The sequence below is a fragment of the Stutzerimonas kunmingensis genome (assembly GCF_900114065.1).
GTDB classification, from domain to species: Bacteria; Pseudomonadota; Gammaproteobacteria; order Pseudomonadales; family Pseudomonadaceae; genus Stutzerimonas; species Stutzerimonas kunmingensis.
This window is the reverse complement of record NZ_FORS01000003.1, coordinates 110,967-167,433: the sequence shown is the minus strand read 5'-3', so window position 1 is coordinate 167,433 and position 56,467 is coordinate 110,967. Positions and strand designations below refer to the sequence as shown.

Genomic DNA, 56,467 nt, shown 5'->3' with positions numbered 1-56,467 from the left:
CGGCTGAACCTGGCCGGGCAGTGCATCTCGGTCGGCGAGGAATATCGCGACCTGAAGATCGGCCTCGACAGCACCCCGTTCAAGGCTGCGCTGGAGGCGAAGAAGGCCAGCGGCAAGAAGGTCAGTGCGGCGATGACCTTCCCCGGCGGCACTCATGACCTGTGGATGCGCTACTGGCTGGCGGCCGGCGGCATCGACCCGAACGCCGACATCAACACCATCGTCGTGCCGCCGGCGCAGATGGTCGCCAACATGAAGGTTGGCAGCATGGACACCTTCTGCGTCTGCGAGCCGTGGAACGCCCAGCTGATCAACCAGAAGATCGGCTACACCGCCAACACCACCGGCGAGCTGTGGCACAACCACCCGGAAAAGGCCTTCGCCCTGCGCAGCGACTACGTGGCTGCCAACCCCAACGCGACGAAGGCGCTGACCATGGCGATCATGGACGCCCAGCAGTTCTGCGAGAAGCCGGAGAACAAGGAGGAAGTGGCGAAGATCTGCTCGCAGCGCAAGTGGATCGGCGCGCCCTACAAGGACATCGTCGACCGCATGAAGGGCAACTTCGCCTACGGCACCGGCAAGGTCATCGAGAACCACCCCGAGCAGATGCGCTACTGGGACGACCACGCCTCCTACCCGTTCCAGAGCCACGACCTCTGGTTCCTCACCGAGAACAAGCGCTGGGGCTACCTGCCGGCCGACTTCGACAGCCAGGCGCTGATCGCCAAGGTCAACCGCGAGGACATCTGGCGCGCCGCCGCCGGCGAGCTGAACCTACCCGCCGAGCTGATCCCGGCCTCCACTTCTCGTGGGGTCGAGAAATTCTTCGACGGCAAGGTGTTCGACCCCGAGAACCCGCAAGCCTATCTGGACAGCCTGACCATCAAGGCCATGGCCTGATAACCGCAACCCGCGAGGAAAAGCCCATGAATGCCAACGTCAAACTGCAGCCCGCCACCGCCGAGCCGGTATCGATCGTCCGCCCTTCCCGGCTCGCCGCCCTGGCTCGACGCAGCGGCCGCTACGCTGTGCAGCAGCTGGTGCCGCCGCTGGTGATCCTGCTGCTGCTCGGCTTGATCTGGGAAATGCTCTGCTCCGGTGCCGATGCCGCGCTGCCGCCGCCCTCGCAGGTGGTCGCGGAAACCTGGGAGCTAATCATCGATCCGTTCTACGACAACGGCGGCAATGACGTGGGCCTGGCCTGGCAGCTGCTGGCAAGCCTGCAGCGGGTTGCGGTGGGTTATATGCTGGCGGTGGTCGCCGGGGTCGGCCTCGGCGTGCTGATCGGCCAGTCGGACTGGGCCATGCGCGGCCTCGATCCGATCTTCCAGGTGCTGCGCACCGTGCCGCCACTGGCCTGGCTGCCGCTATCGCTGGCGGGCTTCCAGGACAGCCATCCCTCGGCGCTGTTCGTCATCTTCATCACCGCGATCTGGCCGATCATCATCAATACCGCGGTGGGCATCCGCAACATCCCGCAGGACTACCGCAACGTCGCCCAGGTGCTGCAGCTCAACGGTTTCGAGTACTTCAAGACCATCATGCTGCCGGCCGCTGCGCCCTACATCTTCACCGGCCTGCGCATCGGCGTCGGCCTGTCGTGGCTGGCGATCATCGCCGCGGAAATGCTCATCGGCGGCGTCGGCATCGGCTTCTTCATCTGGGATGCGTGGAACGCCTCGCGCATCAGCGACATCATCCTCGCGCTCGTCTACATCGGCGTGGTCGGCTTCGTGCTCGATCGCCTGGTGGCCTTCGTCGGCCGGCGCATCACCCGCGGCATTCCGGCCAACTGAGGAGCAACGCCATGAGCTATCTCTCCATCGAACACCTGGACAAGAGTTTCGTGCGCGGCAACCTCGCCTCGCAGGTGCTCAAGGACATCAACCTGAACATCGCCAAGGGCGAGTTCATCTCCATCATCGGCCACTCCGGCTGCGGCAAGTCGACGGTGCTGAACATCGTCGCCGGGCTGCTCGACCCCAGCCTCGGCGGCGTGATCCTCGACGGCAAGGAAGTCCGCGGCCCTGGCCCGGACCGCAGCATGGTGTTCCAGAACCATTCGCTGCTGCCCTGGCTGACGGTCTACGAGAACGTCGAAGTGGCGGTGAACAAGCTGTTCAAGCGCAGCATGAACAAGCGCGAACGGCGCGAGTGGATCGAGCACAACCTGGCGCTGGTGAACATGAGCCACGCGCTGAACAAGTATCCGCAGGAAATCTCAGGCGGCATGAAGCAGCGCGTCGGCATCGCCCGCGCGCTCGCAATGAAGCCCAAGGTGCTGTTGCTCGACGAACCGTTCGGTGCGCTGGATGCGCTGACCCGCGCGCACCTGCAGGACGAGGTGATGAAGATCCAGAAGGACCTGGGCAACACCATGATGATGATCACCCACGACGTCGACGAGGCCGTGCTGCTCTCCGACCGCATCGTGATGATGACCAACGGCCCCTCGGCGACCATCGGCGAAATCCTCGAGGTGAAACTGCCGCGCCCGCGCGATCGCATCGCCCTGGCCGACGACCCGGAGTACAACCACTATCGCCGTGCGGTGCTGAGCTTCCTTCACGAGCGCCATCGCCTGCACTGAGCGAACGCGCCAACCGCCGCCGTCTCGTGCGCTGGCGGCGGTTCGGCGTATCCTTGCCGGCACTTCTGCTCAGCCGTCGCAAGGTCGCCATGCCCGTCTACGTCGAATCCGTCACCCAGCCCAGCCCGCAGGATTTAACCGATCTGGCGAAAATCTACGCCGACGCCCCCGAATGGCTGCTGACGCCCTATGCCAGCGCCGAGGCGCTGATTGAGGCGGCGCTGGCCGATGGCAGCCTGATTGCCGGCCGCTTCAATGACCGTCTGCTCGGCGCCGCCCTGCTGCGGCGCGGCGACGAAGCCTGGCGCCTGTCGCACCTGTGCGTACGCAAGGTCACCCGCAAGCGCGGCGTCGGCCGCCGCCTGCTGGAAGAAACCCAACGGCTGGCCAGTGAAGCCGGCAAGCCGTTGCGCCTTGCCGCCCCCGCCGGTCATCTGGAAGCCAGCGCCCTGGCTGCGCGAACGCATCTGCCGCTGGATTCGCTCTAAGTCGCCCACGCGATATCCGCTGCGCCCTGCCTGATCTGCCGACGGGGCGCGCTTGCCGCCCGCCGCGGCCATCTGTGGAACCCGCACCCGCAACGGCACTCCAACGCCGACCGCGTTCCCGACAAGTGCAGGCACGGGGCTATACTCGGCACTTTTCAGATCGTTCATCTACAAGGACTCGTCCATGAAATCGCTCGGCAAAATCCTGGGTCTGGTCTTTCTCGGGCTGTTGCTGATCGTCGTGGCGGCGGGCTTCGCCCTGACCCACCTATTCGATCCCAACGACTACAAGGACGAGATCCGCGACCTGGCACGCAGCAAGGCCGGCCTCGAACTGGACATCAAAGGCGACATCGGCTGGAGCCTGTTCCCCTGGCTCGGCCTGGAGCTGCACGAGACCACCCTGGCCAGCGCACAGACCCCCGAGCAGCCATTCGCCGACCTGCGCATGCTCGGCCTGTCGGTGCGGGTGATGCCGCTGCTGAGCCGCGAAGTGCAGATGAGCGACATCACCGTCAACGGCCTCAATCTGACCCTGAGCCGTGACGAACAGGGCCGCGGCAACTGGGAGGGCGTCGGTCAGCCGGCCAGGCAGGCCGAACAACCCACGCCAGCCGCCGAGGCCAGCGAACCACCGGCCGAACCGGATGCAACCCCCGCTTCGCGCAGCAAGTCACTGACCCTGGACATCGACAGCCTGACCGTCAGCGATGCCCGCGTTACCTACAGCGACGCCAAGACCGGCCAGCAGTACAGCGCCGAAAGCATCGAGCTCACGACCGGCGCGATCCGCGAAGGTAGCCCGATCCCGCTCAAGCTCAACGCCTTCTTCGGCAGCAACAAGCCGGTGATGCGCGCGCGCACCGAACTGCAGGGCGCGCTGCGTTTCGACAACCAGCTCAAGCGCTACCAGTTCGAAGACATGCGCCTGTCCGGCGAAGCTTCCGGCGAGCCGCTGCAAGGGCAGACACTGACCTTCAGCGCCCAGGGCCAGCTGCTGGTCGATCTCGCCGCGCAGATCGCCGAATGGAACAGCCTCAAGTTCACCGCCAACCAACTGCGCGGGCTGGGCGAGCTGAAGGCACGCGATCTGGACAAGGAACCGAAGATCAGCGGCGCGCTGAGCGTCGCGCAGTTCAACCTGCGTGAATTCCTTCAGGGCACCGGCCAGCAGCTGCCGGCCATGGCTGACGCTGCCGCACTGAGCAAGGCCGAACTGGTCAGTCGCCTGAGCGGTACGCCGAACAGCCTGGCGCTGGAAGAACTGACCCTGAAGCTCGACGACAGCACCTTCACCGGCCGCCTCGCCGTCAGTGACTTCTCCCGCCAGGCGCTGCGTGTCGACCTCAAGGGCGACCGCTTCAATCTGGATCGCTACCTGCCGCCGCCGAGCGAGGAGCAGGCGGCCGAGGCAGCGCGCAAGAGCGAGGTCAAGAGCACCCAGGCCAGCGCAATCGGCAGCGGCACCACACCACTGCCCAACGCGCCGACCCAGCAGGCCTGGAGCGAAGCTTCGGTGTTGCCGCTGGATCAGCTGCGCAAGCTCGACACCGAGGTCAGCCTGGCCATCGGCAGCCTGACCGCAATGAAGATCCCGCTGGACGGCTTCAACCTCAAGGCTCGTACCCGCAACGGCCTGCTGACCCTTCAGGAAGTGCGCGGCGGGCTGTATGGCGGACGCCTGGATGGCTCGGCCAGCCTCGACGTACGCCCGGCACTGCCATTGCTGACCGTGCAGAACCGTTTCAATGGCGTACCGGTCGAGCGCCTGCTGGAAAGCCAGGGCGAGGACGTCGTGGTCAAGGGGCTGCTCAACCTGGATGCCGACCTGCGCACCCAGGGCAACAGCGAGAAGGCCTGGATCGACAACCTCAACGGCAAGGTCGGCTTCATCATCGACAACGGCGTGCTGGTCGATGCCAACCTCGAGCAGCAGCTGTGCCGCGCCATCGCCACGCTCAATCGCAAGCCGCTCGCCAGCGACCCACGCAGCAAGGACACGCCGTTCCGCGAACTCAAAGGCAACCTGACGCTGCGCAACGGCGTGGCCAGCAACCCCGACCTCAAGGCCAGCATTCCGGGCCTGACCGTCAACGGTAACGGCGATGTCGATCTGCGCGTGCTGGGCATGGACTACCGCGTCGGCATCGTCATCGAAGGCGACAAGGGCGCCATGCCGGACCCGGCCTGCCAGGTCAACGAGCGCTACGTCGGCATCGAATGGCCGCTGCGCTGCCGCGGCCCGCTGGAGCTGGGCGCCAAGGCCTGCCGCTTCGACAACGACGCCCTGGGCAAGGTCGCAGCACGGCTGGCCGGCGAGAAGCTCAACGAAAAGATCGAAGAGAAGCTCGGCGACAAGGTCAGCCCCGAGCTCAAGGACGCGCTCAAAGGCCTGTTCAACCGATGAGCCCCGAGCAGTTCGGCGCGGCGGTCCTCGACTGGTTCGACCGCCACGGCCGCAAGGATCTGCCCTGGCAGCAGAACATCACGCCGTACCGGGTGTGGGTGTCGGAGATCATGCTGCAGCAGACCCAGGTCAGCACCGTGCTCGGTTACTTCGACCGCTTCATGGAGGCGCTGCCCAGCGTCGTGGCGCTCGCCGCCGCCGAGGAAGATGAGGTGCTGCACCTGTGGACCGGGCTCGGCTACTACAGTCGCGCACGCAATCTGCACAAGACCGCGAAACTCATCGTGGCCGAATACGGCGGCGTGTTTCCGGCGGATGTCGACCAGCTCGCCGAATTACCGGGCATCGGCCGCTCCACGGCCGGCGCCATCGCCAGCATCAGCCTGGGCCTGCGCGCGCCGATCCTCGACGGCAACGTCAAGCGCGTGCTAGCCCGCTACGTTGCGCAGGACGGCTATCCCGGCGAGCCGAAGGTGGCCCGCCAGCTGTGGGAGGTGGCCGAACGTTTCACCCCGCAGCAGCGCGTCAACCATTACACCCAGGCGATGATGGATCTCGGCGCCACGCTGTGCACCCGCAGCCGCCCGAGCTGCCTGCTCTGCCCGCTCAAGGACGGCTGCCGCGCCCATCTGCTCGGGCGCGAAACCGACTTCCCGGTGCCCAAGCCACGCAAGGCGCTGCCGCAGAAACGCACACTGATGCCGCTACTGGCCAATCGCGACGGTGCCATCCTGCTCTATCGGCGCCCGTCGACGGGCCTGTGGGGCGGGCTCTGGAGCCTGCCGGAACTGGACGACCTCGCCGCCCTCGACCCATTGGCCGCGAGGCATGCCCTGCAGCTCGAGGAGCGCCGCGAGCTGCAGGGGCTGACCCACACCTTCAGCCATTTCCAGCTGGCCATCGAGCCCTGGCTGATCAGGGTCAAGTCCGCGCCCGACGCCGTGGCCGAGGCCGACTGGCTCTGGTATAACCTCGCCACCCCGCCGCGCCTCGGCCTTGCCGCGCCAGTAAAGACACTGCTCAAGCGCGCCGCCGTTGAATTGAATGCAGGAGAAACCTCATGACCCGCACCGTGAACTGCCGCAAGTACAACGAAGAACTCCCCGGCCTCGAGCGCCCGCCGTTTCCAGGCCAGAAAGGCGAGGACATCTACAACAACATTTCCAAACAGGCCTGGGACGACTGGCAGAAGCACCAGACCATGCTGATCAACGAACGCCGACTGAACATGATGAACGCCGAAGACCGCAAGTTCCTTCAGGGCGAGATGGACAAGTTCTTCTCCGGCGAAGATTACGCCAAGGCCGAAGGCTACGTGCCGCCGAGCGAATGACCGTCGGCTGCGCTAAGCGCCCGTCCGGATTAAATATTTTTCCGGACCACGCTTGACAGGCAAAAGCCAAATCCGTCTAATAGCGCCCCGTTGCCCAGGTAGCTCAGTCGGTAGAGCAGGGGATTGAAAATCCCCGTGTCGGCGGTTCGATTCCGTCCCTGGGCACCACTAATACCGAAAAACCCCAAGCGAAATTAACCTCCTTGGGGTTTTTTATTGCCTGCGATTTGTGCCAGCGGCGCGCTGCGCTCCAGCCCCGCCTTCCGGAATGGCTTGACGGCATTCACACGGAAGCATCCTCCCAGCATCGCTGGCATCCTGTGATCTTCCGCAAGCCGCTCACCGGCTGAAGCTCGGATACCGAGCGGCAGCCACGCCACGCCACGCGGGACAACCGCAAGCCACGCATGCCCGGCCAGGCCTTATCACTTCATCGCTCCGACTTCATTCTGCGCTAGGCTGATGCTAACGGAGCGGGCCTGAGCGGGATGTTGCCCGGCCGCGTCGAACTGCCAAGGAATGCTGCACAGCGCAAGGAGCCGAACGGTGCAAGGAGCCGAACGGTGCACAGGATTCTCTCGATTCTGCTGATATGGCTGTTGTCGAACGCCGCCCCGGCCGGCGCGGCGCAGTGGCGTTTCGTGACCGAAGACTTCCCGCCGTTCACCTATCCGGCTGACGCCCCGGCCAGCGAAACCGCAGGCGTTGGTGCGGCCGGCCCGTTTGTAGAGGTGGTACATGCGATCTGCGCACGCTTGCAGCACCAATGCACGATCACCCTGTATCCCTGGCAGCGCGCATTCCGCCTAGCCGAACAGGGGCAGGTGGACGGAATATTCACACTGACACCTTCACCGCAGCGCGAGCAGATGTTCCACATCAGCCGGATGCTGGTCACTTCTCGCTACAGTGTTTTCGCCCAGGCCGAGAGCAGCTTCGTCTTCAACCAACCAGGTGATGTGGCGGGCCGGCTGGTTGGCGTCTATGGCCCATCCGGCACCTCTTACGTGCTGTCCGAGCGCCTCAAGTCGGTGCCCGACGTACGCCTGCACCTGACTACCGACAATCGCCGACTGCTGCGCATGCTGCAGTCCGGGCGCTTCGGTGTGGACGGCCTGGCGGTGCTCAATCAGGATGTTGCCTGGCACCTGATCGAGGAAGAGCGACTTGCCGATGTGCGCGAGGCTGGCGAAATGGGCCCGATCAGCTATGGCATCGGTCTTTCGCGCAAGACGGTGAGCGCGGCACAGTTCGAAGCGTTCGAGCAGGCGCTGGACGCGGCAATAGCCGATGGCACGGTGCCGAAGATCCTGCGCCGGCACCAACTCGAAGCCGCCTTCTGAGCGTTACGCGCGCCATGGCAAGGCGGCGGTTCGGCGTATTTCTCGCCATGCGTGATCGGCCGCCATTTCGCCAACGCTGACGGTTCATCTGAGACCTGGCGCCGATCAGGGCAGCGACCAGCCTGTTACCCTCGCCCGCCCCGAACCGCATGGATGCCCTCATGCTGCGCTACCTGCTTGCCGCCCTGCTCATAACTGCCATGCCTGCCTCTGCCGAATCGTTCGACTGCCGGGTGATCGGCATCGCCGATGGCAACACCTTCAGCTGCCGGACCAACGTGGGTGAACGGTTCAGGGTCCGGCTGGCGGAAATCGACACCCCGGAGCTCAAGCAACCCTACGGCAGCCAGGCCCGGCAAGCGCTCTCCGACCACATCTTCGGTAAGAACGTGACGCTCGTAGTCAAGGGCCGCGATGACCTGGGACGGACCCTGGCGCGAGTCGGCGTTGGCAACATCGACGTCAATTCGGAGATGGTCAGGTCTGGCACGGCCTGGGCGTATCGCGGTCACCTTGACGACCGCTCGCTGCTCGATCTGGAGGCGGTCGCCCGCGAGTTCCGGCGCGGCCTGTGGTCATTGCACAAGACCGAACAGCAACCGCCATGGGAATGGCGCGCGCAGATGCGCAAGAGCCGCTAGCCCGGGGGGCTCGCATCGATCGACGCCACTCGCCAGGAAGTCCGGCCTGCTGCGCTGGCTACCCTGATTCGGGGGTCGCGCCGCGGACGGCGACACGCTAGCCTGCAAGGGCGTGGAGCGTATTGCCGCTCTGCCGATCGCCTGGAGCTTGCAGCATGCCCTCTCGATGGATTGCGATAGTCGTCGGCCTGGCACTCATGGGCAATTGCCAAGCCGATGAGCTGCGCTTCGTCACCGAGGACTTCCCGCCGTTCAGCTATGCCACGACGGCCACCGGCACCGAGGACCGTGCAGCCGGGCCTTTCGTCGAGATCGTTGCAGCCGTCTGCGCGCGACTTCGGATCGACTGTCCGGTGCAGCTGCTGCCCTGGCGACGCGCACTGGCGCTGGCCGAGGACGGTGAAGCGCAGGGGATCTTCACCGTGATCCGCTCACCGGATCGCGAGCGCGCGTTTCACCTCACTCGCATGCTGGTCACCTCCCGCTATGGGGTCTATGCGCGTTCGGCGAGCCGCTTCGTCTTCCATCGCCCCGAGGACCTGGCCGGACGCAGCGTCGCCGTGTACGGGCCCTCCGGAACCTCCTTCGTGCTCGGCCAGCATCTGGCCGAGGTCGGCGACGTGACGCTGATCCTGGAGGCGGATAACCGGCGGCTGCTGCGCATGCTGGAGGCCGGCAGGTTCGGCGAACAGGGCGTCGCCGTGGTCAATCAGGACGTCGCCTGGCACCTGATCGATCAGGAGGGGCATTCCGACATTCACGAGGCGGGTGAGCTGCAACGAGTTTCCTACGCGATCGGCCTTTCCCGCGCCGCGGTCAGCGAAGCCGAATTCGAACGTTTCAACGACGCGCTCGAAGCGCTGATCGCCGACGGCAGCGTTGCGGCCATTCTACGGCGCCATGGCCTGGAGCCCGCGTTCTAGCACCGGCGCTATAGATCAATCGACACCCAACCCATCTTTTCGCTGAATCATTCGGCGCTTCGGACCGTCTACCCCAGAGGCAGCGTTCGGGCTCTCCGGAGGTTTCGCCGCGTACATCCCGCTCATCACCCATTCGCAAAGGGAGGCTGACCGCCCATGGACGCCGCCAAGAAAATGCCCAAGGCCATCATCCTGTTCCCCGTGTTCATTCCAGCCGTGATCGTCACGCTGCTGCTGGTGATCGGGACCATCAGCAATCCGGAGCTGGCCGGTGAGGTGTTCAGCTCGACGCTGGCGTTCATCACGACCAACTTCGGCTGGTTCTACATGCTCTCGGTAGCCTTTTTCCTGGTGTTCATCGTCGGCATCGCGATGACGCCCTGGGGCAGCATCAAGCTGGGCCCGGACCACGCCGAGCCGCAGTACAGCTTCCCGGCCTGGTTCGCCATGCTCTTTTCCGCCGGCTACGGCATTGCCCTGCTGTTCTTCGGCGTGGCCGAACCCGTACTGCACTACGCCTCGCCGCCCGCCGGTGCGGGGGAAACCGTCGATGCGGCCAAGCAGGCCATGCAGATCGCCTTCTTCCACTGGGGCTTTCATATCTGGGCCATCTACGGACTGACCGGTCTGGTGCTGGCGTACTTCTCGTTCCGCCACGGCCTGCCGCTGTCGATGCGCTCGGCGCTGTACCCGATCATCGGCGAACGCATCTACGGGCCGATCGGCCATGTGGTGGATGTCTTCGCGATTCTCGGCACGCTGTTCGGCATCGCCACAACGCTGGGCCTGTCCGTCACCCAGATCAACGCGGGCATCAACTACCTCTGGCCGTCGATACCGATCAGCATCAACGTGCAGATCATCGCCATCGCGATCATCACCGGCCTGGCGATCTGCTCGGTGGTCGCCGGCCTCGACAAGGGCGTGAAAAACCTGTCGCTGTTGAACATGATCCTGGCGATCGGCCTGATGCTCTTCGTGTTTCTGGTCGGGCCTAGCATTTTCATCCTCGAAACGTTTCTGCAGAACACCGGCAGCTATCTGAACAACATCATCGAGCGCACCTTCAACCTGCAGGCCTACAGCCGCAGCGACTGGATCGGCAACTGGACGCTGTTCATCTTTGGATGGACCATCGCCTGGTCGCCCTTCGTCGGCCTGTTTATCGCCAAGATCAGCCGCGGCAGGACCATTCGCCAGTTCGTCTTCGGCGTGATGTTCGTGCCGACCATCTTCACCTTCCTCTGGTTTTCGGTATTCGGCGACACTGCGCTGCACATGATCATGGTCGAAGGCTACACCTCGCTGATCTCGGATGTGCAGGCGGACAACGCCATCGCGCTGTTCAAACTGTTCGAACTGCTACCGATGACGTCCATAGCCTCGTTCCTGGCGGTGGTTCTGATCATCACCTTCTTCGTTACCTCGTCGGACTCCGGCTCCCTGGTCATCGACTCGCTGGCCGCCGGCGGCGCGCTGCACACGCCGGTCTGGCAGCGTGTGTTCTGGGCCAGCATCGAGGGCGTAGTTGCGTCCGCCCTGCTCCTCGCCGGCGGCCTCAGCGCGCTGCAGACGATGACCATCGCCAGCGCGCTGCCCTTCGCAATCATCATGATGATCGCCGCGCTGGGCATGTGGCGCGCTCTGGTGATCGAAGGCCACCACGAAACCAGCCTGCAAAGCCACATGCAGGGCAGCCGGCTGGCGAGCAACGCCGGTCCCGGCCTGTGGAAGAAGCGCCTGGCGGGGATGGTCAGCTTTCCCAGCAGGGAAGAGGTCGACGACTTCATGAACACCACGGTGCTCAAGGCGATGCGCCGCGTGCAGCGCGAACTCAGTGGTCAGGAATGGGCTGCCGAAGTGCACACCGATGAAGCCCACTCGCGGCTCTACCTGGAGGTCATCAAGGACGACCAGGTGGACTTCATCTACGAGATCCGTGCGGTCGGTTACGCCATGCCGGCGTTCGCGCTGACCGAAGGGCCGGAGGCCGACGAGCAGTACTACCGTGCCGAGGTGTTCCTGCGCCGCGGCGGCCAGCATTACGACGTCTACGGATACGACCAGGCGGACATCATCAGCGACATACTCGACCAGTTCGAAAAGTACCTGCACTTCCTGCACATCTCGCCGGGCAGCTTGCCGTGGAAGATGGCCGAGCACGACGAAATGCTCTCCGACGACCAAAACACGCCCAAGCCGGAAGCGAGCTGAGACCGTGGCCGCTTCGGGCCGCACGGAAGCGGACCGAGCCTGCCGTTTACGCAAGGCACCGGAGTGTGCCTGCGCGTACAGCGCCGATTTCATCTATATAGATAGGGGCGCATCGGCGGGCAGCGAAACGTGACCGATTGGTCACACCGCTCAACGCCGCATCGCGCTTGGCGCATGCCGCATCGCATGCTAGGTTTGCGCCTCGCCAGGACGGCGAGCAGTTCGCGCGGAGCGCACCATCAGATATCTAGACCATGGCGGCCTTCGCCGGTCTGTAAGAGGACCCCTCATGGCCGAGGCCATCCCTGCACTGGAAATCCGCAACCTGCACAAGCGCTACGGCGATCTGGAAGTTCTCAAAGGCATTTCGCTGACCGCCCGCGATGGCGATGTGATTTCCATCCTCGGCTCTTCAGGCTCCGGAAAATCCACCTTTCTGCGCTGCATCAACCTGCTGGAAAACCCCCATGAGGGCGAGATTCTGGTGGCCGGCGAGCAGCTCAAGCTCAAGCGCGACAAGCAGGGCGACCTGGTCGCCGCCGACGGCAAGCAGCTCAATCGGATTCGCAGCGAACTGGGTTTCGTGTTCCAGAACTTCAACCTCTGGCCGCACATGACCATCCTCGACAACATCATCGAGGCACCGCGCCGCGTGCTCGGTCAGAGCAAGGCCGAAGCCACCGAGGTGGCAGAGGCGCTGTTGGCCAAGGTCGGTATCGCCGACAAGCGCCACGTCTATCCCAACCAGCTGTCCGGCGGTCAACAGCAGCGCGCGGCCATTGCGCGGACGCTGGCGATGCAGCCCAAGGTGATCCTGTTCGACGAGCCCACCTCGGCGCTCGATCCGGAAATGGTACAAGAAGTGCTTGCAGTGATCCGGTCGCTCGCCGAAGAAGGCCGCACCATGCTGCTCGTCACCCATGAGATGAATTTCGCCAAGCAGGTATCCAGCGAAGTGGTATTCCTCCACCAGGGTCTGGTCGAGGAGCAAGGAACGCCCGAGCAGGTATTTGACAATCCTCAATCGGCGCGCTGTAAACAATTCATGTCCAGCCATCGCTAATGGAGCAACACCGCATGAAGAGCTATAAGAAGATCCTGCTGACCGCTGCTGCATCGTTGATCATCGGCACCCAGGCATTCGCCGCGGAAAAACTACGGATTGGTACCGAAGGCGCCTACCCGCCCTTCAACCTGATCGATGCCAGCGGCAAGGTGGTCGGTTTCGACCTCGACATCGCCCACGCCCTCTGCGCCAAGATGCAAACCGAATGCGAAGTGGTCACCTCGGACTGGGACGGCATCATCCCGGCGCTGAATGCCGGCAAGTTCGACTTCCTTGCCGCCTCGATGTCGGTGACCGAAGAGCGCAAGAACGCCGTCGATTTCACCGACCACTACTACACCAACAAACTGCAGTTCGTGGCACCCAAGTCCACCGACTTCAAGACCGACAAGGACTATCTGGACGGCAAGGTCATCGGCGCCCAGCGCGCGACCATCGCCGGTACCTGGCTGGAAGACAACCTGGACGGTGTGGTCGACATCAAGCTCTACGACACCCAGGAAAACGCTTACCTGGACCTGGCCTCCGGCCGCGTCGACGGCATCCTGGCCGACACCTTCGTGCAGTGGGAATGGCTCAAGAGCGATGCTGGCAAGGGCTTCGAGTTCAAGGGCGAGCCGGTATTCGATGACGACAAGATCGCCATCGCCGTGCGCAAGGGCAACGACGAGCTGCGTGAGAAGCTGAACAAGGCGCTGGCCGAGATCATCGCTGACGGCACCTACAAGCAGATCAACGACAAGTACTTCCCGTTCAGCATTTACTGATCCAACCGAGCCGAAGCCCGGTCGCCTGAAACTGGCCGACCGGGCTTCGGTGTTTGAGTTTCTATGATTCCCGACCTTCACGGATTCGGTCCGGCGCTTATCGCCGGCACCTGGATGACCATCCAACTGGCCCTCACCTCCCTGGCGCTGGGGCTGGTGCTCGGTCTGCTCGGCGCTCTCGCCAAGACCTCGCCCTACAGCGCGCTGCGCTGGCTCGGCGGCACCTACTCGACCATCGTGCGCGGCGTACCCGAACTGCTCTGGGTGTTGCTGATCTATTTCGGCACCATCAGCCTGATTCGCGGCATCGGCGAGCTGTTCGGCATCGAGAACCTGGCCCTCAGCCCGTTCGCCGCCGGCACCATCGCCCTTGGTTTGTGCTTCGGCGCCTACGCCACCGAAGTTTTCCGCGGGGCGCTGCTGGCCATTCCCAAGGGACACCGTGAGGCTGGCCTGGCCCTGGGGCTGGGCAAGCGGCGGATCTTCACGCGGCTGATCCTGCCGCAGATGTGGCGCCTGGCGCTGCCGGGTCTGGGCAATCTGTTCATGATCCTGATGAAGGACACGGCACTGGTATCCGTCATCGGCCTGGAAGAGATCATGCGCCGCTCGCAGATCGCCGTGACCGCCAGCAAGGAGCCTTTCACCTTCTTCCTGGTCGCGGCCTTCATCTACCTGTGCCTGACCATCGTCGCCATGATCGGCATGCACTTCCTCGAAAAACGTGCCGGCCGCGGCTTCGTGCGGAGCGCAGCATGACCTGGGAAATATTCATCAAGTGGCTGCCGAGTTTCATCGAAGGCGCCTGGCTGACGCTGCAACTGGTCGGCGTTTCAGTCGTCGCCGGGCTGATCCTCGCCGTGCCGCTGGGCATTGCCCGCTCCTCCCGCCTGTTGGCCATACGCGCGCTGCCCTATGGCTACATCTTCTTCTTCCGTGGCACACCGCTGCTGGTGCAACTGTTTCTGGTCTACTACGGCATGGCGCAGTTCGAGGTGGTGCGCCAAAGCGCACTCTGGCCGTACCTGCGTGACCCGTACTGGTGCGCGATCATCACCATGACGCTGCACACCGCCGCCTATATCGCCGAGATCATCCGCGGCGCGATCCAGAACGTGCCGCCGGGTGAAGTCGAAGCCGCACGGGCGCTGGGCATGTCACGCGCGCAGGCGCTGCTGCACATCATCCTGCCGCGTGCAACACGCATCGGCCTGCCGGCCTACAGCAACGAAGTGATCCTGATGCTCAAGGCCAGCGCCCTGGCCAGCACCATCACGCTGCTGGAACTGACTGGCATGGCACGCAAGATCGCCGCGCGCACCTACCTGCATGAGGAAATGTTCCTCACCGCCGGCCTGATCTACCTGCTGATCGCCTTCATCCTGATGCAGGGCTTCAAGCTGCTGGAACGCTGGCTGCGGGTCGACGCCTGCCAGGGTCGCTGAACCGCGCTGGCTTCTAGGGTGGATCTCGCGTCGGCGATCCACCATGGCGATCCACCGAACGGAGCCACGTTGGATGTAAGCAACATTTACCCCACGCCCGGAGGCGGATGAAATCCCGCCTTGCGACCGTTGTCAGACGCAAACCCGAGCCCATCACGAGATTGCCCATGCCTGTCGATATCCAACGCATCGAAATGGACCAGCTCGCCGTCTGGCGAGTCCGCCGCGGCGAGGACGAACTGCTGATCGCCGAACAGGGCGCGCAGATCCTCAGCTATCGCCAGGGCGACGCACCACCGATCATCTGGCTCAGCGAAGAGGCAGCCTTCCACCAGGGTCAGTCGGTACGCGGCGGCGTGCCGATCTGCTGGCCGTGGTTCGGCGACCTGGCGCGCAACCCGCAGGCCGTGCAGGCGAGCTATCACGGCGAACAACCCGCACCTTTCCATGGCCTGGTACGCACGCTGCCCTGGCAGTTGCGCGAACAGCGCAGCGAAGACGACGTTGCCATTCTCGAACTCCATTGTCCGCAAGCAATCGGCGAACTACCGGGCTGGCCTCATCAGGTCGAACTGACTCTGCATGTGCGCCTCGCCGACGATCTCCAACTGACACTCAGCAGCCGCAACAACGGCAGCGTAGCCGTCAGCATCAGCCAAGCGCTCCACACCTACTTCGCTATCAGCGACATCCATCAGGTGCGTGTGGAGGGCCTCGCCGGCTGCCCGTACATCGACACCCTGCTGGACTGGAAAGAATGCCAGCAACAGGACGACCTGCATTTCAGCGGCGAAACCGATCGTGTCTACCAGCAGCTGCCGGCCACCTTGAATCTTGTCGATCCGGCGTGGCAGCGGCGCATCCGATTGACCACCAGCGGTTCGATGTCCGCCGTGTTGTGGAATCCGTGGATCGACAAGGCGCAGCGCCTGACGAGCTTCGCCGACGATGCCTGGCAGCGGATGCTGTGCATCGAGACGGCCAATGTGCTGGACGACGCGGTGGTGCTCCAGCCGGGTCAGCGCCACACCCTGGCTGTGTCCATATCGGCAACTTCCAGCGGCCTATAACATTAATCGCCCCCAATTCTGTGACCGGGTAGAAAGTTGCACGTAAGTATTCTCTTACAAGCAACCGGCATATTTCCTACGAAGTAACTTGTTATACAAGGGCAACTTAATCGCCCGTTTTGAATTAGTTCCGTCGCCAGCTGGTTAATATTCCCAGCTGCAACGGAGATCACACTTCTCGCCTTGAACGACACATACCCCCCGTCTAGGATGCCCACCCCATAAGGCCCTGTGCAATTTGTTGCGCAAGGACGGTGTGCAAGAAGTTGCGCACCCCTTTTCTCGGAAACATTCCGCTTTTGATATTGGCGGCATGTTTCAAAGTTCACGGATCGAACTTGAGCGTCACGGAAGACCCAATGCACGCCAGCGCACTCAGCAAGCATTATCTGGAACTTGCCAGAAAGCCGGTCAATGACAGCAATTTCGCTGGCGACGATATTCGCTACAGCAGCGAGTTCGAATTGCTCGAGACCGAACTGGCCAAGGCTGGCGCACTGCACCAAACCGCCGGCATCGACTGGCAGAAGGTCCGCGAAGGCAGCGAGATGCTGCTCGCCTCGCTCTCCAAGGATCTGCGCGCCGCCGCCTGGCTGACCTGGAGCCTGTTCCAGCGCGAGTCCTTCGCCGGACTTCAGGCAGGTCTCAGCGTCCTGCACTACCTGTGCAGCAATCACTGGGCCGAGCTGCACCCACGCAAGCCACGCACCCGGGCCGCAGCGATCAACTGGTTGCTGCCACGTCTGGAGCAGACCTTTTCCGAAGACGTCCCGGTCGGCGAGCAACTGCCACTGTTTCGCAGCCTCGCCGAGCAGTTACATGCGCTGGAGCAGTGCCTGTCCGGGCATCTGGGCGAAGACGCGCCGTTGCTGCTGCCGCTGTGCCGTCAGCTCGACGGCATGGTCAAGCGCGCCAGCCAGGGGCAGCCGCAGCCAGGTACGGTGGGCGCGGCCATCGCCCAGGTGAAGCAGGTCGCCAGCCAGGTCTTCGCCCCCGGTTCGCCGATCGAGAACGACAAGGAAGCGCTCAAGGCTCTGCGCAACCTGCAGGAACAGGCGCGCCCGCTGACCGCCTGGTGGCTCAAGCAGCGCACCAGCGACCTGCGCCCACTGCGCCTCGCGCGTACCCTGCTCTGGCTGAGCATCGACAGCCTGCCGGAGCACAACAGCGAGCAGGTCACCGCGCTGCGTGGCGTCCCTGCCGACAAACTGGCCAGCTATCGCGAACGCTTCGCTCAGGGGCAGTACGCCGACCTGCTGGTGGATCTGGAAAACAGCACCGCGCGTGCCCCGTTCTGGCTGGATGGCCAGCGCCTGGCCTGGGAATGCCTGCAGGAGCTGGACGCCGAGCAGGCCATGCGCGAGGTGGAGATCCAGCTCGCGCTGTTCCTGCAGCGCCTGCCGCGTCTGGAAGAACTGTGCTTTCACGACGGCACCCCGTTTGCCGATGCCGAAACTCGCGCCTGGATCAGTGGCCAGGTCATGCCCCATGTGCAGCCGTCCACAGCCGCCAGGCAGGACGAGCCGCCCGTAGCCGGCACCCTGCAACCGAGCTGGGAGCTCGCGCTGCAGGAAGCTGTGCCGCTGCTGCGCAAGGACGGCCTCAAGCCCGCCGTGCAGCAGCTCAAACAGGGCCTGGCTCGCGCCCGAGGTGGCCGCGAGCGCTTCTTCTGGCAGCTGAGCCTCGCCCGCCTGTGCTACCAGGCCAAGAAATACGAGCTGGCCAAAACCCAGCTCGAAGCACTCGACCAGCAGCTCGAAGCCAGTGGCCTGGGCAGCTGGGAACCCGATCTCGCCCTCGAGGTACTGCGCCTGCTGCACAGCTGTTGCGAGCTGCTGCCGCAGAACCACGCCGTGCGTGAAAGCAAGGATGAGATTTACCGCAGGCTGTGCCACCTCGATCTCGAAGTGGTGCTGGATTAACCGCAAAGGAGAACACCATGGCCAAAGAAGGCTCGGTTGCACCCAAGGAACGCATCAACGTCACGTTCAAGCCGGCCACCGGCAATGCTCAGGAAGAGGTCGAGCTGCCCCTCAAGCTGATGGTGCTGGGCGATTTCACCCAGCGCGCCGACGATCGCAAGATCGAAGACCGCAAGCCCATCGCCATCGACAAGAACAGCTTCGACGAGGTCCTGGCTAAGCAGGAGCTGAACCTGACCTTCGGCGTGCCGAACCGTCTGCAGGACGAGCAGACCGATGACGAGCTGGCCGTGCAGCTGCGCATCAATTCGATGAAGGACTTCAACCCGGCCAATCTGGTCGAGCAGGTCCCGGAGCTGAAGAAACTGATGGAACTGCGCGACGCCCTGGTCGCCCTGAAAGGCCCGCTGGGCAACGCCCCGGCCTTCCGCAAGGCCATCGAAAGCGTACTCGCCGACGACGATTCGCGTGACCGCGTACTCGGCGAACTGGGCCTGGCGGCCAAAGAGAAGCTGGACGCCTGATATCACCGACAAGGAAGCACATCTACATGACCACTAGCGCAGCCGCCGTCGAGCACGGCAACCACCTCGCCGAAGGCGGCATCCTCGACCGCATCATCGCCGAAACCCGCCTGACCCCGGACGACGAGGCCTACGACATCGCCAAGCGCGGCGTCTCGGCCTTCATCGAAGAACTGCTCAAGCCGCAAAACGAAAACGAGCCGGTGAAGAAGGCCATGGTCGACCGCATGATCGCGGAGATCGACGCCAAGCTCAGCCAGCAGATGGACGAAATCCTTCACCACCCGCAGTTCCAGGCCCTGGAATCCTCCTGGCGCGGCCTCAAGCTGCTGGTCGATCGCACCAACTTCCGCGAGAACATCAAGCTCGAGCTGCTCAACGCCTCCAAGCAGGACCTGCTCGACGACTTCGAGGACAGCCCTGAGATCGTTCAGTCCGGCCTGTACAAGCACATCTACACCGCCGAGTACGGCCAGTTCGGCGGCCAGCCGGTCGGTGCGCTGATCGCCAACTACTTCTTCGATCCCAGCGCACCCGACGTCAAGACCATGCAGTACGTTGCCAGCGTCGCCAGCATGTCCCACGCGCCATTCATTGCCGCTGCCGGCCCGAAGTTCTTCGGTCTGGAAAGCTTCACCGGCCTGCCGGACCTGAAGGACCTGAAGGATCACTTCGAGGGCCCGCAGTTCACCAAGTGGCAGAGCTTCCGCGAACAGGAAGACGCCCGCTACGTCGGCCTGACCGTACCGCGCTTCCTGCTGCGCAACCCCTACGACCCGGAAGACAACCCGGTGAAAAGCTTCGTCTACAAGGAAAACGTCGCCGGCAGCCACGAGCACTACCTGTGGGGCAACACCGCCTACACCTTCGCCAGCCGCCTGACCGACAGCTTCGCCAAGTTCCGCTGGTGCCCGAACATCATCGGCCCGCAGAGCGGGGGCGCAGTGGAAGACCTGCCGCTGCACCACTTCGAGAGCATGGGTGAGATCGAGACCAAGATCCCGACCGAAGTGCTGGTTTCCGACCGTCGCGAGTACGAGCTGGCCGAGGAAGGCTTTATCGCCCTGACCATGCGCAAGGGCAGCGACAACGCCGCGTTCTTCTCCGCCAACTCGGCGCAGAAGCCCAAGTTCTTCGGTAATAGCGAGGAAGGCAAGACCGCCGAGCTGAACTACAAGCTCGGCACCCAGCTGCCCTACCTGTTCATCGTCAACCGCCTGGCGCACTACCTGAAGGTGCTGCAGCGCGAGCAGATCGGTGCATGGAAGGAGCGCACCGACCTCGAACTGGAACTCAACAAGTGGATCCGCCAGTTCGTCGCCGACCAGGAGAATCCGAGCTCCGAAGTACGCAGCCGTCGTCCGCTGCGCGCCGCCCAGGTCAACGTCAGCGACGTCGAGGGCGAACCGGGCTGGTACCGCGTCAGCCTCAGCGTGCGTCCGCACTTCAAATACATGGGCGCGGATTTCACCCTGTCGCTGGTCGGCAAGCTGGACAAGGAATAAGCACTTGAACGGATACGGCAGCCTCTTCGAACGCCTCGGCGGTGACGCCGCACGGCGCTCTGGCTGGAGCCGCGAAGTCGCGGCGATGGCCTCGGTGGCTGCCCATCTGGCCAAGATGCTCAGCACCCGAGCGGGCAGCGTGCAGACGCTGCCCGACTACGGGTTGCCCGATCTCAACGATATGCGCCTGTCGCTGCACGACTCGCTGCAGCAGGCGCGTATCGCCATCGAACGTTTCATCGAAGCGTACGAACCCAGGTTGACCCAGGTGCGCGTGCTGTCGCTGCCGCGCACCCACGATCCACTGACCCTCGCCTTCACCATCGAAGGCCTGCTGGAAGTGGATGACCTCAAGCGCCAGGTCAGCTTTTCCGCCAGCCTGGATGGCAGCGGACAGGTCAAGGTCCAGTAAGGAGACAACGGATGTCCGGCAAACCCGCAGCCCGCCTCGGCGATCCTACCGCCTGCCCGAAGACGGGCCACGGCACCAACCCCATCGCCGCCGGCTCGCCCGACGTGCTGTTCGACGGCCTGCCGGCCGCACGTATGGGCGACGCTTCCGCCTGCGGCGGTGCGATGGCCAGCGCGGTAATCCCCAACGTGCTGATCGATGGCAAGCCGGCGGCGGTGGTGGGCAGTGTGGGTAACCACGGCAATGTCGTCACCGCCGGTTCGGGTACGGTGGTCATCGGCAGCAGCCATAGCGCGGCGCCCTTCCTCGCGCCTGCCGTCCTTGGAGTTGCCAAGACAGTTACTGCAGCGGCCGCTGCCGCCGAGGCCTTTCGCTCATCTGCACCGGTGGCCCGCGCCTGGCAGGAAGAGCCGGGGGACCTAGCGCCTTTGGGCCTGGAAGAAGAAGACGAGGAAGAGGAGCTGGTCGAGCAGCCGCAGCAACAGGCGCGCCAGGGCATCACCCTGCGAATCGGCGTGTTCTTCGATGGCACCGGCAACAACCTGGCTAATGCTGCCGTGACCGAAAAGTGTCGCCAGGACGACCTGACCCTGCTGGACGAGCGCACCCTCGGCGAAGTCGTCGAGTATTGTAGGGCGCATGGTTTCGGCGGTAGCGAAGGCAACGACTTCTTTACCCAGACACCGGACAACAGCTACGGCAACGCGCCGAGCAACGTAGCGCGGTTGTTCGACCTGTACCAGGACGATGCGACCCGGAGCCTGGCTAAGGACGAGCGTAGCGCCAGCATCAAGGCGTATCTCGAAGGCATCGGCACCAGCAGCGGGGAAGAAGACTCGGTGTACGGGCAAGGGACTGGTATGGGCGATACCGGCGTAGTGGCCCGGGTGATGCAAAGTCCGCAGAAGATCCAAGAGTCGCTGGGTCGCCTGCTGGGTAATAACCCCAATCTGGAAATCGAAGGGTTGGAACTCGACATCTTTGGATTCAGTCGCGGGGCTGCTGCGGCCCGTCACTTCGCCAACGAAATACTCAAATCGGAAAGCGGCATCCTGGCGAGTTTATTCAATGCGCAGGCGCCGGGGTTTAACGCGAAATTCGACTGGGCCACCAACGTTCAGATTAACTTCATCGGTCTGTTCGATACGGTGGCGGCCGTGGCCGACCCGTTGAGCTGGGACTTCAGCCCTGCGGACCACCACAATCCAGGTGTCAACCTGTACCTCCCGCCAGATTGTGCGCGCAAAGTGCTTCAGCTGAAGGCCCGTGATGAGATGCGCTGGAACTTCGCGCTCAATAGCGTGACCCCACATCATCAAGAGATAACCCTCCCCGGCGCGCACTCGGATATCGGTGGCGGCTATCTTCCGGTTGTGCAGGAAAAGCTGATCCTAAGTCGCCCGGTCAGCTCCACGGTGCCCGCGGACACACCAACTGAACGTACTCACGCCTGGCGCGAAACCGAGCGCCAATACGAAAAGTGGAAGGCTTTTGGCCTGCCGGATGATCAGATTAAAAAAGACGTTTGCCGTATCCGCAAACTCCACCCCCGCGGAGTCAACCATCCGCCGGAGGATTGGGTGTTAGGCCTGGTAACTATTGACCGTCAGATACGCGGCGAGCTTTCGCTGGTGTATTTGCGTGTAATGCTGGAATTGGCAGTGCAGCAAGGAGTTCCTTTCGATTTCATTGATGACAGGGAAAACGCAACCGCGCTCCCCGAAGAGCTCCAGAAAATTGCTCCTAAGTTGATGGCATTCGCCAAAGGAGACAGTTGCGACCTGAATGAAAACGACGAACGCTTGCTCCGGAGACGCTATATCCATCTATCCGCGCACTGGAAGCCCACCAGTGGTCTGCTTATCAGCAAGCCAGCGCCAAATGTCCGTCTGGTCTACAGCAACAAGCCACAGCAGGGCTATCCCGAATGAAAACTCTTGTTCTCGCTTGCACAATCCTTTTGCTCTGCGGCTGCACCGGCAGCCAGGCCCAACCGAAACTCCCCTATAACGCCTGGTATGTCGGTGTCTTCGCGCCCGAACATATGGAGGTCTGGGTGGAAAGCGTGGATGTGATTGACCGCCGAGGGCTGGCCTACGAGCGCGTCAGTGGCGGGGTCCCGTCCTATACAGGCAAGGTCGACGGCTGGCCCAAGCATCCAGCGGGGGGCGCAGGCAAGGACCTGCCAGGCATCGATCTGCCGGAAATCGTATTTGTTCGCTGGCAGTCAATGGTCGAGCCGCAGACCTACAACGTACGCATCAATATTCCCGAGTGGGTGCGCAAGGAAATGCTCAAGCCTCAGCGCGGCTATTGCCACTTTCAGGGCAAGTGGCTGGATGGACAGTTTCGCAAAGACATCACCATCGGCCTCGCCCCCAGCGGAATCGCAAAAGCTTGGGTAGGCGGCCCCTGCCTGCAATCCATCGAAATCGGTCGCTTCGAAGCCGCGATCAGCAAGGTCGGACCATACGGCGGTACATCCAACGGAGAACATCGTCCGCTCTCCGACAAAGCCAAGGCCTATATCGAGCAACACGGGGTGCCCTATGGGTCATGGTAGATCCTCCTCGCCCTACACCCGCCTGGCGCTCGCCGCCCTCGCGCTGATATTGGCCGCCTGCACCAACACTTCCCCGCCGCCGCGCGAACTGGCCGGGCGCTACGAACTGGTCGGTGTGATGGGAATGGGCTCACAGCTGCTGCTCCATGAACAGGGCACGTTCGAGGCGGTGCTCTACTACGGCAGCCTCGACATCCAGGGTCGAGGGCGCTGGGCAATGGTGGACGGGCAGATCGAGTTGCGCGAGCGCGGGCCGAGGGCCTTCTTCGACAAGATGAGGCTGAAGCCACACGGCAACTGCCTGCTCGTGAACATGGACACCTCCACGGGATGCTACCGCCGACGCTAGGAGCCCCGCCGCGCAAGCGCGCCGGACACGAAACGACAAGGATGAATCGTTAGACATGTCTTTCAACCATTACTACCAGAGCGAACTCACCGCCCTGCGCCAGCTGGGCAAGCGCTTCGCCGAGCGCAGCCCGGCGCTCGCGCCGTTCCTCGGGCAGGCCGGGCGCGATCCGGATGTCGAGCGGCTGCTCGAAGGCTTCGCCTTTCTCACCGGGCGGCTGCGGCAGAAGCTCGATGACGAGCTGCCGGAGCTGACCCACTCGCTGATGCATCTGCTGTGGCCGAATTACATGCGTCCGCTGCCGGCTTTCAGCATGCTGCAGTTCGATCCGCTGAAACGCCCCGGACCGGCGCTGACGGTGCCGCGCAACACCCCGGTGGAATCCAATCCTGTGCAGGGCGTCAGTTGCTGCTTTCGTACCGCCTACGCCACCGAGGTGCTGCCGCTGGCGTTGCAGGCGCTGGAGTATTCGGTCAAAGGCACCGGTGCGCTGCTCAGCCTGCGCCTGCAGATGAGCGCCGATGGCCATCTCGGCGAGATCGGTCTCAACCATCTGCGCCTGCACCTGGCCGGCGAGCCCTATATCAGCCAGCTGCTCTACCTGAGCCTGTTGCGGCATCTGGGCGGCATAGAGCTGGTGCCGCTGAACGAGCAGGGTCATCCGCTGACAGGTCCCGATGGCCGGCCGCTGGCCCCCTTGCAGCTCAACGCCAAGCAGGTCGAACCGGTGGGATTCGCCGAGGATGAGGCGCTGATCCCCTACCCGCTCAACACATTCCGCGGTTATCGCTACCTGCAGGAATATTTCGCCTTCCCGGACAAATTTCTCTTCGTCGACCTCAAGGGCCTGGAGGTCATTCAGCGCATCCCCGAAGATTTGCTCAAGCAGGCCCGCGGCCTGGAGCTGCGCTTCGACATTCACAAGGCCGGCGTGCAGCGCATCCGCCCGACGCTGGACAACGTGCGCCTGTACTGCACACCGGTGGTCAACCTGTTCCCGCACGATGCCATCCCGATCCGCCTGGACGGCAAGCAGGACCAGTACCTGCTGCTGCCAGCAGAGTATGACTCGCAGCAGTGCGGCGTATTCTCGGTGGACCGGGTGACCGGCTGGAAACCCGGCGGCATGGGCTACGAAGAATACGTGCCGTTCGAATCCTTCGAACATGACGCCAGCTTCGATGTGCCGGTGGCGCGGCCGCACTACAGCGTGCGCCAGCAACCTTCGCTGCTCGGAGAAGGACAGGAAACCTGGCTCAGCTTCGGACTGCGCAACCTCGACCAGCACGAGACGCTGTCCATCGAGCTGACCTGCACCAACCAGAACCTGCCGCGCCAGCTGAAGCTCGGCGACATCTGCAAGCCCAGCGAAGACACGCCGGAATTCCTCAGCTTCCGCAACATCTCGGCGGTCACCCCGAGCTACGCGCCGCCGCTGCAGCGCGACTATCTGTGGAAGCTGATCAGCAACATGTCGCTGAACTACCTGTCGCTGGCCAACGTCGAGGCGCTCAAGGTGATCCTCGAGACCTACGACCTGCCGCGCTATTACGACAAGCACGCCGAGAACGTCAGCCGGCGCCGTCTCGGCGGCCTGACTCACATTGCCCACCAGCACGTCGATCGCCTGCATCGCGGGCTGCCAGTGCGCGGCGTACGTACCGAACTGACCATGAACCAGGACGGCTTCATCGGTGAGGGCGACCTGTTCCTCTTCGCCTCGGTGCTCAACGAATTCTTCGCCCTCTACGCCAGCCTCAACTCGTATCACGAGCTGCGCGTGCAGAGCACACAGGGAGAGGTGTACCAATGGACGCCGCGCATGGGTCAGCAAACGCTGCTCTGAAACCGCTCAACCGCGGCATTCGCGAGTACAGCCTGTTCCAGGGCGTGCTGCTGGTGCTCGATCGCCTGCGCCAGCTCAACCCTGGCCTGGACGAAGAGTCGCTCTACGAGCGCCTGGAGTTCCAGGCCAACCCGAGCCTGGGCTTTCCCGGCAGCGATATCGAGCAGGTGCAGTTCTTCCAGGAGCATAGCGAGTGGCGCGCGCGCCTGCGCATCAACCTGGTCAGCCTGTTCGGCGCCGGCTCGCCGCTACCAGCCTTCTACGGTGAACAGGCACTTGGCGACAGCGAGGACGGCAACCCGACCCGCGACTTTCTCGACCTGTTCAACAATCGCCTGCAGCGCCTGCTGCTGCCGATCTGGCAGAAATACCGCTACCGCGCCCGCTTCACCAGCGGCGCCCATGACCCCTTCTCGGAGCAGCTGTTCGCCCTGGTCGGGCTCAGCGGCGAGGCCATCCGCAACGCGCCAGAGCTGAACTGGAAGCGCCTGCTGCCCTATCTCGGCCTGCTCAGCCTGCGCGCGCACTCGGCGGCATTGATCGAATCGGTGCTGCGCTACTACTTCAAGCACGCCGAGCTGAACATCGAACAATGCCTGGAGCGCCAGGTGGAAATCCTCGGCGAACAACGCAACCGCCTCGGCCAGGCCAACAGCCAGCTGGGCGAGAGCCTGGTGCTCGGCGAGCGGGTCCGCGACCGCGGCGGCAAGTTCCGCATCCATATCCGCCAGCTGGACTGGAATCGCTTCCACGAATTCCTGCCCATCGGCAGCGGCTACCAGCCGCTCTGTGCGCTGGTGCGCTTCACCCTGCGCGATCCGCTCGATTACGACCTGCGCCTGGAGCTTCGCCCGGACGAGATCCGCGAACTGCGCATCGGCGCTGACAACAACTGCCGCCTCGGCTGGACCAGCTGGCTCGGACGCGAACGCGCCGACGGCTTGGTCACTCTCGGCAGCCAGACCCATTAAGGAAGATGAAAATGATCAATGTCGATCTGCAACAGCTGGTACAGGCGCTGGACGCCGAAACCAAGCGCGATCTGGAAGGCGCCGCCGAACGCTGCGTGGTACGTGGCGGCAACAAGGTTCTCGTCGAGGACCTGCTGCTCGGCCTGCTAGAGCGTCCCGATGGATTGCTCAAGCGAGCCTTGCTGGATGCCGAAGTGGACGCCGGCGCACTGGCGCAGGCGCTGCAACCACGAGGCGAGCACAGCGAGTCGCGCAACCCGGTGTTTTCCACCGAGCTGGTGCAATGGCTGCAGGATGCCCTGCTGGTGGCCAGCCTGGAACTCGGCCAGAGCCAGATCGACCAGGCCGCGCTGATTCTCGCGCTGCTGCGCAATCCGCTGCGCTATGCCGGCAGCCACTACCAGCCATTGCTGGCCCGGCTGGATGCCGAGCGCCTGCGCGACTTCGCCATCAGCCAGCAGCCGCAGGCCGCGAACGGCAAGCCGGCAGCCAGTGGCGAATCCAACCTGGCGCGCTTTACCCACAATTTCACCCAGCAGGCCCGCGACGGCAAGCTCGATCCGGTGCTCTGCCGCGACTCGGCGATCCGCCAGATGATCGACATCCTTGCCCGGCGGCGGAAGAACAATCCGATCGTGGTCGGCGAGGCCGGGGTCGGCAAGACTGCCATCGTCGAAGGCCTGGCACTGCGCATCGCCGCCGGCGAAGTGCCGGCGGCACTCAAGGGCGTCGAGCTGCTGTGCCTCGACCTCGGCCTGCTGCAGGCCGGCGCCAGCGTGAAGGGCGAATTCGAACGCCGTCTGCAGGGCGTGATCGACGAGGTGAAAGGCTCGCCCAAGCCGATCATCCTGTTCATCGATGAGGCGCACACGCTGATCGGCGCCGGTGGCCAGGCCGGCAGTGGCGATGCGGCCAACCTGCTCAAGCCGGCCCTGGCACGCGGCGAGCTGCGCACCATCGCGGCGACGACCTGGAGCGAATACAAGAAATACTTCGAGAAGGACCCGGCGCTGGCCCGGCGCTTCCAGCCGGTGCAACTGCACGAGCCGAGCGTTCCGGAAGCCGTCACCATCCTGCGCGGGTTGGCGCCGGTCTATGAAAAGAGCCACGGCATCTACCTGCGCGACGATGCGGTCACGGCCGCCGCCGAGCTGTCGGCACGCTACCTGGCCGGCCGGCAGCTGCCGGACAAGGCCGTCGATGTGCTGGATACCGCCTGCGCGCGGGTGCGCATCAGTCTCGCCGCCGCGCCCGAGGCGCTGGAACGTCTGCGTGGCGAAATCGCCGAAGGCGAGCGTCAGCGTGAAGCCATGCGCCGCGATCTGGCCGCCGGCCTGCCGGTCGACACGGCTGCGCTGGAACAGCTGGAGCAACGCCTGATCGTGGCGGGGGGCGAGATCGAGCTGCTCGAATCCCGCTGGACCAGGCAGCGCCAGCTCGCTGAGCGCCTGCTCGACCTGCGCAAACGCACGGCCGAAGCACGCAGCGATGCGAACGAGGGCGGCGTGGCCACATCGCTCGATGAACTGGAGGCCGAGCTGCGCGCCGTGCAGACCGCACTTGCGGCAGCCCAGGCCGAGCAGCGACTGGTCAGCCATGAGGTCTGCCCGCGCCTGGTGGCGGAGGTGATCAGCCACTGGACCGGCGTGCCCCTGGCGCAGCTGGCCCGGGAGCACAGCACACAGGTCGCCAACTTCGCCGCCGATCTGCGCGCCCGGGTGCGCGGGCAGGAGCAGGCCGTGGAGGCGCTGGATCGTGCCATGCGTGCGGCAGCGGCCGGGCTGAACAAACCCGACGCTCCGGTGGGCGTGTTCCTGCTGGTCGGCCCCAGCGGCGTCGGCAAGACCGAAACTGCCTTGGCCCTGGCCGACTTGCTGTACGGCGGCGAGCGCTTCCTCACCGTGATCAACATGTCCGAGTTCCAGGAGAAGCACAGCGTTTCCCGCCTGATCGGCGCGCCTCCGGGTTATGTCGGCTACGGCGAAGGCGGCATGCTCACCGAAGCGGTACGGCAGAAACCCTACTCGGTGATCCTGCTCGACGAGGTGGAGAAGGCCGACCCGGATGTGATGAACGTCTTCTACCAGATCTTCGACAAGGGCGTGGCGAATGACGGCGAGGGCCGCGAGATCAACTTCCGCAACACCCTGATCCTCATGACCAGCAACCTTGCCAGCGAGCGCATCGCCAGTTTCTGCAGTGCCGGGCAGCGGCCGGCGGCCGAGGATCTGGAACTGGCCATCCGTCCGCAGCTGTCGCAGCACTTCAAGCCGGCCCTGCTCGGGCGCATGCGCGTGGTGCCCTATTACCCGATCGCTGGTGAGGTGCTCGATGAGCTGGTTGCGCTCAAGCTGGCACGCTTCGGTGAGCGGCTGCAGCGTCGCCAGCTGCAGTTCAGCCATTGCCCGGCGCTGGTCACGCACCTCTCCGAGCGCTGCGGCGACAGCGACAGCGGTGCGCGCCTGATCGACCATCTGATCGAGCAGCACGTGCAACCGCTGGTGGTGGACCGCCTGCTCGATGCCATGGCCAGTGGCGAGCCGCTGCAGCGGGTGCATGCCACGCTGGATGGCGAGGGTGCCCTAGTTTGTGAGTTCGCCTGAGATGTCCGCGATGTTCAATCAGGTGCCACAGCCGCTGCGCTATGCCGAGGCCCTGCTCGGTCGCTTCGCCGGGCTGGCGCGCGCGGCGAACGCCGACAGCCTGCTCGGCGGGCTGGTGGAAACCGCGGCGCAGCTGAGCGACTGCCAGCTCAGCCAGCTCTATCTGCTGGACGCCACCCATACCCGCCTGACGCTCTCGGCCGAGTGGCACAACGGCCTGTTGCAGCCACGCGAAGCAACCAGTCTGCCGAGCGATTATGACGGTGAGCAGCTGCTGCAATACTGCCTGTGCCAGAACCAGACCCTTTGCCTCAGCGAACTGGATAGCAGCCTGCATGCTTCGGGATTCCTGCCGGATAGCCCGAAACCGTGGCGTAGCCTGCTCTGCCTGCCGCTGCAGGACGAGCAACAGCGCGTCGCCGGCCTGCTGCTCACGGCCAGTACCGAGTCGCGCGAGCTGCACGGTTTCAGCGGCTCGCTGGCCCAACTCGGTGCCTTCGGCCTCGCCCAGCTGCATCTGCTCCAACGCCTGCGCGCGCCCGGCAGCACCACGCCACCCGCCGCACCGGTCAGCCCCTGCGCCAGCGGTTACGGCCTGATCGGCGACAGCCCACGCATGCGAGCGGTCTACCAGTTGATCGGCAAGGTGCTGCACAGCCCGGTCAATGTGCTCCTCACCGGAGAAACCGGCACCGGCAAGGAACTGGTGGCGCGCGCCATCCACGACTGCGGTTTCCGCCGTAGCAAGCCCTTCATCGTGCAAAACTGCGCTTCGCTGCCAGAGCAGCTCTTGGAAAGTGAGCTGTTCGGCTACCGCAAGGGCGCCTTCACCGGCGCCGACCGCGACCGCAGCGGCCTGCTCGATGCGGCGAACGGCGGCACGCTATTCCTCGACGAGATTGGTGACATGCCGCTGCTGCTGCAGGCCAAGCTGTTGCGCGTGCTGCAGGAAGGCGAAGTGCGCCCGCTGGGCTCAACCGAAACCCACAAGGTCGACGTGCGCATCGTCGCCGCCACCCATCGCGACCTGCGCAGCCAGGTGGAGAACGGCCTGTTCCGCGAGGATCTTTTCTACCGCCTCTCGCACTTCCCCATCGAACTGCCGCCGCTGCGCGAGCGTGACGAGGACATCCTGCGCCTAGCCCGCCATTTCGCCGACAAGGCCTGCGCGTTCCTCCAGCGCGATCTGTGTCGCTGGTCCGACGCCGCGCTCGAACGTCTGGCAGGCTATGCCTTCCCCGGCAACGTGCGGGAATTGAAGGGGCTGGTGGAGCGCGCCGTGCTGCTTTGCGAGGGCGGTGAACTGCTGCCGGAGCACTTCAATCTGCATGTGGAGGCGAGCCTGGACAGCAGCCTGAACCTGCGCGAACGCATGGAGCGCGTCGAACGCAGCCTGCTCATGGATTGCCTGCGCAAGAACGGCGGCAACCAGAGCCAGGCCGCCCGCGAACTCGGCCTGCCGCGGCGTACGCTGCTGTATCGCATGGAACGGCTGAATATCAGCCCGGCCGATCTCTAAGGAAGGAAAGACGCCATGTTCAACCCCGCCAACCAGGCCCACTTCACGCTTTCCCTCGAAGGCATCGAGCACGACTTCAAGGTGCTCGAATTCCAGGGCCGCGAGGCCATCAGCCAGCCCTATCGCTTCGACCTGGAACTGGTCAGCGAGCACCCCGATCTGGATCTGGAACGCCTGCTGCATCGCCCGGCCTTCCTTTCCTTCGCGCCGGACGGCAGCGGCATTCATGGACTGGTGCATCAGGCCGCCCAGGGTGAATCCGGCCAGCGCCTGACCCGCTATCGACTGACGCTCGTGCCGCAGCTGGCCTACCTCGCCCATCGCACCAACCAGCGCATCTTCCAGCACCTGAGCGTGCCGCAGATCGTCGCCCAGGTGCTTGAGGAACACGGCATCCAGGCCGATGCGTACCGTTTCCAGCTCGGCCCGGTGATCTACCCGCCGCGCGAATATTGCGTGCAGTACGACGAAACCGACCTGCACTTCATCCAGCGCCTGTGCGAGGAAGAGGGCATTCACTATCACTTCCAGCACAGCGCGGCCGATCATGCCCTGGTCTTCGGCGATGACCAGACCGTCTTCCCCAGGCTCGCTGCCACCGCCTATCAGCAGGACAGCGGTCTGGTCGCCGACCAGCCGGTGATCAAACGCTTCGGCCTGCGCCTGGAAACCCGTACCAGCCGGGTCACGCGCCGCGATTACGATTTCGAGAAGCCACGTCTGACCATGGAGGCCGCATTCCACAGCGACTTCCAGCCCGACCTTGAAGACTACGATTACCCCGGCCGCTTCACCGAGCGCGCCCGCGGCAAGCACCTGTCGCAACGCGCCCTGGAGCGCCACCGCCACGACTACGAACTGGCCGAAGGCGAAAGCGACCAGCCGCAACTGGCGAGCGGGCACTTCCTCCCGCTCGGCGAACACCCGCGCAGCGACTGGAACCAGCTCTGGCTGCTGACCGAGGTACTGCATGAAGGTAAGCAGCCACAGGTACTGGAGGAATCAATTACCAATGTCCCAGCTCACCACGGACTGGCCCCCTCTCCCCTATGGGGAGAGGCCAGGGGTGAGGGGGCTCTTACCAGCTCCGGCTTCCATCAGGGCTACCGCAACCACTTCACCGCCACCCCCTGGGACATCCCCTTTCGCCCGGCTCTGAGGCATCCGAAGCCGAAGGTGCTCGGCAGCCAGACCGCCGTAGTTACCGGGCCGGCGGGCGAAGAAATCCACTGCGATGAATACGGCCGCGTGCGCGTTCAATTTCACTGGGATCGTGAAGGCCTGGCCGATGACAAGACCAGCTGCTGGCTGCGCGTCTCCTCCAGCTGGGCCGGCGACCGCTATGGCGGCATTGCCATTCCGAGGGTCGGCATGGAAGTGCTGGTCACCTTCCTCGAAGGCGACCCCGACCAGCCGCTGGTGACCGGTTGCCTGTACCACAAGGAACACCAGGTCCCCTACGACCTGCCGGCGAACAAGACCCGCACGGTGTTCAAGACCCTGAGTTCCCCAGGCGGTGGCGGCTACAACGAACTGCGCATCGAAGACCGCAAGGGCGCCGAGCAGATCTACATTCACGCCCAGCGCGACTGGGACGAGAACATCGAGCACGACCAGAAGATCCGCGTCGGCCACGAGCGCCACGACACCGTCGAGGCCAACAGCTACAGCGAATTCCGCGCCGAAGAACACCGCACCACCCAGGCCGACCGCAAGACCGAAATCCGCGCCAACGACCACCTCACCGTGGGTAACAGCCAACACCTGAAGATCGGCACTGGGCAATTCATCGAGGCGGGCAATGAAATCCACTACTACGCCGGCAGCAAGGTCGTCATCGACGCAGGCATGGAACTCACCGCCTCCGGCGGCGGCAGTTTTCTCAAGCTCGACCCCAGCGGGGTGACGCTGAGCGGCGCGACCATCAAGATGAACTCTGGCGGCTCGGCTGGCACAGGTTCAGGCGTGAACGTCATCTCTCCTCGGATTCCCTGGGCAGCCGACCAAGACAAGGCCGGCGCCAAGCCCAAGCTCGCGCTGGCCAATACCCAACTGCAGCTGGCGCGCAAGGCCCGGCAAATTGCCGCCAGCCGTTGCCCGATCTGCGAAGCGTGCCGGGCGGGGATGTGTGAAGTTGGAGGCGGCCGATGAACGACAGGGTCGAACACTGGCTCAGCGAGCAACAAACCAAAGGCCGACCGCTGCTGCTCGTTATCGACAGCCTTGCAGAACCGACTCCGCTGCCTAGCCTGTTCTCAACGGATCTGGTGCACAGCTACGCCAATCTTTATCAGGGTACCGAGGTCGACGAGATGGCCGGCGCCGCTCCTTGGCTGATATTGCTGAACGAGCTGAATTTCACGCAGCTACGTTCGCTGACCGATGCACCGGAGCAGAACTGGGGCTGGCTCGCCAGCGTCGACCACGCCGACATGGCTGCGCTCACTCAGCACTGGCAAGCTCGCATCTTTGCCGACGAACAAGGACAGCGTTCGCTTTATCGATTCCAAGACAACCGCATCATCGCGCGTCACCTCGGCGAACTGGACGCGTCACAACGTCCTCTGCTGCTTGGCCCAATGACCAGCGCGCTCTGCTGGGATGGTCAGGACTGGCAATGGTTCGATAACGAGCTGCCAGGAGAGTACCGCGAGCCCTTCGAAAAACCTTGGTTGTCCATCCCAGAGCCAGAGCAGGTACAACGTGCCGTAGCACACCACAACCTCGAGTTGTGGCTATGGCAGACCCACACGCAGGAGACCACTCGGCTCGCCGAAACCCAGGTGGTGAGTGACTGGCTGGACCATCAACTCGACAAAGCGAAGGAATGGCACTGGCACGGCGAGCCGCAACTGCACTTTCTGCTCCGCTACCAGCTCGACCCCGAACTGGCCGATCACCCGGCCTGGCGACCGACCGCAAGGGAAACACCGGAAGCCCACTATTCGCGAGTCAGTTCAGCGCTGACTTCAAGCCTTTCCGCATGAGATCGAACAGATGACTGCTCACACCTTTTTCCATAGCCGCTTCCTGCTTGCTCGCGCATGGCCTGCGCTGCTGGGCCTACTGCTCAGCGGTTGCAGCACGCTTGGCTCGGTCGGCGCCGACACCTTCACATTGCAAGGCGAGCTACCTGCCGATTTCGCACTGAAGGCCCAAGCTCATTACGGCGGGTCCGAGAGTTGTAGTGGCCGCGGTCATGTGAAGACTTTCAAAGAAGATTACGAAAAGGTGTTGCATGGGTATAAGTTCGAGATTCCTGTTAGTTATCAAGATGGCCTTTGTGATCTGCAACTGGTTAGGGTCAAATTATTCATCCAGGCCCGTTACGGAGAAAAGGATTGGCAACAAACTTACGATAACGGCGAACTGCTGGTAGTTGCGAAACCGACTACCGAGGATGACAACAATCTACCTGGCCGCCCTGAACCGATACGCTCTGAGTGCTCATGGTTATTCCAAGAAAGCAGGCTAAACCTAGAAATATCAAAAATACTTAGTTGCAAGGGAGCAGGAGCTCGACTAAACAGAAAACAGCTATCCCAGCAGACCGTCATGTTGACCTTTACGGTAAGTCCTAGAGAAAAACCTTATCGGGATAATACTTGGATAGAATTTCCCGAAGGGTGGAGGCCGTGTCTACCTAAGGAGGGCTGGCAGCAGTGCCAAGATCCCCCAGTGTTTAAGACATACAGAAACAACAACAAAGAGTGCACCATTTATCCAAATTGCACGGAATAACCAAGGATGACCGGAACAACAGAGCAACTAAGCTGCCCTTTGAAAAACGCTTGGGTTAGCTTCCGCCTTGTGGATGAGCATGGAGAGGGCTCACCTTACGCTGGATTGCCTTACAGGCTATTTGATAATCAAGGCCAAGTTAACGAGGGGCTTTTAGATAGCGATGGTTTCGCTCACATAACGGATGTACATCCTGGCATTATAGTGCTCGAACTATCGCAACCCGCAACGACCTTCATTGATCCTTGGTACGAAGAGCTTTCTATTAGAGAAGTTTTCAAGGTGCCGCTGACAGCTATACAAATGGCAGCGGAACAATCACCCGCAGGGCCTCGACGCACTGATGGGCAAACCTATCTAGCGCGAGAACGCGCAGCAAAAGAAGGTGCTTATTTCATACGAGCCGAAGTCAGCAATTTCGTAGCGAGCAAAGGCCATCTTCCGACACCAGACGAAAATTGGACGACACCATCGGCACTAAAACAGAACGCAGGCTCAGCAGCAGACCAGCCAGGCGTTGCTCTTGGTTGTAACAGGCGCCATGTCATCGAGATAAAGGCGCTACGTGCCTACAGTCCGTTGCTTTCCCGCGGCGCTGATTTCTGCGCGCTGAATGCCTATCACCTTGCGGTCATGAGCGCCTTCGCCTACGCCCCATTCAGCACCTCTACCAATCCTTACTCTTCAGCACCGCCACCCTATTCAGCGCTTGGCAGCATCGGACACGTATTTCAGAACCAGCTAGGACGCAGGATTCAGCCAACACAATTCAACACCGCGTCCCCCTATCATCTGCTCTGTGAAGAAGTGCCTTATTCGAAGCGCCTCGAAATCATGCCTTACGATCCGGCGCGCTATGAAAAGGAAGCACAGGAGGGCTGGCGAAATCCCGAAGATGTGCACTTCTTGCACGACACGGATAACGAAACAGATACCAACACCCAAGCGTTCATCACCCATAACGACAAGATCGTATTGATTTCCGTCCGCGGTACGCAGGAGTTTCTGGCCGACGCCAGTCGAGACGCAGATGCCCGCCAGGTGCCATACGAAGAAGGTGAAGGCCAAGCACACCGCGGCTTCTACAAAGGATTTCAGGCTGCAAAGCCATTCGTAGAGCGCTACCTAAATGCCTTTTATACCGGCGAACAAACGCTGATCATATGTGGCCACAGCTTAGGCGGGGCCATTGCACTCCTGCTGGCCGAATGGCTACGGCGCAAGCCCACCAAACCTAAGGTAATCCTCTACACCTTCGGCGCCCCACGCGCGGGCGACGCGGCCTTCGTCAACGCCGCACGTTCTCTCACGCACCACCGTATCGTCAATCACAACGACCCCATACCTGCGCTTCCACTGCCGTGGATGGATGCCGAATGGAGGCTGGCACTCCCCGGTGCAGCTTTGGTGTATAGCTCACCGGCTCTCGGCATTGCGCTGCTCCTCGCGGGGATCGTGAACCTTCAAGGTGATCCCTACGAGCATCACGGGGAGCAATGGCATTTCATGCCGCGCAAGCCCGGCGCGGGCAGCGAGACGGCGATTCTGTGGCAGCCGGGCTGCGCGATGATTGCCGAGCAGACCTGCGCTCGTACCATCGGCGAAATCGGTCTGGATGGAGATATGCCGAAGCGCGTTGCGCTCGCAGGTTCTCAACACTCGAGCGACAGCGGCTATGCGCGAGCGGCGCTGGCCAACCTGCTGCGCTGGACTGTCAGCGTAGAGCAGCGCAACGGCAGGCTGTTCACCGACGCTGAGGTTCGCGACATTTATGCCCAAGTCCTGAGTACCGCGCAGCTGCTGGAAAGCTGGCAAGCGCGCTCCTTCAATGAATTCCGCTGGGAGATCAGGCGCAGGGGGGTAATGCGTTTCTACGGCAAGACGGATCTTGAACTGCGCGCCATCTACGCCGATGCGGTGGAGCAGGGCGAACGCGTTCGAGCCGAACAAAGCCCCGCATTGTCTCGCGCACAGCAGCGCCTGCTTGCTCAGGCGGAGCGGATGGTGTCAATGCGCAGCGTCTTTGGGGAGCACGCGGAGCGGCCGGACCTGCCAGAGCTGATCACACAATGGCGCGCCATCGAAGACGACCAGAATGCGGAACGGCTGTCGGCCAGCACGCCACGAAGCGCCGGTGCCATTGCCTAACGCACGGCACCGTATGTGATAACCCAGCTCTAGTTTTCCAGGCGACAAAACCGTTCGGCAGAGAAGCAGACTCGGGCGATGAACGGACAGGGATTAAGTCGCGTGAAGTGACAAAATGACATCACAGCTGCGGATGCAGCCCTTCCGATGATCAGAGTCACTTTCATGTCCGCCAATCGCCGCTATTCCATCATTCTCGAACACACCGGCCAGGTCCTGCTGGAGCAGGCCTCGCTTGAGCAGGTCGAGGCGTTCTGGGACGCCAATGATGCCCTTTACTTTGGTCTGCGCATCGAAGACGCGCAGAGCGATCACGCCACTGTGTTCGTCACCGATGAGATTCCCGAGGATGAGGACGTCGTGCCTGCCTGAGGTGGCGATTAAGGTCGGTGCTAGCGAATTCTCCACAGGTGATCGAGCGAGAGTCGGCCGGCGCCACGGCCGATCAGCAGTAGTAGCAGCGCCGCCCAGCTCAGGTGAGTCGACCAGGCGTCGGGGTAGACGAACAGCTGGATCACCAGCGTCATCAGCAGCAGTGCCAACGCCGACAGCCGCGTGAACAGGCCGAGCACCAGCAGCAGCGGGAAAAGATGCTCGGCATAGGTCGCCAGGTGCGCCGCGATATGCGGTGGCAGCAAAGGCAATGCGTATTCGCTGCGAAACAGCTCGAACGTGCCCGGGGTGATGTCCAGCACCCCGTTCACTTTGGTGCGCCCGGAGAGCAGGAAGATCGCCGCGATGGCCAAGCGTGCCAGCAGATTCAGCAGCGAATCGCCGAGCAGTTGCTGCAACCGCTGCGCGGCTGCGTTCCATTGTTGACGCAAACGCAGCGGCTGGTTGTGCATGGCGTTCATGACGGTTTCCTCACGTGGATGGCGTCGTCGGCGCCAGCGCGGCGAACGCGCCCGCCGCCAGCAGCCGGCCTAGCAGGTCGTTGAAGTCGAGTTGCGGTTGAACCGCCAGCGCCTGTTCCGAGGCCTGCTCCAGTGACCGGCCAGCGGCACAGGCATCGAGAAATGCACAGCCGGCGCGTTCGAGTGGCTGCCAGCCGATGCGGCCGGCGCTTCGGCTCAGCAGTACCCCTTCGCCTTGCCAGACCAGCTCTGCCGGCACCACACGTCCTTCACGGGTGCAACTCCAGATGCTGAAAACCGGCAGCTCGGCGAACCACCGCCAACGCAGCGCGGCGCGCGGAACGAGCGTCTGCCGGGCAAGCTGCTGCGGGGTTTGTTTCGCCAAGGCAGCGAGCGCAAGGACCGGTTGTTCCACGGCGCTGAATACCTCGAGCCAGAGCAGGTCCAACTGCGCGACACCAGACAGATAGGGCAGCTCACGCGCCGGTTCGAAGCCCTGCAGGAGCGCCGGAAAATCCTCACCGTACTCAAGCAACGGGCCACTGCGCGGCGGCATCTCGCGAGCGTACAGCGTCGCGGCGGCGGCAAACCATTCCTCCCCCACCAATCGTTCGACGGCAGGGAAATTGGCGCGCAGTGCATCGACACAGCCCTTGGCCAGCGTGTTGCGGTAGACCGCGAAACCCGGCTGCCCGACCAGCGCAGCGACCTCGCCCGCCGCACTGCCGAGCGCGTCGGTCAGCGCCGCGACGAAGGCGTCCTGAAATGCCGCCAGCGAGCCGCTCATTGCCAGGCCCTCACTTCATCGAGCACCTGCTGGGCACGGGTGCGCTCGGCCAGCAGCGTCTCGAAGGGGGGCAGCTTGTCGTCGCGTTCGATCAACGTCGGGCGCGGGCCGATACGCTCGATCAGTTGCCGATAGAGCGCCCAGACCGCCGCGTCCACCGGTGCATCGTGGGAGTCGATCAGCAGCGAGGATGCGTCATCCTGGCTGTGCCCGGCAAGGTGGACCTCCATGATCGGCGCGGCGGGAAAACACCGCAGGTACGCGTCGGCATCGAAACCCAGGTTGTGCGCGCTGACCTGCACGTTGTTGACGTCCAGCAGCAAGCCGCAGCCGGTGCGCTGGCTGAGCTCGGCGAGAAAATCGATCTCGTTCCATTCATGTTGCTCGAAGCGCAGGTAATGGCTGGGATTCTCGATGGCGATGCGCTGCCCAAGCATCTCCTGGGTGCGCTCGATGTTCTCCGCGATTCGCCGCAGCGCCGCCATCGTCCGCGGAAATGGCAACAGATCAGGATGGTAATTGCCGCGCCAGCTCGACCAGGCCAGGTGTTCGGAGATCAACGCCGGCCGCACACGTTCGGCCAGCGCCTTGAGCCGCTGCAGGTGCGTCTCATCCGGCGCACAGTCGGCAGCCAGCGACAGCGACACACCGTGCAGCGACAGCGGGTGCTGCGCGCCCACTGCCTCCAGCCAGTCGAGCCGTGGGCCGCCGCCGACCATGTAGTTTTCCGGATGGACCTCGAACCACAGCCCGTCCGCCACGCAGGCGCAGGCGTCCGTGTAATGCTCGGGTTTTAGCCCTAGTCCTGCTCCGAGAATCTGCATGGCCGGCACGCTAGGCTCAGCGCTCGCCCGGCGTCAGCGAGCCCATTCCCTTGGGCGTCTCGATCGAGGTGCAGGTACCGACGGGCACCAGTTTCCATGCGTTGCCTTGGTAATCGCGCTTGGAACTGCCGGCGCAACTGGTGCCGGCACCGGCCTTGCAATCGTTCTGTCCGGCCAGCGCGACGCCGTAGCATTTTTCCATGTCGCCTTTGTCGTTCTCGCCTGCCTGAGCGCCAGCGGCGATCGAAGCCAGGGCAATGGCGGCAGCCGCAAGGTTGAGAGCCTTCATGTTGGATTCTCCGCAATCGTTGAGTGGCCATCGGCGAATCTGCAGATGGCTCTTCAGGTAATTCGCTGCGTCAGTCGTGGTGGTTACAGTCAGCAAAAAATTATTTTGAGATTTCCTCGCGACGTCCCTACCGTGACCCTGGTCGACGGGCGGCGGACATTTCGCGATTCCACCTGTAACCAGAGCAGCCGATGGAACGAATTACCTCTCAGGAGACACTCCAGGCCCGCGAGAACGAGCTGCGCGCGCTGCTGCTGCGCGGGCTCGATGGCAATGCGAAGGCCTACCGGGCATTCCTCGACCAGCTCGGCGGCCATCTGCGCGGTTTTCTGCGTCGCCGCCTGCCGCAGCCGGACGAGCTGGAAGATGTGCTGCAGGAGGTTCTGCTGGCCGTACACAATGCGCGGCAGACCTATCGTGCGGAGCAGCCGCTGACGGTCTGGGTGCAGGCGATCTGTCGCTACAAGCTGGCCGACCACTACCGCACCCGTGGCCGTCAGGCCGCGCAGACGGACTGGCTGGACGAGGCCGACGAGCTGCTCGCCGTACAGGACAACGCGCAGGCCGAGGCCCGCCGCGACCTGGGCAAGCTGCTCCAGCAGCTGCCGCCACGCCAGCGACTACCCATCGTTCACGTCAAACTGGAGGGCCGCTCGGTGGAAGAAACTGCGCGTCTGACCGGGCTTTCCAGCTCGGCGATCAAGGTCGGCATCCATCGCGGGCTCAAGGCCCTGGCGGCGAAGATTCGAGGTGGCTCATGAAAACCGATGACCTGATCGCCCTACTCGCCAGCGAGGTTGCACCGGTGGACCGGCACGTCGTCGCCAAGCGCTTCGCCACGGCGCTGCTGTGCGGCCTGGCCGGCGCGCTGTTGCTGATCGTGACGGGTTATGGCATCCGCGCAGACCTGGCGGTGATCGCCACCACGCCGCTGTTCTGGGCCAAGCTGGCACTGCCGGCGACCCTGCTCTTCGGTGCGCTGTTGCTGACCACGCGCATGGCCCGCCCCGGCACGCGGGTAGATCGCAGCTGGCTGCTGCTGGCGGCGCCGGTAGTGATCGTCTGGGTCGCCGCACTGGTGATTCTGATTACCGCCCCGGCCGACACGCGCGTGCCGCTGCTGCTCGGCAACACCTGGCGCGAGTGCCTGGCGAATATCGCGCTGCTGTCGATCCCCGCCTTCATCGCCGCGTTCTTGGCGTTGCGCGGGCTGGCGCCGACGCGCCCGCGCCTGGCCGGCGGCGCTGCCGGCCTGCTCGCCGGTAGCATCGCGGCCCTCGCCTACAGCCTGCACTGCCCGGAGATGGCGGTGCCGTTCTGGGCGCTCTGGTACCTGCTCGGCATCTTGCTGCCCGGCGTGCTCGGTACACTCCTCGGGCCGCGCCTGCTGCGCTGGTGAGGCGCCGCAGTGCGCCCTCGTCCGGCATAATCGTCGACCCGCCCGCGGAGCCGAAGCCATGCAGATCGACGAAGAACTGACCCTGAAGAAGCTGGAAGTGTTTCTGGCCTTCATGCGCAGCGGCAATCTGGGCAAGGCCGCGGTGGAGCTGAACACCAGCAACGTCAGCGTGCACCGCGCCATCCACTCCCTGGAAAGCGCGCTGCGCTGCCCGCTGTTCAAGCACGAGGGGCGCAACCTGATCCCGCTGGAAAGCGCCTATGTGCTGGAAGAGCGCGCCCAGCAGCTGGTCAAGGACGTGCTCGAGACGGTGCGCCAGACCCGAGAGGCAGCCGGTTTCTCGGCCGAGCGCTTCAAGCTCGGCGCGCTGTATTCGCTGACGGTGAAGACCGTGCCGCAGCTGATCATGGGTCTGAAACTGCGCCGCAGCGAACTCAACATCGACCTGATCCTGGGCTCCAACGTCGACCTGCTCTACAAGCTGAAGAACATGGAGCTGGACGCCATTCTGGTGTCGCTCAACGAAAGCGTGGCCGACCCGGACTGTGCCCAGGTGCAGCTGTTTTCCGACGACATCTTCCTCGCCGCGCCAGCCGACTCGCCCTTCGCCAATCAGAGCGAGGTGGACCTCAGCGACCTGCGCGACGCCACCTTCATCACCCTGTCGCAGGGCTTCGCCACCCACCAGGACGGCAACCGGGTGTTCCAGCTGGCGGGCTTCGAGCCGAAGGTGGCGATGCAGGTGAACGACATCTTCACCCTGCTCAGCATGGTCAATTCCGGGGTCGGCTATGCGCTGTTGCCGGGGCGCGTGGGAATGGTCTACGAATCGCGGGTGCGGCTGATCCCACTACAGGCGCGTTATCACCTGCAGCAGCATATCGGCGTGGTGTTCCTCAAGGCCAAGGAACGCGACCCCAACCTGCTGGCGCTGCTCGCCGAATGCCGGATGTACAGCTTGAAACATCCGAGCTGAAGCGGTGCAGGGAAAATCCGCGCAGCGGCTTTCCACGCGTCGGCATATGGCCAGACGGGCTGGGATGATCGTCGCAGCAGTGGTGGAAGAGGCTTTGCCGTGTTCCACCCTACGGCCGACTGCGTTATGCGACGGCTGTTTGCCCGGACGCGACCGGAGCCGGCCGGCCCAGGCTTTGCGCCACCACGTCACCGACCATGTCCGCGGTGATCGCGCTCAGCGTCCAGCCCAGGTGCCCGTGGCCGGTGTTGTAGAACACGCAGGGCGAACTGCCACGGCCGACCTTGGGCATCATGTTCGGCATCATCGGCCGCAGGCCGGCCCAGGGCACTACGCTGCGGGTGTTCACACCGGGGAAGCACTGGTTGACCCAGTCCACCAGCGGGCGGATGCGATCGGCACGGATGTCGCGGTTGTAGCCGTTGAACTCGGCGGTGCCGGCGACGCGGAAGCGGTCGTCGCCGAGGCGGCTGCTGACCAGCTTGGTTTCATCGTCGAGCAGGCTGACGATGGGTGCCGAGGCACGGCTGACTTCGTCGGCCAGGTTGACCGTGATCGAGTAGCCCTTGACCGGATAGATGTTCACCCGGTCGCCGAGCTGCGCGGCGAGATCACGGCTGGCGGTGCCGGCGCAGATCACCAGGCCGTCGAACTCCAGCCGCTCGCCACCGGCAACGCCGCCCAGCGTCACGGTAGCGCGCTTGCCGTCAGTGGCCACCGCCTGCACGTCCTCGCCATACAGGCAGCGCACGCCGAGCCGCTCGATCGCCGTGGCCAGGCCATGGGTGAACTTGTGGATGTCTCCGGTGGAATCGCACTCGGTGAAATAGCCGCCGTAGTAGGTGCCGGCCAGGGTCGGTTCGATGGCGCGCATCTCTTCCGGCGTCACGCTGCGCCGCGGCAGGCCGCCTTCGGCAAGCAGGCGCGAGACCAGCCCGGCATGCTCGAAACCGGCCTTGTCACGGTAGATGTGCAGGATGCCCTTCTTCTTCAGGTCGAAGTCGATGCCTTCGGCTTCTGCCCAGGCGAACAGGTGCTCGCGCGCGGCGATGGCCAGGCGTGCGGTTTCGATGGTGTTCTGCCGGTAATTTGGGATCGAGCCGATGAACTCGGCGAACCAGGAGAGCTTGTGCCAGCTGGGCTTGGGATTGACCAGCAGCGGCGCATCGCTCTTGAGCATCCACTTGAGGCCCTTGACGATGGTCGACCAGTGGTTCCAGACCTCGGCATTGGAGGCCGATAGCTGGCCGCCGTTGGCGAACGAGGTTTCCATCGCCGCGTAGCGGTGCTTTTCCAGCAGGGTGACCGAGAAGCCGCGCTTGGCCAGGGCATAGGCGGTGGTGACGCCGGTGATACCGCCACCGATGACTGCGATTGTTTTCATTGTTGTCGCTCCAGAACGTCAGGGGGTCATAGCCCGTGCGCCCAACGCGCGGCGGGCGCCCCCTCTGTTCTGGACCTGAGAGATTCACGAGCGCGTGACGGCTCGCTTGCTCCTTCGGTGCGCCCGGCGACGAAAACCGGGCGGCTCTTCAGAGTGTCAGCAGTGATAGCGGTCCTTTTGCCTGAGAGTTTCCGGGGCGGTTGCTCCTTCGGCGCTGCCATGCGGCAGTCTCTCCCGCAATCACATCGATTCGCGTCGACCGCCAGCTGTGGCAAATCGTCACACAATCGCAGAGACACCCTGCCAGAAAAACCTACCGCTGTAACCCCCGACGTTGGGCCGAGGAGACGAGAGGCCGGGCAAGGGCGCAGCAGATCGCACCCCGCACCCCGCACCCCGCACCGGCTGTGCGGATCGCTTCAGACCTGGAAGCGCGCGGTCAGCTCCTGCAGCTCGCTGCCAAGCCGCGCCAGCTGCACCGTCGAGGCCGCGGTCTGCTGCGCGGCGGCGGCCGACTGCTCGGCCACATCGCGCACGCTGAGCACGCTGCGGTTGATGTCTTCGGCCACCGAACTCTGCTCTTCCGACGCCGTAGCGATCTGCATGTTCATGGCCTGGATGGTCGAGATCGTGCGGGTAATGGCCTGCAACTCGTCGCCGACATCACGCGCCAGCCTGACCGTCTCATCGGCCAGGCCGCGGCTGCTGTCCATCAGCGACGAGGCATGCAGCGCGCCCTTCTGCAGATTGCCGATCAGCTCCTCGATCTGCGCCGTCGACTGCTGGGTGCGCAACGCCAGGCCGCGCACCTCGTCGGCCACCACGGCGAAACTGAAGGGCGCGCTGCGTATGGCGGGGAATTACAGCGGGGGGCAGCTCAGCCCAACAATCCGCGCATGACGAAGAACAGCAGCGATGGCCCGAGCAGGCAGCCCAGCGCGGTGTAGAAAGCCGCAGTCAGGCAGCCGTAAGGCACCAGGCGGGCATCGGTGGCCGCCAGGCCGCCGGCCACACCGCTGGAGGTACCGATCAGGCCGCCGAAGATCACCGCGGCACGGGGGTTGTTCAGGCCGATCATCGGCGCCACGAACGGCGTCGCGATCATCACCAGAATCGCCTTGACCAGGCCTGCGGCGATCGACAGCGCCATAACTTCGGAGCTGGCACCAATCGCCGCGCCGGTGACCGGGCCGACGATGTAGGTCACAGCGCCCGTGCCGATGGTGGTCAGGCTGACCGCGTCGGTGTAGCCGAACGCCATGGCCACCGCGACGCCGGCGATGAAGGAGGAGAACACGCCGACGAACAGCGCCAGCACGCCCACCATCCCGGCGCGCTTGAGCTCTTCCACACTGACGCCGAAACCGGTGGCGACGATGGCGAAGTCACGCAGCATGGCGCCGCCGAGCAGGCCGATGCCGGAGAACAGCGCGATATCCACCAGGCCCTTCTGCCCGCCGGTCACCACGCCGCCGATGTACGACAGCAACAGGCCGATGAGGATGGCGACCGCCGAGCCGTGCAGGCGTCCCTTGGTGAGCTTGTCCGACAGCCAGTAGGAGATCCACATGGTCGCGCCGATGATGGCGAAGCCGCTGATCAGGCCGTAGCCGGAGATCACTTTCATCAGAGATTCGTACATGGATCAACCCTCCGTGGTCAGTGGCTTGGCTTCATCGGCTTCAAGCTTTTTTCTGCCGATCCGGTCGAGCACCGGCACCAGCGCGAAGGCCACGGCGACAGCCGCCACACCGGCGAGAATGGCCATCGGGCCGCCGCTGAGGGCGCCGTAGACGTTCTGTTGCGCCGCCATCGCGACCACGATCGGGATGTACACGGCACTCCAGAATTTCACCCCCTGTTCGGTCTCCATGTTGAACAGGCCGCGCTTCTTCAGGTAGCTGCCGAGCAGGATCAGCAGGACCATGGCGATACCCACGCCGCCGACGTTTGCCGGTACGCCCAGCAGCTTGCCCAGCAGCTCGCCGGCGAAAATGCCGGTGAGGGTACACAAGGCCAGGAAGGCCACACCAAAGATGATCATTGTTCTTGTCCTTTTTGGTTGCGCCGCCTGCAGAGGGCTTGGCGCGTGTTGTCGAGGTAGTTGTTTTTATCCATCGATCAGCCGCGAGTAAGGCTTGCTCGCGCTGAATGTGCACGCGGTCTATCGGCTCTGGCTGCCCTCCTGACGCAGCAAGGCGTCCAGTGTGTCGAGCCGGGCGCCGTCGAAAGCGGCCAGCGTACCCTGTTCGAAAACCCGTCGTGCCAGGCCGGTCAGTACCGAGCCCGGGGGCAGTTCGATATGCAAGCGCACGCCGCGTTCGTAAGCGGTGCGCAGGGTGCCGTGCCAGTCGACGACGCGGCACATGTTGAAGGCCAGGTCGTCGCGCAGACGCTCGCTATCGAATATCGGGCGTGCGGACGAACTGCTCAGATAGCGAACTTGCGGAGCGCGCAGGCTGACGTTGGCGAAGGCTTCGGCCAGCTGCCGCGCCGGCTGCTCGAGCAACGCGCAGTGCGACGGCACGCTCATCGCCAAGCGCCGCGCACAGGAGGCGCCGAGGGCCTTGGCGCGGGCGGCGACCGCGGCCATGGCGGCGTCGCTGCCGGCGATGACGAGCTGGTTGTCGGCGTTGATATTGGCCAGGTAGGCGGGCTCCGCGGCCTCCGTCAGCAGGCCCTCGACAGTGCCCAGCGACAGGCCGAGGATGGCGGTCATGCCGTAGCCGTGCGGGTACGCCCGCTGCATCAGCTCGCCACGCAGCGCAACCAGTCGCACCGCATCGCGATAGTCCAGCGCCCCGGCGACCACCGCCGCGGCGTAGGCACCGATGGACAGCCCGGCGACATAGTCCGGCCGCTGGCCATCGCGCATCAGCAGCCGCGCTCCGGCGACACCGGCGATCAGCAGGCAGAGCTGCACGGCACGGGTCGATTGCAACGCGTCGGCCGAATCGAGCAGCAGCGCATCCTCACCCAGCACCGCACTGGCTTGCGTCAGGCATTCGTGCACTTCGGGCTCCTGCGGCAGGCGCTGGAGCATGCCGGGTTTCTGCGCGCCCTGGCCGGGAAAGGCGAACAGGCTGCTCATGCCGCACGCTCCGCGGTCCAGGGATCGACGACCAGCCGGGGTCCGTCCGCGGTCTTGACCAGCACCCGCGCGGCGCCACCGGTCCATTCCCTGAGCGCCACACCGCCCAGCGGGGTTTCCAGCTGCAGGTCGACGCGGCAGGCGCGGCCTTCCAGCAGCTGCAACAGCGGGCGCGCTTCGCTGCGTGGCAGTGGGCGTTCGGCTCTGAGCAGCAGATCAAGATCGCTGTCCGGGTGCGCCGTCGGCAGCCCGGTGGCGAGTTGAAAACCGGCCGATCCGGTGACGCCCCAGGCGTGGCCCAGCGCATCGAGCAAGGGGCGTAGCTCGGCCAGCACGCGGAACACCGGCAGATCCTCACTGGCCTGTCGAGCGAGCAGATCTTCCGGCACCAGCCGATGACTGATCGCCTCAACCGGCATCAGCGCGGCCAGGCGTTGATCACGCGTCGCACCCCGCAGCCCCACCGCGACCAGGCCGACGGCCACACGCGCACGCCGCACCACCACCGGCTGGCCAGCGGCGAGCACAGCGACCGCCCAGGCGGGCGCATCGGCCGGCAGTTGCTCGGGACGCATGCCCCAGAGCAGGTCGTGGGGGCGGGGAGTGTCGTGCATCTACAGCCTCCTCGTGATTGTTGTTGTCGAGTCGCTGATGGGTTCGGCGGATACGGCCGCTCAGGTGTTCGCTACCACTGCGCGCGCAACAGCTCGCGCACCCGCGACGACGCCTCGCGATTCGGCGCGCCCAGACGGCCGCGCAGGTCGCTGCTGCTGCCGATGTCCGCCACCGCCTTGTTCAGGCAATCACGCACGCGCTGCAGGTCGTCCGCCGAGGGCTGCTCGATGCTGTCCACCGAAAGGGTTTCCCAGAGCAGGCCAAGGGTCGCGTAGTTGTCGATGTCGTAGGCCATCGGCGGCACCGATTCGGCCAGGGCTTCCAGCTCCTCGACGCTGCGCAGGGTGATGCGCGCGGCGGCAGCCTTGCCCATGGCGTGCACCATCACGCCCGGATCGCGCAGGGCGATGATCCGCTGGGCCTGATAGCCATGAGCGAGAAAGGCGCCGGACATCGCCTTGCCCACCAGCAGCGCGATCACCGGATGCCCGGCCAGCCGCGCACGGGCATAGCCGTCCACCGCACCGGCCAGCGCCTGGTGAATGCCCAGCGCCTCTTCGCGGCGGCCATAGGCCTGGCTCGGCACGTCGACCACGGCGATTACCACACGCTTTTCCGCCTTGTCGCGATCGGCGGCGATCACCTCGTCCAGCGCCTGGCCCAGCGCCCAGCCTTCGAGCAGGCCGACCTCGCCATTGCGCGCGCGCGGGAATGGATTCTCGGCGTCCGGCACCACGGCGATATAGCGGGCGGCACGCTCACCGAGGGTGCCATCGACCACCTTTACCGAGGCCGGGTAGCCGGCCAGTGCCTGACCGCCGGCCAGGGCTTGCAACCAGTTCAGTCCACGGCTCATTGGGCATCTCCTTCGTAGAGGGCACGCACGGCGGCAGCATCGAGCTGCGTGCGGGTATCGACGTCAGCAAGCCGCTGGAGGAACCAGGCGTGGCGGCGGCTGCGCGGCTGCACCGGCTTGCCGAGTGCGAACAGCTCGTGCAGCTGCGCGCGGATGGCGTCGGTGTCGTCGGCGACATAGGCGTCCACCAGACCCGAGGCGTAGCGCTGCTCGCCACCGGTCAGGCTCCAGATGAACGGGCGGTCGCGCGAGTCGTACTCGTCGAGCCCGGCTTCCTGCTCGATCACCTGCGGACCATTGAGGCCGACGCGGGCCTCGCGGGTGACGACCAGATAGCTGCACAGCCCGGCGGCGATGGACATGCCGCCGAAGCAGCCGACGGAACCGGCGACCACGCCGATCACCGGCTGGTAGTCGCGCAGCTCGACGATGGCAGCCTGGATCTCGGCGATGGCGGCCAGGCCCAGGTTAGCTTCCTGCAGGCGCACGCCACCGGTTTCCAGCAAGAGCACGGCGCGGGTCGGGATGCCGTTGCGGTTGTCTTCGGCAGCCAGTTCCAGCGCGCCGGCAATCTTCGCGCCGCCGACCTCGCCCATGCTGCCGCCCTGGAAGGCGCCTTCGATGGCGGCAATCACCGCCGGCTGGCCGTCGATGGTGCCCTTGGCGACCACCACGCCGTCGTCGGCCTGGGTGACGATGCCCTGCTTCGGCAGCCAGGGCGAGGTGACGCGATCGAACGGATCGAGCAATTCGCGGAAGCTACCTTCGTCCAGCAGTGCGCGGGCACGCTGGCGGGCGCCGAGTTCGACGAAGCTGCGCGACTCAAGTAAACGGGCCACGGTGTTAGCGGACACATCAGTCATGGCCGACCTCCTCCAGTCCCTGCTCCAGGCGCAGACGCACTACGCCGGGCGTGGCCCCAAAATCGTGAATGTCGATGTTCAGTGCCGGCAGGTTCTGCTCGCGGAACATCCGCTCGAACAGCTGCTGCCAGCGCTGCTCGGCGCCATTGACCGAGGTGACCACCTGGATCGCCAGCTTGCCGGCCTGGCCGGGTTCGAGCAGCACTTCCAGATCGCCCGAGCCGACCACGCCGACCAGGGCCTTGCCGCGGGCAGGTTGCCCGGCGGGGAATTCGAAAGACAGGGTTTCCATGTTCAGTTGCTCCCAGTCGGCGCCGGCGCGGCGGGCGCCAGGCGGTCGAGGAATAAGGTGGCGGCGAGCAGGTCGGCGGCGCCGCCTGGCGAGGCACGCAGTGACAACATCTCGCCTTCCAGTGCGCGCAGCTGGCGGCGCCCGGCGAGGCTTGCGCAACCGCCGGCAGCCAGCACGGCACGAGCGCCCTGCTGCATGCGGGTCAGGCCATCGAGGCCCGCGCGGTGCAGCACGCAGGTGTCGCTGAGCTCGGTCATGATCGCCAGCAGCGCATCGAGCCGGGCGTTCTGCTCGCCTATCCCGGCACGTCGGCTGACCAGCAGCTGCGGCAGGCCCTGATCGATGACGGCAGGAAAGCCATGCTGCGCCTGCTCCCTCGCACCGAGCACACCATAGGCACGGCAGACTCGCGCGCCGTGGCTGTCGGAAGTGACCGGTACGGCCGGGTCGCTCAAACGGGCCAGTCTCGCGGCCGTTGCCGCAACGCATCGGGCGTCAGGCGCGTCGGCCTCCAGCGCCGCCGCCGCACTGAGCAGCCCCAGCGCCCAGATCGCCCCTCGATGGGTATTTACGCCACCCGTCACGCGGAGCATGTCGGCTTCGCCGTCGCGGCCGAGCTGGCCGAGGGTTTCGCGCAAGGGCTGGCCAAATTCGCCAATCTGCTGCGCCGCTTCGGCCATCGCCTTGAACGCCGGCCACAGCGCATGGGCCGAGGCGTGCATCAGACCCAGATGCAGATCGCTGTGCGCGCCACTACCGCGCCGGTCGACCAGCCCCGGCTTGGGCGACAGGTCGGCCTCGTCGATCAGCGCCTGCACCGCCGTATCCGCCAACCGCTCGGCCAGTGATGGCTGCGCCTGTCTTGCAATGAGTGCGCTCATCACCAGCTCCTGAACTTGGCGGGCGGGTTGTAGAGGCCGCCGGACCAGTCGACCAGCTCGGCGATGCTCTTGGCCGCGAGCAGCTCGCGGGTCGCGTCGTTGCGACGGATGCCGAGGTCTTCCGGCAGCGCGATCAGCCCTTCGCGGCGCATGCGCTCGGTGTCCTTCGGGTTGTGCCGCAGGCCGATGCTGGTGACGCCGGCCACCGCGGCGATCATCGCCTGGCGCTCTTCCAGCGAGCGTGCCTTGTACAGGTAGGCGATGCCTTCCTCGGTAAGCAGATGGGTGACGTCATCGCCATAGATCATGATCGGCGCCAGCGGCATGCCGCTTTTCTTCGCCACCTCGACCGCGTCGAGCTGTTCGACAAAGGTGGGTTTGCCGCCTTCCTGGAAGGTCTCGACCATCTGCACCACGAGCTTCTTGCCGCGCTCGAGCATGGTCACCGGGGCTTCGCCGCCGGGCATGGCCATGTCCAGCCAGGCCGGAGTCGGGTGGCGGCGACCGCGCGGGTCGTGGCCCATGTTCGGCGCACCGCCGAAACCGGCCAGGCGGCCGCGGGTCACGGTGGAGGAATGGCCGTCGCCATCGACCTGCAGGGTGGCGCCGATGAACAGGTCCACCGCGTACTGCCCGGCCAGCTGGCACATCATGCGATTGGAGCGCATCGAGCCGTCGCGCCCGGTGAAGAACACGTCCGGGCGCTGGGCGATGTAGTTCTCCATGCCCAGCTCGGTGCCGAAGCAATGCACGCTCTCGACCCAGCCAGTCTCGATCGCCGGGATCAGCGTCGGGTGCGGGTTGAGCGTCCAGTTGCGGCAGATCTTGCCTTTCAGGCCGAGGGATTCGCCGTAGGTCGGCAGGATCAGCTCGATGGCGGCGGTATTGAAGCCGATGCCATGGTTGAGCGACTGCACGTTGTGTTTTTCGTAGATACCGCGAATCGCCATCATCGCCATCAGCACGTGCACCGGCTTGATGTGGCGCGGGTCGCGGGTGAACAGCGGCTCGATATAGAACGGCTTGTCGGCGACCACGACGAAGTCGACCCAGCTGGCCGGGATGTCCACGCGCGGCAGCTCGTCGACGATCTCGTTGACCTGGAAGATCACGATGCCATCGCTGAACGCGGTGGGCTCGACCAGCGCCGGGGTGTCTTCCGTGCTGGGACCGGTGTAGATGTTGCCGTGGCGGTCGGCCTGGAAGCCGGCGACCAGCGCGACATTGGGGATCAGGTCCACCAACAGACGCGAATAGAGTTCGATGTAGGTGTGGATGGCGCCGACTTCCAGCAGGCCGTCCTCGAGCAGCTGGCTGATGCGCAGGCTCTGCGGGCCGGCGAAGGAAAAGTCGAGCTTGCGCGCGATCTGCCGCTCGAACAGATCCAGGTGCTCGGCGCGGCTGACGCTCGGCATGATCATGTGCAGGTCGTGCAGCTTGCCGGGGTCGGCCTTGGCCAGGGAGCGGGAGAGGAAGTCCGCCTGCTTCTGGTTGTTGCCCTCGAGCACCACCCGGTCGCCAGGGGCGATCAGCAGTTCCAGGGCCTCGACGATCCGCTCGCTGGGCAGTACCACGCCATCGGCGAGGCTCTGCACCTGATCGAGACGACGGGCTTTTTCAGCGCGACGACGCGACCACTGCGGCGGTGGGGAGATTGTTGTTGTCATGGCGACTCCACAGGTTTTCCGCTTTGTGGAGCGCACAGTAGGGAGGTGACCGAGGGGTCATCAATCAAGCTCGGAGACCTATCGTTACGTTGATCGTAACGATAGGTGCGGCGATCAGCCCATCTTTGCCAGCAGGGCGCGCTGGCGACCCGCCTGGCGACTGACTTCGTCGGCCACCTCGAAGCTTTCGTGCTGCAGCTGCAGGCTGTGCCGGGCCAGTTCCTGCAGCGCGCAGAGCTTCTGGTTGATCTCCTCGGCGGCGGCGCTCTGCTGGGTGCCCGCCTCGGCAATCTGCCCGCCGGCCTCGGCGATCTCGCCCACCAGGCCGGTGATCTCGGCCAGCGCCTGCGCGGTGGCGGCGACCTGCTCGACGCTGGCGCGCGACTGCTGCAGGCCCTGCTGCATGCTGCCGACCACCTGCCCGGTGCCCTGGCGCAGCGCTTCGATCATCTGCTGGATCTCGTCGGTGGAGGCCTGGGTGCGCTGCGCCAGCGAACGCACCTCGTCGGCCACCACGGCGAAGCCGCGGCCGTTGTCGCCGGCCCGCGCCGCCTCGATGGCGGCATTCAGCGCCAGCAGGTTGGTCTGCTCGGCGATGCTGCGGATCACTTCGAGGATGCCGCCGATGGCCTGGCTGTGGCGGCTCAGCACGGCCACCGCCTCGGCGGACTGGTCGAGGGTGCCGGCCAGGCTGCCGATGCGCTGCCCGGCCACCTCGACCCGCTGCTGGCCCTGGCTGCCAAGCGCCAGCGCCTGGCGGGTCAGCGCCGCGGCGCTGGCGGTGTTGCCGGCCACCTCGCGGATGGTGGCGCTGAGTTCCTCGACCGCGGCGCTGATGGCATCCAGCGCCTGTTGCTGCTGTTCGGCCGCGCGATTGCCGGTGCCGAGCAGTTCGCGGGTGCGCTCGGCGAGGCCGGCGACCCGGCCGCTGCTGTCGCCGACCCGCGCCAGCATCGAGGCCAGTTGCGCTTCGAGCAGGCGGTTGCCCAGTTGCAGCTGGCCGATCTCGTCGATCCGCCCGGTGTAGATCAGCTGCTTGATCGGGTGCTCGACCCGCTGGCGGCTCTGCGCCACCAGTTGCGCGAAGGGGCGCGCGTGCAGGCCGAGCAGCAGCGCGCAGGCGGCGATACCGCCGAGCAGCAGCGCCAGCCCGAGCGCCGGCGCCTGGCTCGAGGCGAGCACGCCGAGCGGCGTGAAGGCCAGGCTGGCGAGCAGGACCTGCTGGCGGCTGCGGTCCAGCCAGCGCCAGCGCAACGCCGTCGGGTGGCGGCCCTGGCTGCGCAGGCGGTAGATGGCTTCGGCGCGCGCGATGGCCGCGGCGTCCGGCAGGCGGTAGATCGCCTGGTATTCGCTGACCACGCCGTCATCGAGCACCGGGCTGATGAAGGCATCGACCCAGAACTCGCGACCATCGGCGCGACGGTTCTTCATCATGCCCATCCAGCTCTGGCCGCGGCCGAGGGTGGCCCAAAGGTCCTTGATCGGCCCGCCGGGCATGTCCGGATGGCGCAGCAGCGAAGCCGGCCTGCCCTCGAGGGTGGCCTCGGGATGGCCCAGCTGGCGGCACAGCGCCGGGCTGGCGTAGAGGATGTTGGCCTGGCTGTCGGTCAGCAGTACCAGCTGTTCGCCGGGCGCGTGGGCACCGTTGCGGTCGTTGTGCATGGCTTTTTCCTGAACCAAGTTCCTGAATCAAGGGCGGCCCGCCGGCGAGTGAACGTCGGTGGGCCGGGGAGAATGGGAAGCGGCCGCCCGGCAGGACGCCGGACGGCGAAGGCTCAGTTACCGGTGGCGCGCATGTGCTGCACGCTGAACATCTCCGGCGGGCTCAGCTTGGCGTCGACCACGCCCTTGAACTGCCCGGAGGTGCAGTGCATGGCCTGCACGTCGATCATGCTGAAGCTGTCGTCGATCGACACCCCGCTACCTTTGTTGACCGGCAAATGGTGGTCCGGATGGGCCTGGCCGATGGTGAAGGTCTTCCACAGACTGCCCTTGCGGTCGTAGGAGATGGTGCGCGGCACGGTGAAGGTTTGTGCGTCCATATAATGCACACGCTTGGCCAACGGGTGGCCGGCGTCCACCGGTGCGGCTTCCACTTCATAGACCTTGCGCAGTTGCCAGGTGATGTTGGGGAAGCAGCCGCCCTGGCCGCCGAACGCCACCACCTGGTAGCCCTCGCTGTCCTTGTGGGTTTCGCTGTCCAGGCTCAGGTCGTTGTGGTTGTAGAACGGCATCAGCATGAAACGGGTGCCCTTGTAGGTCCACTTCATGTCGGAGATGCGCCCGTTGTAGCCTTCGAAGTCCTCGATCATCAGGTCCGAGCCGAGGAAGGCGTCGGTCACCTGGCCGGTGGCCAGACGCCGCACGCGGCGCTGGAAGCCGAGGTACAGCCAGGAATTGTCGCGCTTCAAGTCATCCTGGGCGCGGTGGATCAACAGCTGGGTGTTACGCACGTCGTGCGGCTCCAGCACGTTCACGTAGATACCGCGGAACAGATCCGACGGGTTCGGCGTGATCGCCGGCATCGGGTCCTGGTTCACCCGGCCGGTGAAATTCAGGAAGTGGAAGTTGAACTTGATGGTCCGCTCCACCTTGCCCGAGTTCATGTCGCGGAATTTCCAATAGAACGGCTGGATCGCCGCACTGTCGCCCCAGTTGTAGCCGTACTTATAGTTCCAGGCGAGCTTTTCGCCGGCACGCGGATCGTTGACGTCCGGCTCCTGGGGAAACGGCCGGCCGGCGACCCAGCCCTTGATCTCGCCCGGCTTGGCGCCGAGTTGGATCTTGTCCATGCCTTGGCGGGTAGCCTCGACGTAGTTGGGGTGCAGATCGAAGGAGGTGGTTTCGCCAACCTTCAGCTCGGCCCAGCCCTTCTCGATGAAGCCATAGAAGGCCGGATCGAGGATGTCCTTGAACTGGGCAACATTGCCCTGGTTGATGGTCATGCCGGCGCTCAGCCCGGCAAAGCTCGGCTTGTCCTTGGCATAGGGCCGGAAGGACTGCTCGATCACGGTTTCGTCAGCGGCCTGGGCGCAGGCTGCGGCAGCAGCCAGCGTCAGCATGGCCAGGCGCAAAGTGTTCTTGTTGTTTTTCATGAGGCTCTTTCCTTGTGATCAGAAGCTGTAGCGCAGGGTGAGTTGCAGTTCGTCTTCCTTCTGGGCCATGCCTATGGGGCCGGCGCGGAAGCGCCCAAGTGGCTCATAGCCGCCAAGGCCAAGTGTATAGCCCTCCGGCTGGCCGGCGCTGGTGAAGGGATCCCATGGGTTGCAGCTGCGGCAATCGTCGTACTCGCGCGCGCCGCGGCCGACCTTGACGTTGGCACCGGCAATGATTCGCAGGTTGTCGTTGAACAGGTACTCGACGCTCGGCGCGATGGCGGTGGCGCGGGCCTTGAAGTCATGGGCGGCGAGCAGTTGCGGGCTGAGGCGGTCGTTCATCCACCAACCCTTGAGCAGCAAGGTGGCGATCCAGTTCTGCTCCCAGTCCGGCATGCCAGCTTTACCCCATGCCCGCTTCTCCTCTTGGTGCTCGCGGATGTGCTGGCCGAACAGCTGGCCGGAGATAAGGAACGCACGGCCTGGGTTGAGGAAGGGAATGAAGACGTTTTTGTCCGCGCCGATCACGTAGCGGGTCACGTCGGATTCGGAGAACAGCCGCGACTGCAGGGTGTTGGCGAACTCCTCGCCTGAGGTGTGCGCCACTTCGAAGCGGAACACAGTGTCGATGGCCTGCGAGTAGTAGTCCAGCGAGCCGCCGATCAGGTTGACCCGTGGGAAGTGGATATCGAAGGCAATCAGGCTTGGCCACGGCGCCACTTCGCCGGTGAAACCATTCTGCCCAGACACGCCACGCAGGGATGGCAGCTGCGAGCGGTAGGTCAACGCATTGAGGCTGAAGCCAAGGTCACCGTAGACACCTTCCAGCTTGATTCCGAACTGGGTGTTGGACAGGCTCCAGGAGGGCATATGTGCCTTGCGGATGCCGATCTGTCCGGGACCGAAGTCGGTGGCAAAACCACCAGCCGGGCTGGCACCAGCGAAGCTGGCCACGGTGCCACCGTTCTCCCAGAGGTTGTTCATGCCGCGGAAGAAACAGCCCGCATCGAGGATCGAGTTGGGCGTACCGCACTGGCCAAGGTTGTGCGGACGGAACTTGTCGAAATTCCACACGAACGACAGGTTGAGGTCGTCGAACACCTCGCCGGCGCCCATGCGCCAATCAGCCTTGGCGATCCACATCGGGATGCGAATGTCCTCCAGCTCGTCGTAGATGTTGTTGCGCGAGTAGTCTACCGGGTTGATCACGTCGAGCACGCGGAACAGGTCGGTGCGGCCCCAGATCACCTGCTGCTTGCCGACCCGCCAGCTGACCATGTCGCCGTTGGGCAGGCCGTGGTCGAAGTCCATGTACAGCTCGCGGATGAAGTCCAGCCGCTCGTTGAACTCGGGGAAGCGCAGGTCGTTGCTGTCGGCGTCCAGGTAGTCGTCGATGCAGCCGCGGCTGTCCTTGTCGCAGGGCCGTACCGGCACGCCGAAGGCGACCCCGCCACGGGTCTTGTGCAGCCTCTCGCCGAGCACCAGCATGCCTTCGTTGGGGTTGTTGGCCGGATCGAAGGTATACGGCAGCTGCAGTCCGCCACCGTGGGGCACGCTGTTGCCCGCCGCGCTGTTTTCCAGGGTAATGGCACCGCCCGCACCACTGCCGTATTCGCTGGAATTGAGGTCGTAGACCCCGTCGTAGCTGCCGCGGAAGGTGCCATGAAACTTGATGTTGCGAAATGCTCCGCGGTCATCCAGGGCACGGTCGGCGTTGAGCTGCAGCGTGTTGCGGAATTTCGACAGGCCGGCCGAGTCACGCACGTGGGTGGCGTTCTCATAGAAGCCGGTATAGCGGGTTTCCTCCTCGGCCAGCGCGCTGGCCAGCGGCATCAGGGCCACGCCGGTACCGCCGAGCATGGCGAATCCCAGGTTGCGCAGGTTTGTTTTTTTTGTTGTCTGCATGGCAGTTCCTCTTGCGATCATGGTTGAAGCCGCGCACCCGGTTCAAGCCGGATGCGTAGCCCCCTCTAGCAACCCACCCTCGACCCGTTGGGCCGGGGACAGGGATTCGGTGGGCAGGTCGTGGCCGGCATGGATGATGCCGTCTTCGTCCGCATAGGCATCGGTGATGAAGCGAGGCTTGAATACCAGCACCCAGGCGGGCACCAGCAGCATCGAGGTGAAGCCATTGAGGACGATCATCACGCACAGCAACAGCGCGGCGTCGGCCTGGAAGCGCAGGTCGGAAAGCAACACCC

General features: G+C 64.4%; 53 protein-coding genes, 1 tRNA gene, 1 pseudogene and 1 riboswitch (2 of these 56 only partly in view). Of the genes and pseudogenes, 36 read left to right on the top strand and 19 right to left on the bottom strand.

Features of this window, described 5'->3' with window-relative positions; all coding sequences use genetic code 11:
- The 33 genes from BM275_RS08910 to BM275_RS08750 form a co-directional block, all read left to right on the top strand.
- Positions 1–903 carry the 3' portion of a CmpA/NrtA family ABC transporter substrate-binding protein gene (locus BM275_RS08910; RefSeq protein WP_090520693.1) on the top strand. 429 nt of this gene lie to the left of the window's left edge, so only the last 903 of its 1,332 coding nucleotides appear in the window; its start codon lies off the left edge, out of view; the stop codon is at positions 901–903.
- 26 nt (positions 904–929) lie between these two features.
- The gene (gene ntrB / locus BM275_RS08905) at positions 930–1,799 is read left to right on the top strand and encodes a nitrate ABC transporter permease (RefSeq protein ID WP_090520691.1); all 870 of its coding nucleotides are present in this window, start codon (positions 930–932) and stop codon (positions 1,797–1,799) included.
- An 11-nt stretch (positions 1,800–1,810) separates the two neighbouring features.
- A complete protein-coding gene (locus BM275_RS08900; RefSeq protein WP_038655938.1) occupies positions 1,811–2,593 on the top strand; it encodes an ABC transporter ATP-binding protein in 783 nt (260 codons plus the stop codon).
- 89 nt (positions 2,594–2,682) lie between these two features.
- The gene (gene panM, locus BM275_RS08895) at positions 2,683–3,081 is read left to right on the top strand and encodes an aspartate 1-decarboxylase autocleavage activator PanM (RefSeq protein ID WP_041015118.1); all 399 of its coding nucleotides are present in this window, start codon (positions 2,683–2,685) and stop codon (positions 3,079–3,081) included.
- A gap of 184 nt (positions 3,082–3,265) precedes the next feature.
- Complete coding sequence (locus BM275_RS08890) at positions 3,266–5,488, top strand: AsmA family protein (protein WP_090520689.1); 2,223 nt, start codon at positions 3,266–3,268, stop codon at positions 5,486–5,488.
- Entirely contained in the window at positions 5,485–6,552 is a 1,068-nt protein-coding gene (mutY, locus tag BM275_RS08885; RefSeq protein ID WP_090520687.1) for an A/G-specific adenine glycosylase, read from the top strand. The genes BM275_RS08890 and mutY overlap by 4 nt, the downstream gene beginning before the upstream one ends.
- On the top strand, positions 6,549–6,821 hold the full coding sequence (locus BM275_RS08880; RefSeq protein ID WP_003280779.1) for an oxidative damage protection protein: 273 nt from the start codon (positions 6,549–6,551) through the stop codon (positions 6,819–6,821). Before mutY ends, BM275_RS08880 begins: the two co-directional genes overlap by 4 nt.
- Before the next feature lie 92 nt (positions 6,822–6,913).
- Positions 6,914–6,989, top strand: a tRNA-Phe gene (locus tag BM275_RS08875).
- A gap of 395 nt (positions 6,990–7,384) precedes the next feature.
- Positions 7,385–8,164 (top strand): substrate-binding periplasmic protein, encoded by a 780-nt coding sequence (locus BM275_RS08870; RefSeq protein ID WP_023444032.1) that lies wholly within the window; start codon positions 7,385–7,387, stop codon positions 8,162–8,164.
- A 161-nt stretch (positions 8,165–8,325) separates the two neighbouring features.
- Complete coding sequence (locus tag BM275_RS08865; protein ID WP_041015024.1) at positions 8,326–8,805, top strand: thermonuclease family protein; 480 nt, start codon at positions 8,326–8,328, stop codon at positions 8,803–8,805.
- 155 nt (positions 8,806–8,960) lie between these two features.
- The gene (locus BM275_RS08860) at positions 8,961–9,728 is read left to right on the top strand and encodes a substrate-binding periplasmic protein (RefSeq protein ID WP_041015023.1); all 768 of its coding nucleotides are present in this window, start codon (positions 8,961–8,963) and stop codon (positions 9,726–9,728) included.
- Positions 9,729–9,884: 156 nt separating this feature from the next.
- Positions 9,885–11,942: a BCCT family transporter gene (locus BM275_RS08855; protein WP_041015022.1), complete on the top strand. Its 2,058-nt coding sequence runs from the start codon at positions 9,885–9,887 to the stop codon at positions 11,940–11,942.
- 289 nt (positions 11,943–12,231) lie between these two features.
- Positions 12,232–13,005 (top strand): ABC transporter ATP-binding protein, encoded by a 774-nt coding sequence (locus BM275_RS08850; RefSeq protein ID WP_003281313.1) that lies wholly within the window; start codon positions 12,232–12,234, stop codon positions 13,003–13,005.
- A gap of 14 nt (positions 13,006–13,019) precedes the next feature.
- Positions 13,020–13,775, top strand: a complete 756-nt coding sequence (locus BM275_RS08845) for an ABC transporter substrate-binding protein (RefSeq protein ID WP_023444040.1) — start codon at positions 13,020–13,022, stop codon at positions 13,773–13,775.
- A 63-nt stretch (positions 13,776–13,838) separates the two neighbouring features.
- Entirely contained in the window at positions 13,839–14,534 is a 696-nt protein-coding gene (locus BM275_RS08840) for an ABC transporter permease (protein WP_041015021.1), read from the top strand.
- Positions 14,531–15,220 carry an ABC transporter permease gene (locus BM275_RS08835; RefSeq protein WP_014818613.1) on the top strand — a complete coding sequence of 230 codons (690 nt, stop codon included), beginning with the start codon at positions 14,531–14,533 and terminating at the stop codon, positions 15,218–15,220. Before BM275_RS08840 ends, BM275_RS08835 begins: the two co-directional genes overlap by 4 nt.
- Positions 15,221–15,387: 167 nt before the next feature.
- Positions 15,388–16,290, top strand: coding sequence for a D-hexose-6-phosphate mutarotase (locus tag BM275_RS08830; RefSeq protein WP_041015020.1), 903 nt, complete (start codon positions 15,388–15,390; stop codon positions 16,288–16,290).
- Between the two features lie 359 nt (positions 16,291–16,649).
- Positions 16,650–18,212, top strand: a complete 1,563-nt coding sequence (tssA, locus tag BM275_RS08825; protein WP_041015019.1) for a type VI secretion system protein TssA — start codon at positions 16,650–16,652, stop codon at positions 18,210–18,212.
- A 17-nt stretch (positions 18,213–18,229) separates the two neighbouring features.
- Positions 18,230–18,736 (top strand): type VI secretion system contractile sheath small subunit, encoded by a 507-nt coding sequence (gene tssB / locus BM275_RS08820; protein WP_008567243.1) that lies wholly within the window; start codon positions 18,230–18,232, stop codon positions 18,734–18,736.
- Between the two features lie 26 nt (positions 18,737–18,762).
- Positions 18,763–20,241, top strand: coding sequence for a type VI secretion system contractile sheath large subunit (gene tssC, locus BM275_RS08815; protein ID WP_008567242.1), 1,479 nt, complete (start codon positions 18,763–18,765; stop codon positions 20,239–20,241).
- 4 nt (positions 20,242–20,245) lie between these two features.
- Positions 20,246–20,653: a type VI secretion system baseplate subunit TssE gene (gene tssE, locus BM275_RS08810; protein ID WP_041015018.1), complete on the top strand. Its 408-nt coding sequence runs from the start codon at positions 20,246–20,248 to the stop codon at positions 20,651–20,653.
- A gap of 11 nt (positions 20,654–20,664) precedes the next feature.
- Entirely contained in the window at positions 20,665–22,584 is a 1,920-nt protein-coding gene (locus BM275_RS08805) for a PAAR domain-containing protein (protein ID WP_041015017.1), read from the top strand.
- On the top strand, positions 22,581–23,216 hold the full coding sequence (locus BM275_RS08800) for a DUF2931 family protein (protein WP_041015016.1): 636 nt from the start codon (positions 22,581–22,583) through the stop codon (positions 23,214–23,216). Before BM275_RS08805 ends, BM275_RS08800 begins: the two co-directional genes overlap by 4 nt.
- Positions 23,203–23,565 carry a hypothetical protein gene (locus tag BM275_RS08795; RefSeq protein WP_041015015.1) on the top strand — a complete coding sequence of 121 codons (363 nt, stop codon included), beginning with the start codon at positions 23,203–23,205 and terminating at the stop codon, positions 23,563–23,565. Before BM275_RS08800 ends, BM275_RS08795 begins: the two co-directional genes overlap by 14 nt.
- Before the next feature lie 55 nt (positions 23,566–23,620).
- Positions 23,621–25,411: a type VI secretion system baseplate subunit TssF gene (gene tssF, locus BM275_RS08790; RefSeq protein WP_041015014.1), complete on the top strand. Its 1,791-nt coding sequence runs from the start codon at positions 23,621–23,623 to the stop codon at positions 25,409–25,411.
- Positions 25,375–26,382 (top strand): type VI secretion system baseplate subunit TssG, encoded by a 1,008-nt coding sequence (tssG, locus tag BM275_RS08785; RefSeq protein WP_041015013.1) that lies wholly within the window; start codon positions 25,375–25,377, stop codon positions 26,380–26,382. The genes tssF and tssG overlap by 37 nt, the downstream gene beginning before the upstream one ends.
- 11 nt (positions 26,383–26,393) lie before the next feature.
- Positions 26,394–28,985, top strand: coding sequence for a type VI secretion system ATPase TssH (gene tssH, locus BM275_RS08780; protein ID WP_041015012.1), 2,592 nt, complete (start codon positions 26,394–26,396; stop codon positions 28,983–28,985).
- A 10-nt stretch (positions 28,986–28,995) separates the two neighbouring features.
- The gene (locus BM275_RS08775) at positions 28,996–30,504 is read left to right on the top strand and encodes a sigma-54 interaction domain-containing protein (RefSeq protein ID WP_041015116.1); all 1,509 of its coding nucleotides are present in this window, start codon (positions 28,996–28,998) and stop codon (positions 30,502–30,504) included.
- A 15-nt stretch (positions 30,505–30,519) separates the two neighbouring features.
- Positions 30,520–32,655, top strand: a complete 2,136-nt coding sequence (locus BM275_RS08770) for a type VI secretion system Vgr family protein (protein ID WP_090520685.1) — start codon at positions 30,520–30,522, stop codon at positions 32,653–32,655.
- The gene (locus BM275_RS08765) at positions 32,652–33,491 is read left to right on the top strand and encodes a DUF4123 domain-containing protein (RefSeq protein ID WP_041013882.1); all 840 of its coding nucleotides are present in this window, start codon (positions 32,652–32,654) and stop codon (positions 33,489–33,491) included. The genes BM275_RS08770 and BM275_RS08765 overlap by 4 nt, the downstream gene beginning before the upstream one ends.
- A gap of 10 nt (positions 33,492–33,501) precedes the next feature.
- Entirely contained in the window at positions 33,502–34,245 is a 744-nt protein-coding gene (locus tag BM275_RS08760; RefSeq protein WP_045666204.1) for a hypothetical protein, read from the top strand.
- Between the two features lie 6 nt (positions 34,246–34,251).
- On the top strand, positions 34,252–36,393 hold the full coding sequence (locus tag BM275_RS08755; protein WP_238144070.1) for a lipase family protein: 2,142 nt from the start codon (positions 34,252–34,254) through the stop codon (positions 36,391–36,393).
- 165 nt (positions 36,394–36,558) lie between these two features.
- Positions 36,559–36,765, top strand: a complete 207-nt coding sequence (locus tag BM275_RS08750) for a hypothetical protein (protein WP_041013889.1) — start codon at positions 36,559–36,561, stop codon at positions 36,763–36,765.
- Between the two features lie 20 nt (positions 36,766–36,785).
- On the opposite strand, the gene BM275_RS08745 is transcribed toward BM275_RS08750, so the two are convergent.
- Genes BM275_RS08745 through BM275_RS08730 form a run of 4 tightly spaced genes read right to left on the bottom strand, consistent with a single transcriptional unit; the run spans position 36,786 to position 39,147 of the window.
- Positions 36,786–37,247 carry a DoxX family protein gene (locus tag BM275_RS08745; RefSeq protein WP_090520683.1) on the bottom strand — a complete coding sequence of 154 codons (462 nt, stop codon included), beginning with the start codon at positions 37,245–37,247 and terminating at the stop codon, positions 36,786–36,788.
- 10 nt (positions 37,248–37,257) lie between these two features.
- Positions 37,258–38,034, bottom strand: a complete 777-nt coding sequence (locus BM275_RS08740) for an HvfC/BufC N-terminal domain-containing protein (RefSeq protein ID WP_090520681.1) — start codon at positions 38,032–38,034, stop codon at positions 37,258–37,260.
- Positions 38,031–38,858 (bottom strand): MNIO family bufferin maturase, encoded by an 828-nt coding sequence (gene bufB, locus BM275_RS08735; RefSeq protein ID WP_041013888.1) that lies wholly within the window; start codon positions 38,856–38,858, stop codon positions 38,031–38,033. The genes BM275_RS08740 and bufB overlap by 4 nt, the downstream gene beginning before the upstream one ends.
- Before the next feature lie 16 nt (positions 38,859–38,874).
- Complete coding sequence (locus BM275_RS08730) at positions 38,875–39,147, bottom strand: BufA1 family periplasmic bufferin-type metallophore (RefSeq protein WP_041013880.1); 273 nt, start codon at positions 39,145–39,147, stop codon at positions 38,875–38,877.
- Between the two features lie 191 nt (positions 39,148–39,338).
- Here BM275_RS08730 and BM275_RS08725 point away from each other — a divergent pair, with 191 nt between their 5' ends.
- Genes BM275_RS08725 through BM275_RS08715 form a run of 3 tightly spaced genes read left to right on the top strand, consistent with a single transcriptional unit; the run spans position 39,339 to position 41,522 of the window.
- Positions 39,339–39,908, top strand: a complete 570-nt coding sequence (locus BM275_RS08725; protein WP_023444061.1) for a sigma-70 family RNA polymerase sigma factor — start codon at positions 39,339–39,341, stop codon at positions 39,906–39,908.
- Positions 39,905–40,546, top strand: coding sequence for a DUF1109 domain-containing protein (locus BM275_RS08720; protein WP_041013879.1), 642 nt, complete (start codon positions 39,905–39,907; stop codon positions 40,544–40,546). The genes BM275_RS08725 and BM275_RS08720 overlap by 4 nt, the downstream gene beginning before the upstream one ends.
- 58 nt (positions 40,547–40,604) lie before the next feature.
- On the top strand, positions 40,605–41,522 hold the full coding sequence (locus tag BM275_RS08715; RefSeq protein WP_003303887.1) for a LysR family transcriptional regulator: 918 nt from the start codon (positions 40,605–40,607) through the stop codon (positions 41,520–41,522).
- 124 nt (positions 41,523–41,646) lie between these two features.
- Here the strand turns inward: BM275_RS08715 and BM275_RS08710 are convergent, their stop codons facing one another.
- The 15 genes and pseudogenes from BM275_RS08710 to BM275_RS08640 all read right to left on the bottom strand — a co-directional run.
- Complete coding sequence (locus BM275_RS08710) at positions 41,647–42,906, bottom strand: D-amino acid dehydrogenase (protein WP_023444063.1); 1,260 nt, start codon at positions 42,904–42,906, stop codon at positions 41,647–41,649.
- A gap of 159 nt (positions 42,907–43,065) precedes the next feature.
- Positions 43,066–43,153: riboswitch (glycine riboswitch) on the bottom strand.
- A 172-nt stretch (positions 43,154–43,325) separates the two neighbouring features.
- Positions 43,326–43,736 (bottom strand): annotated as a pseudogene (locus BM275_RS08705) (methyl-accepting chemotaxis protein); the annotation flags it as partial.
- A 47-nt stretch (positions 43,737–43,783) separates the two neighbouring features.
- Entirely contained in the window at positions 43,784–44,548 is a 765-nt protein-coding gene (madM, locus tag BM275_RS08700; protein ID WP_014818590.1) for a malonate transporter subunit MadM, read from the bottom strand.
- Positions 44,549–44,551: 3 nt separating this feature from the next.
- Positions 44,552–44,950 (bottom strand): malonate transporter subunit MadL, encoded by a 399-nt coding sequence (gene madL / locus BM275_RS08695; protein WP_014818589.1) that lies wholly within the window; start codon positions 44,948–44,950, stop codon positions 44,552–44,554.
- 120 nt (positions 44,951–45,070) lie between these two features.
- Positions 45,071–45,997: a malonate decarboxylase subunit epsilon gene (mdcH, locus tag BM275_RS08690; protein WP_041013877.1), complete on the bottom strand. Its 927-nt coding sequence runs from the start codon at positions 45,995–45,997 to the stop codon at positions 45,071–45,073.
- Positions 45,994–46,611: a malonate decarboxylase holo-ACP synthase gene (locus BM275_RS08685; protein WP_041013876.1), complete on the bottom strand. Its 618-nt coding sequence runs from the start codon at positions 46,609–46,611 to the stop codon at positions 45,994–45,996. Before BM275_RS08685 ends, mdcH begins: the two co-directional genes overlap by 4 nt.
- Positions 46,612–46,682: 71 nt before the next feature.
- Positions 46,683–47,468 carry a biotin-independent malonate decarboxylase subunit gamma gene (mdcE, locus tag BM275_RS08680; RefSeq protein ID WP_090520679.1) on the bottom strand — a complete coding sequence of 262 codons (786 nt, stop codon included), beginning with the start codon at positions 47,466–47,468 and terminating at the stop codon, positions 46,683–46,685.
- Positions 47,465–48,331, bottom strand: a complete 867-nt coding sequence (locus BM275_RS08675) for a biotin-independent malonate decarboxylase subunit beta (RefSeq protein ID WP_090520677.1) — start codon at positions 48,329–48,331, stop codon at positions 47,465–47,467. Before BM275_RS08675 ends, mdcE begins: the two co-directional genes overlap by 4 nt.
- On the bottom strand, positions 48,324–48,623 hold the full coding sequence (locus BM275_RS08670) for a malonate decarboxylase subunit delta (RefSeq protein WP_045423103.1): 300 nt from the start codon (positions 48,621–48,623) through the stop codon (positions 48,324–48,326). The genes BM275_RS08675 and BM275_RS08670 overlap by 8 nt, the downstream gene beginning before the upstream one ends.
- 2 nt (positions 48,624–48,625) lie before the next feature.
- A complete protein-coding gene (locus BM275_RS08665; protein ID WP_090520675.1) occupies positions 48,626–49,504 on the bottom strand; it encodes a triphosphoribosyl-dephospho-CoA synthase in 879 nt (292 codons plus the stop codon).
- Positions 49,504–51,171: a malonate decarboxylase subunit alpha gene (mdcA, locus tag BM275_RS08660; RefSeq protein ID WP_042925790.1), complete on the bottom strand. Its 1,668-nt coding sequence runs from the start codon at positions 51,169–51,171 to the stop codon at positions 49,504–49,506. The genes BM275_RS08665 and mdcA overlap by 1 nt, the downstream gene beginning before the upstream one ends.
- A 114-nt stretch (positions 51,172–51,285) precedes the next feature.
- Entirely contained in the window at positions 51,286–52,833 is a 1,548-nt protein-coding gene (locus BM275_RS08655; RefSeq protein ID WP_090520673.1) for a methyl-accepting chemotaxis protein, read from the bottom strand.
- A 113-nt stretch (positions 52,834–52,946) separates the two neighbouring features.
- Entirely contained in the window at positions 52,947–54,266 is a 1,320-nt protein-coding gene (locus BM275_RS08650; protein ID WP_042925793.1) for a DUF1329 domain-containing protein, read from the bottom strand.
- Positions 54,267–54,284: 18 nt separating this feature from the next.
- A complete protein-coding gene (locus tag BM275_RS08645) occupies positions 54,285–56,171 on the bottom strand; it encodes a DUF1302 family protein (protein WP_090520671.1) in 1,887 nt (628 codons plus the stop codon).
- Between the two features lie 42 nt (positions 56,172–56,213).
- A protein-coding gene (locus BM275_RS08640; protein WP_208607451.1) for an efflux RND transporter permease subunit crosses the window boundary here: on the bottom strand, positions 56,214–56,467 show its final stretch. The gene runs 2,203 nt beyond the window's last position; only the last 254 of its 2,457 coding nucleotides appear in the window; its start codon lies off the right edge, out of view; the stop codon is at positions 56,214–56,216.

What these genes read in the sequence shown, in the direction of transcription:
- tssC (WP_008567242.1), top strand. Translation starts at nt 18,763, where the DNA reads ATGACCACTAGCGCAGCCGCCGTCGAGCACGGCAACCACCTCGCCGAA.
- BM275_RS08670 (WP_045423103.1), bottom strand. Translation starts at nt 48,623, where the DNA reads ATGGAAACCCTGTCTTTCGAATTCCCCGCCGGGCAACCTGCCCGCGGC.
- BM275_RS08900 (WP_038655938.1), top strand. Translation starts at nt 1,811, where the DNA reads ATGAGCTATCTCTCCATCGAACACCTGGACAAGAGTTTCGTGCGCGGC.
- bufB (WP_041013888.1), bottom strand. Translation starts at nt 38,858, where the DNA reads ATGCAGATTCTCGGAGCAGGACTAGGGCTAAAACCCGAGCATTACACG.
- mdcA (WP_042925790.1), bottom strand. Translation starts at nt 51,171, where the DNA reads ATGACAACAACAATCTCCCCACCGCCGCAGTGGTCGCGTCGTCGCGCT.
- tssB (WP_008567243.1), top strand. Translation starts at nt 18,230, where the DNA reads ATGGCCAAAGAAGGCTCGGTTGCACCCAAGGAACGCATCAACGTCACG.
- BM275_RS08835 (WP_014818613.1), top strand. Translation starts at nt 14,531, where the DNA reads ATGACCTGGGAAATATTCATCAAGTGGCTGCCGAGTTTCATCGAAGGC.
- BM275_RS08755 (WP_238144070.1), top strand. Translation starts at nt 34,252, where the DNA reads ATGACCGGAACAACAGAGCAACTAAGCTGCCCTTTGAAAAACGCTTGG.
- BM275_RS08880 (WP_003280779.1), top strand. Translation starts at nt 6,549, where the DNA reads ATGACCCGCACCGTGAACTGCCGCAAGTACAACGAAGAACTCCCCGGC.
- BM275_RS08665 (WP_090520675.1), bottom strand. Translation starts at nt 49,504, where the DNA reads ATGAGCGCACTCATTGCAAGACAGGCGCAGCCATCACTGGCCGAGCGG.
- tssG (WP_041015013.1), top strand. Translation starts at nt 25,375, where the DNA reads ATGGACGCCGCGCATGGGTCAGCAAACGCTGCTCTGAAACCGCTCAAC.
- BM275_RS08730 (WP_041013880.1), bottom strand. Translation starts at nt 39,147, where the DNA reads ATGAAGGCTCTCAACCTTGCGGCTGCCGCCATTGCCCTGGCTTCGATC.
- madM (WP_014818590.1), bottom strand. Translation starts at nt 44,548, where the DNA reads ATGTACGAATCTCTGATGAAAGTGATCTCCGGCTACGGCCTGATCAGC.
- panM (WP_041015118.1), top strand. Translation starts at nt 2,683, where the DNA reads ATGCCCGTCTACGTCGAATCCGTCACCCAGCCCAGCCCGCAGGATTTA.
- mutY (WP_090520687.1), top strand. Translation starts at nt 5,485, where the DNA reads ATGAGCCCCGAGCAGTTCGGCGCGGCGGTCCTCGACTGGTTCGACCGC.
- BM275_RS08770 (WP_090520685.1), top strand. Translation starts at nt 30,520, where the DNA reads ATGTTCAACCCCGCCAACCAGGCCCACTTCACGCTTTCCCTCGAAGGC.
- BM275_RS08890 (WP_090520689.1), top strand. Translation starts at nt 3,266, where the DNA reads ATGAAATCGCTCGGCAAAATCCTGGGTCTGGTCTTTCTCGGGCTGTTG.
- BM275_RS08830 (WP_041015020.1), top strand. Translation starts at nt 15,388, where the DNA reads ATGCCTGTCGATATCCAACGCATCGAAATGGACCAGCTCGCCGTCTGG.
- BM275_RS08850 (WP_003281313.1), top strand. Translation starts at nt 12,232, where the DNA reads ATGGCCGAGGCCATCCCTGCACTGGAAATCCGCAACCTGCACAAGCGC.
- BM275_RS08650 (WP_042925793.1), bottom strand. Translation starts at nt 54,266, where the DNA reads ATGAAAAACAACAAGAACACTTTGCGCCTGGCCATGCTGACGCTGGCT.
- BM275_RS08720 (WP_041013879.1), top strand. Translation starts at nt 39,905, where the DNA reads ATGAAAACCGATGACCTGATCGCCCTACTCGCCAGCGAGGTTGCACCG.
- BM275_RS08715 (WP_003303887.1), top strand. Translation starts at nt 40,605, where the DNA reads ATGCAGATCGACGAAGAACTGACCCTGAAGAAGCTGGAAGTGTTTCTG.
- BM275_RS08800 (WP_041015016.1), top strand. Translation starts at nt 22,581, where the DNA reads ATGAAAACTCTTGTTCTCGCTTGCACAATCCTTTTGCTCTGCGGCTGC.
- BM275_RS08750 (WP_041013889.1), top strand. Translation starts at nt 36,559, where the DNA reads ATGTCCGCCAATCGCCGCTATTCCATCATTCTCGAACACACCGGCCAG.
- BM275_RS08855 (WP_041015022.1), top strand. Translation starts at nt 9,885, where the DNA reads ATGGACGCCGCCAAGAAAATGCCCAAGGCCATCATCCTGTTCCCCGTG.
- BM275_RS08645 (WP_090520671.1), bottom strand. Translation starts at nt 56,171, where the DNA reads ATGCAGACAACAAAAAAAACAAACCTGCGCAACCTGGGATTCGCCATG.
- BM275_RS08765 (WP_041013882.1), top strand. Translation starts at nt 32,652, where the DNA reads ATGAACGACAGGGTCGAACACTGGCTCAGCGAGCAACAAACCAAAGGC.
- BM275_RS08865 (WP_041015024.1), top strand. Translation starts at nt 8,326, where the DNA reads ATGCTGCGCTACCTGCTTGCCGCCCTGCTCATAACTGCCATGCCTGCC.
- BM275_RS08745 (WP_090520683.1), bottom strand. Translation starts at nt 37,247, where the DNA reads ATGAACGCCATGCACAACCAGCCGCTGCGTTTGCGTCAACAATGGAAC.
- BM275_RS08795 (WP_041015015.1), top strand. Translation starts at nt 23,203, where the DNA reads ATGGGTCATGGTAGATCCTCCTCGCCCTACACCCGCCTGGCGCTCGCC.
- BM275_RS08675 (WP_090520677.1), bottom strand. Translation starts at nt 48,331, where the DNA reads ATGACTGATGTGTCCGCTAACACCGTGGCCCGTTTACTTGAGTCGCGC.
- BM275_RS08710 (WP_023444063.1), bottom strand. Translation starts at nt 42,906, where the DNA reads ATGAAAACAATCGCAGTCATCGGTGGCGGTATCACCGGCGTCACCACC.
- ntrB (WP_090520691.1), top strand. Translation starts at nt 930, where the DNA reads ATGAATGCCAACGTCAAACTGCAGCCCGCCACCGCCGAGCCGGTATCG.
- BM275_RS08760 (WP_045666204.1), top strand. Translation starts at nt 33,502, where the DNA reads ATGACTGCTCACACCTTTTTCCATAGCCGCTTCCTGCTTGCTCGCGCA.
- BM275_RS08685 (WP_041013876.1), bottom strand. Translation starts at nt 46,611, where the DNA reads ATGCACGACACTCCCCGCCCCCACGACCTGCTCTGGGGCATGCGTCCC.
- mdcE (WP_090520679.1), bottom strand. Translation starts at nt 47,468, where the DNA reads ATGAGCCGTGGACTGAACTGGTTGCAAGCCCTGGCCGGCGGTCAGGCA.
- BM275_RS08775 (WP_041015116.1), top strand. Translation starts at nt 28,996, where the DNA reads ATGTTCAATCAGGTGCCACAGCCGCTGCGCTATGCCGAGGCCCTGCTC.
- BM275_RS08805 (WP_041015017.1), top strand. Translation starts at nt 20,665, where the DNA reads ATGTCCGGCAAACCCGCAGCCCGCCTCGGCGATCCTACCGCCTGCCCG.
- mdcH (WP_041013877.1), bottom strand. Translation starts at nt 45,997, where the DNA reads ATGAGCAGCCTGTTCGCCTTTCCCGGCCAGGGCGCGCAGAAACCCGGC.
- BM275_RS08740 (WP_090520681.1), bottom strand. Translation starts at nt 38,034, where the DNA reads ATGAGCGGCTCGCTGGCGGCATTTCAGGACGCCTTCGTCGCGGCGCTG.
- BM275_RS08845 (WP_023444040.1), top strand. Translation starts at nt 13,020, where the DNA reads ATGAAGAGCTATAAGAAGATCCTGCTGACCGCTGCTGCATCGTTGATC.
- tssF (WP_041015014.1), top strand. Translation starts at nt 23,621, where the DNA reads ATGTCTTTCAACCATTACTACCAGAGCGAACTCACCGCCCTGCGCCAG.
- BM275_RS08725 (WP_023444061.1), top strand. Translation starts at nt 39,339, where the DNA reads ATGGAACGAATTACCTCTCAGGAGACACTCCAGGCCCGCGAGAACGAG.
- BM275_RS08655 (WP_090520673.1), bottom strand. Translation starts at nt 52,833, where the DNA reads ATGCACAACGACCGCAACGGTGCCCACGCGCCCGGCGAACAGCTGGTA.
- madL (WP_014818589.1), bottom strand. Translation starts at nt 44,950, where the DNA reads ATGATCATCTTTGGTGTGGCCTTCCTGGCCTTGTGTACCCTCACCGGC.
- BM275_RS08860 (WP_041015023.1), top strand. Translation starts at nt 8,961, where the DNA reads ATGCCCTCTCGATGGATTGCGATAGTCGTCGGCCTGGCACTCATGGGC.
- tssA (WP_041015019.1), top strand. Translation starts at nt 16,650, where the DNA reads ATGCACGCCAGCGCACTCAGCAAGCATTATCTGGAACTTGCCAGAAAG.
- BM275_RS08840 (WP_041015021.1), top strand. Translation starts at nt 13,839, where the DNA reads ATGATTCCCGACCTTCACGGATTCGGTCCGGCGCTTATCGCCGGCACC.
- tssH (WP_041015012.1), top strand. Translation starts at nt 26,394, where the DNA reads ATGATCAATGTCGATCTGCAACAGCTGGTACAGGCGCTGGACGCCGAA.